The following is a 57,671-nucleotide window of genomic DNA, read 5'->3' as shown; positions in this document are numbered from 1 at the left end:
CATAGCGTTCTGTACCGCACGCTTCATAGCACGACGGAACATAACACGACGTTCCAGCTGTGAAGTGATGCTGTCAGCAACTAATTTTGCGTCCAGTTCAGGTTTACGTACTTCGGCGATATTAATTTGCGCAGGAACGCCAGCGATATCCGCTACGTTTTTGCGCAGTTTTTCAACATCTTCACCTTTTTTACCGATAACGATGCCTGGGCGAGCAGTGTGAATAGTCACACGGATGCTTTTCGCAGGACGTTCGATAACGATACGAGATACAGATGCTTTAGCCAGTTCTTTAGTTAAGTACTGACGTACTTTAAAGTCGCTGTCTAGGTTGTCAGCGAATTCATTGGTACCCGCATACCATGTGGAATTCCAAGGCTTGACAATGCCAAGGCGGATACCATTAGGATGTACTTTTTGACCCATTGCTAGTCTCCAGAGTCTCAGCGATCAGACACAACCACAGTGATGTGGCTGGTGCGCTTCAGAATACGATCTGCACGGCCTTTTGCACGAGGCATAATGCGCTTCATAGAAGGACCTTCGTCAACAAAGATCTTAGCTACTTTCAGATCATCAATGTCAGCGCCATCGTTGTGTTCTGCATTAGCAATAGCAGACTCCAGTACTTTCTTCACTAAACCAGCAGCTTTCTTGTTGGTAAAGGTTAAAATTTCCAGAGCTTGCGACACTTTCTTACCGCGAATCAGGTCAGCTACTAAGCGAACCTTCTGAGCAGAAGAACGAGCGTGGCGATGCATAGCGATAGTTTCCATCTCTTCCTCCTACCTTATTTTTTCTTAGCCTTTTTATCGGCTGCATGACCGCGATAAGTACGGGTCGGCGCGAATTCACCCAGTTTGTGACCAACCATTTCGTCGGAAACGTAAACTGGAACATGCTGACGACCATTATGGACAGCGATGGTCAAACCGATCATGTTAGGAAAGATCGTTGAACGACGGGACCAAGTCTTAACAGGCTTTTTGTCACCGCTTTCCACCGCTTTCTCTACCTTCTTCAGCAAGTGCAGGTCAATGAAAGGACCTTTCTTGAGAGAACGTGGCATGGCTTATCCTCTAATTATTTCTTAGTACGACGATGAACGATGAAATGTTCAGTGCGTTTGTTTTTACGAGTCTTCTTACCTTTGGTTTGAACGCCCCAAGGTGTTACTGGGTGTTTACCAAAGTTACGACCTTCACCACCACCATGTGGGTGATCGACTGGGTTCATCGCAGTACCGCGAACGGTAGGACGAATACCACGCCAGCGACTTGCGCCAGCTTTACCCAGAACGCGTAACATGTGCTCAGAGTTGCCAACTTCACCGATAGTTGCACGGCAATCAGAAGGAACTTTACGCATTTCACCAGAACGCAGACGAATAGTGACATAAGCACCATCACGAGCAACGATCTGAACGTAAGTACCAGCTGAACGAGCTAACTGACCACCTTTACCTGGTTTCATTTCTACGTTATGAACTGTAGAACCAACCGGGATATTACGCATTGGTAAGGTGTTACCCGCTTTGATAGCAGCATCAACGCCAGACTGAACTTTATCACCCGCTTTCAGGCCTTTTGGAGCCAGAATGTAGCGACGTTCACCATCAGCATACAGCACTAAAGCGATGTTAGCTGAACGGTTTGGATCATATTCCAGACGTTCTACTGTCGCAGGGATACCATCTTTGTTGCGTTTAAAGTCAACAATACGGTAAGCCTGTTTGTGACCACCACCGATATGACGGGTAGTGATACGACCATTGTTGTTACGACCACCGGACTTGCTGTTCTTTTCCAGCAATGGCGCATAAGGTTTCCCTTTATGCAGCTCAGGGTTTACCACTTTAACTACGTGGCGACGGCCCGGAGACGTAGGTTTACATTTAACAATTGCCATTGTTCTTTACTCCTCCGACTTACTCAGCGCCGCCGACGAAGTCCAGATTCTGGCCTTCCTTCAGGGTGACGTAAGCTTTTTTCCAGTCGCTACGACGACCAATACGCTGACCGTGACGTTTCACTTTGCCTTTCATCAGCAGAGTGTTAACACTTTCAACTTCGACTTCAAACAGTTTTTGTACAGCTGCTTTAATCTCTGCTTTGGTCGCGTCTTTAGCAACTTTGAGAACGATGGTGTTTGATTTTTCCATCGCGATAGAAGCTTTTTCAGATACATGCGGCGCGCGCAGTACTTTCAGCAGACGTTCTTCACGGATCATGCCAGCATCTCCTCAACTTGCTTCACAGCGTCAGCAGTCATGACGACTTTGTCGAAGGCGATTAAGCTAACAGGGTCGATTGTTGCTGCATCACGTACGTCAACTTTATATAAGTTGCGTGCTGCTAAATACAGATTCTCATCTACATCAGCAGTGATGATCAGAACATCTTCCAGAGCCATATCTTTCAGTTTCTGTGCTAAAAGCTTAGTTTTAGGAGCTTCAACAGAGAACTTCTCTACGACGATCAGACGATCTTGACGTACCAGTTCAGACAGAATGCTCTTCAGAGCACCACGGTACATCTTTTTGTTTACTTTTTGACTGTGGTCCTGTGGTTTAGCTGCGAAGCTAACACCACCAGAGCGCCAAATTGGGCTCTTGATTGAACCTGAACGTGCACGACCTGTACCTTTCTGTCTCCAAGGCTTTTTGCCTGAACCAGAAACTTCAGCACGGGTTTTCTGAGCACGAGTACCTTGACGAGCACCAGCAGCGTATGCAACGACTACTTGATGCACAAGCGCTTCGTTAAAGTCACGCCCGAAGGTAGTTTCGGAAACAGTCAGCGCGCCTTGCGCGTCTTTCATTACCAATTCCATTCCTATCTCCTCGACGTTACGCCTTGACAGCTGGTTTAACGATCAGGTCACTGCCAGTTGCACCTGGAACAGCACCTTTGACCAGCAGCAGGTTGCGCTCAGCGTCAACACGTACTACTTCCAGGCTCTGAACGGTAACTTGTTCGTTACCCAGTTGACCTGCCATTTTCTTGCCTTTGAACACCTTACCCGGAGTCTGGTTCTGACCGATAGAACCCGGAACACGGTGAGACAAGGAGTTACCGTGGGTAGCATCTTGAGTACGGAAGTTCCAGCGCTTTACAGTACCAGCAAAACCTTTACCTTTAGATGTTCCAGTAACGTCGACTTTTTTAACGTCAGCGAAAATTTCTACGCTAATGCTTTGACCTACAGTGTATTCTTCGCCTTCATTCAGACGGAATTCACGTAGTAAGCGGCCAGCTTCAACACCAGCTTTAGCAAAATGACCTGCTTCAGGCTTCAGTACACGGTTAGCTTTTTTGCTACCAGTAGTCACCTGAACGGCACGATAACCGTCTTTCTCAAGATCTCTGATCTGAGTAACACGGTTGTTTTCAATTTCGATAACGGTTACAGGGATTGAAACGCCATCTTCAGTGAAGATACGAGTCATTCCTACTTTCTTACCGACTAAACCAATCATTGTTTCAACCTCTCAATCGCTTGATGACCTGATTAACCTAGGCTGATCTGCACGTCTACGCCGGCAGCCAGATCCAGACGCATCAGAGCATCAACGGTTTTCTCGGTTGGCTCAACGATGTCAACCAGACGTTTGTGAGTGCGAATTTCATACTGATCACGCGCATCTTTATTAACGTGCGGAGAAATCAACACTGTGAAACGCTCTTTGCGAGTCGGCAGTGGGATTGGACCACGAACTTGCGCACCAGTGCGCTTAGCAGTCTCTACGATTTCCGCAGTTGATTGATCAATCAGACGATGATCAAAAGCTTTCAGGCGGATACGGATTCTTTGGTTCTGCATGAGACCAGAGCTCCAACTATTTTTTATAAACGTAAATGATCACTACTCGTACCCATTTCGATTGATGAGAGAGTGTAATCGTTCTGCATATAACTCCCCAATTGGGAGTATTATATTAATGCAATATAAAATCTGCATTAGCTGATTAATCAGCCCCACTAAATCAGTGAGCCTGCGCATTATACTTGCCTGAGTGATGAAATCAAGCCAAGAATAAAAAATCAGCGATAAAAATTCGTTTTACCTTTTTAAAATAAAAAAAGCAAAGGCAACCTTCATTACCTTTGCTTCAAAAAGCATTCAATAATTTATAGAAGAAAGTAAATCATTCTTTTATTGTGAGTGAGTTACTCTTCGATAATTTGGGCTTGTAAATAATTTTGAAGCCCCAAGCGTTCGATAAGTTCGAGCTGGGTTTCAAGCCAATCAATATGCCCTTCTTCATCAGTTAAGATTTCTAGCATAAGATCACGACTGACATAGTCATGAATAGAATCTGCGTAAGCAATTGCTTCACGTAAATCTTTGGCACCACCTAATTCTAATTCAAGATCAGAACGTAGCATTTCCTCAACATCTTCACCGATATTCAGTTTGCCTAAGTCTTGTAAATTTGGAATTCCTTCAAGAAACAAAATACGCTCAATATATTTATCTGCGTGTTTCATTTCGTCTATGGATTCATGATATTCCATTTCATTGAGGCGAGTAAGTCCCCAGTTTTTGAACATTCGGGCATGCAGGAAATACTGATTAATTGCAACTAGCTCTCCACCTAATAACTTATTAAGGTGGGCTATCATTTTTTTATCACCTTTCATTTTTATGCTCCTTTGCTTCCAGTCTTTTCAGTGTAGACCTTTTATACAAAGAGGAGAGAAAGGAAATTTAAAATTTGTTATGCAACTTCAGAAATTTGAGGGTAAAGAGCAGACTGTTCATTTTCGATCAGTTGACGAGCTTGGCGTACACATTTACCACAGCAGCTACCAACAGGCAGGATCTGACGTAATTCATTAATAGTGTGGATTTGATGTTTATGGACAGTAGAGATAATTTTTTTATCACTCACACCATGGCAAAGACAGACATACATAATAACAACCTCATTAACGACTCACGCAGTGAATAGTAAATGATAATTATTATGATTTCAATTTCTATTTATTTGGCTTAAGTGTATTTACTTGGTTTATATAAACCTAAAGCGATATAGCAACAGAACGTGAATTGTTTGACTTAATTTAAATTCACTAAATAACAGATACAAAAAAGGGCATCTAATGATGCCCTCTTCATGCATAAATCTATCAGGTATTAACCTAATACTTTAGCAACAACGCCCGCACCTACTGTACGGCCACCTTCACGGATAGCGAAACGTAAACCGTCGTCCATCGCGATTGGGTGAATCAGTTCAACGATCATGTTGATGTTGTCACCTGGCATTACCATTTCTACGCCTTCTGGTAATTCGATAGTACCAGTTACGTCAGTTGTACGGAAGTAGAACTGTGGACGGTAGCCTTTGAAGAATGGAGTGTGACGACCACCTTCATCTTTGCTCAGAATATAAACTTCTGATTCGAATTTAGTGTGTGGCTTGATTGAACCTGGTTTAGCCAGAACTTGTCCACGTTCGATTTCTTCACGTTTAGTACCACGCAGAAGAACACCAACGTTCTCACCTGCACGACCTTCGTCAAGTAATTTACGGAACATTTCAACGCCAGTACAAGTTGTTTTAGTTGTTGGTTTGATACCAACGATTTCAACTTCTTCACCAACTTTGATAACACCACGCTCAACACGACCTGTTACTACTGTACCACGGCCTGAGATTGAGAATACGTCTTCGATTGGTAACAGGAATGGTTTGTCAATTGCACGCTCTGGTTCTGGGATGTATGAATCCAGTGCTTCTGCTAATTCAACAATTTTCGCTTCCCACTCAGCTTCGCCTTCCAGTGCTTTCAGCGCTGAACCACGGATTACTGGAGTGTCGTCACCTGGGAAATCGTACTGAGACAGAAGTTCACGAACTTCCATTTCTACTAATTCCAGTAACTCTTCATCATCTACCATGTCACATTTGTTCAGGAATACGATGATGTAAGGAACACCAACCTGACGACCTAACAGGATGTGCTCACGAGTTTGTGGCATTGGGCCATCAGTCGCAGCAACAACCAGGATAGCTCCGTCCATTTGCGCAGCACCTGTGATCATGTTTTTAACATAGTCGGCGTGACCTGGGCAGTCTACGTGTGCGTAGTGACGGCTTGGAGTGTCATATTCTACGTGTGAAGTAGAGATGGTGATACCACGAGCTTTTTCTTCTGGTGCGTTATCGATTTGATCGAATGCACGAGCAGAACCACCGTAAGTTTTAGCTAAAACTGTAGTGATTGCAGCAGTCAGAGTTGTTTTACCGTGGTCAACGTGGCCGATAGTACCAACGTTAACGTGCGGTTTTGAACGTTCAAATTTTTCTTTAGACATTTAAATTGTCCCTCTAAGACACGGAATCGGTGGTTACACCACATCAACCAAGCAGTAAGTAAATTAGCGATTTGCTAGTGCTTGTTAAGATTTTAATCAGGGAGGCAAGAACATGAAGGAGTGGTGCTGATAGGCAGATTCGAACTGCCGACCTCACCCTTACCAAGGGTGCGCTCTACCAACTGAGCTATATCAGCACATCTGGAGCGGGCAGCGGGAATCGAACCCGCATCATCAGCTTGGAAGGCTGAGGTAATAGCCATTATACGATGCCCGCAGAACTCGGCTACCTGACTTAAAATCAGCTTTGTATTCTACTTAAGTGTTTACTATTTGAAAACACTTAAGTTAGGAATTAATGGTGGTGGGAGAAGGATTCGAACCTTCGAAGTCTGTGACGGCAGATTTACAGTCTGCTCCCTTTGGCCGCTTGGGTATCCCACCAAACCTAATTTTTAATGGTGCCGGCACCAAGAGTCGAACTCGGGACCTACTGATTACAAGTCAGTTGCTCTACCAACTGAGCTATGCCGGCTAAGTGGTGCGCATTCTAGGAGGACTTTCATCATGATGCAACAAAAAAATTGCGATATTTGTTCTTTTGCTTAGATTTTGTTCATTTTTGATTGAATTGTTGATTTTTTAGGAAAAAAACGACCAAAATGCCAACAAAAATTCATGATAGATTAGCAAGCTAATTTATCGATCCAGTCCCCAAATTATTAATCATCAATAAATTTTTAGAAAAAAGATTGATTGCACCCTTATTAGTCTACGCTAAAAAATTATTTTCATGACTATTTTTTATACTTTTTTTACAGATTTATTCAGTTCGTGTCAAAAAAAGTAGAAAAAATTTAAAAAATATCTACGCCTAAGAGTCATCACTCGTTATGATGCTGTTTATTTTTTATCGGATACGGGTGTTTTAAACAGCCTGTCCAACCTGCGAATATTAGGCAGATGTTGGCTTATGAATAACAAAGAACGCTTTATAACCCCTTATTTAGAATTTGACAGAAAGCACTGGGCAACGTTAAGAGATTCCGTTCCTTTAACGTTAACCGAAAAAGAGATTGCTGATTTAAAAGGGATTAACGAAGAAATTTCTATTGATGATGTAATTGAGATTTATCTTCCTCTTTCAAGATTGCTCAATTTTTACATAAGTTCTAACTTACGTCGTCAAGCCGTCTTAGAGCAGTTTCTTGGAACAAGAAGCGCCAAAATCCCCTACATTATTGGTATAGCGGGTAGCGTTGCTGTTGGCAAAAGTACCACAGCTCGTTTGCTACAAGCACTTTTAACCCGTTGGCCAGAACATCGTAAAGTTGATTTAATTACTACTGACGGCTTTCTTTTACCTAATGCAGAGTTAAAGAAACGCGGAATAATGAAAAAAAAAGGATTTCCTGAATCCTATGATATGCATAACCTTGTCTCCTTCGTTTCTGATATAAAATCAGGCAAGAAACAAGTAACAGCCCCTGTCTATTCTCATTTAGTGTATGACATCATTCCAGATAAAAAACAGGTTATTGAACAACCTGATATTTTGATCCTTGAAGGATTGAATGTATTACAGAGCAATCAAGATTATCCTCATGACCCACATAATGTTTTCGTATCAGATTATGTAGATTTCTCCATTTATGTTGATGCTGAAGAAGAATTACTAAAACACTGGTATATCAGTCGCTTTTTAAAATTTAGAGAAGGTGCGTTTACTGATCCTGAATCGTATTTTAATAATTACTCTAAATTAAGCAGAGAAGAGTCTATTGAAATAGCGTCTTCAATTTGGCAAGAAATTAATGGTTTGAATTTGAAACAAAACATTCTGCCTACGAAAGAAAGAGCGAGTCTTATTCTAACCAAAGGCCAAAATCATACGATCACTAATGTTAGATTACGTAAATAAACCTAAACAATTATCAGTGTTTTATCTACGTATTATTATGCTTTAGTTATTAAAAAATAGTATTGATAAATAAAAAGCTTTCCAGTTTAGGAAAGCTTTTTTAGTTTTAGATGTTCGATGCAATTTAAGGTATTACGACGCACTTCTCAGTGAAATCTCACCACCTATATAAGGTATGATTTTCCCATCTTGTTCTAAAAGTAGAGCACCTTGATCATTGATACCTTTGGCTATACCAAAGATCTCTTTTTCACCAATAATAAGCTTCACTCGGCGATCCATAAAATTATCTAAACGTTTCCAACGCTCGATAAACACAGATAACCCTTGTTTTTCAAATTGAACAAATGCATCTCTTAATGCATTTGTAATTTCACAAGCAAGTTCATTTCTGTCAATTTTAATACCAACTTGCTCTAAATTAATCCATTGTTGGTTAATGGCTTCATTTTGATTTTTACTCATCGCGATATTGATACCAATACCTGTGACAATATGAGCAACATCACCTGTTTTTCCTGTTAGCTCAACAAGAATGCCTGAAAGCTTTTTATCATTTAAATAGAGATCGTTAGGCCATTTAACTTTAACGCCATCTGCGCCAAGTTTTTGTAATACTTCAGCCATAATAACACCGACAACTAAACTCAATCCTATTGCAGCAGCAGGTCCTTGATCGAGTTTCCAATACATACTCAAGTATAAATTTCGACCAAAAGGCGAGATCCATTGACGCCCTCTTCTACCTCGTCCAGCAGACTGATATTCCGCAATACAGACATCACCCGATTTTAATTCGCTAATACGTTGGATTAAGTATTGGTTTGTAGAATCTATAACAGGAATAACGCTTGCAGGTTCACCTTTGATGTTCTTGTTTACACTATCCACATTTAACAAATTCATAGGGGCATCTAGTTGATAGCCTTTTCCTGCGACAGTTTGAACATCAATACCCCAACTGCGTAATGTCTGAATATGTTTATTAATGCCTGCGCGTGTCATTCCTAAGCTTTCGCCTAGTTGCTCCCCTGAATGGATATTTCCGTCAGCAAGGAGCTCAATTAATAATAAAGGAGTAGGTGTTTCTTTCATGAAATAGCATCCACTGCATTGATTTCGCCATGTTGACCAATAAAGCGAACTTCTGGCTCTAATTGTACGCCGAAGCGCTCGAAGACTTTTTGGCGTATATATGCCGCTAAATTAACAATGTCTTTGCCTGTAGCTAAACCGTCTTTGTTGATGAGAACAAGTGCTTGTTTCATATGAACAGCCGCACCACCAATCTGATGGCCTTTAAGGCCACATTGATCAATTAGCCAACCCGCAGCAAGTTTTACACCATCTTGTTGAACATATTGAGGACAGAAGGGATATTCTGCTTTTAAATGTTGTGCAATACGAATATCAACAATTGGATTCTTGAAAAAGCTGCCTGCATTACCTGTAAGGGTAGGATCGGGTAGTTTACTCGTTCTCATAGAGCACACAGATCCAAACACATCTTTTGGCGTTACCGTTTCTAATGATAATTTTGATAGATCACCATAGGTAAGGATAGGCTCCCATTTTTTACTAAGCTGTAAGCCAACAGCAATAATCGCAAAGCCTTGCTGGTAATGATGTTTAAAAATACTATCACGATAACCAAATTGGCACGCTTCATTTGTCAATCGACTAACATGCCCAGTACTTAATTCAATAATATCCACATAAGCACAAACATCTTTTAATTCTTTGCCATAAGCGCCGATATTTTGTATTGGTGCTGAGCCCACATTACCTGGGATCAGCGCTAAATTTTCCAGTCCATAGATATTCTTTTCTAACAGGTATTCAATAAGTGCATGCCAGTTTTCGCCTGCACCAACATAAACAGACCAATATTGTTCATCCTCAGTAATTTCAATACCAGCAATACAGTTGCGAATAACAATACCATTAAAATCTTCTGTAAATAATACGTTGCTACCGCCACCTAAAATAAGAGTTGGTAATTTCTGCTCATGGGCATTTTGCCAATATGTACAAAGCTCATCTTTATTATTTGCAGTTTTTATTTGGTGAGCTTTTGCTCTCAAACCAAATGTATTAAATGCTTGCAATGAAACCGATTCTTTCATGAAAGTCTACCTCATTTAGCTGATGACTTAGTTTAACAGCCAAGCATCGTCGAGGATAGCAAAGTGATAGGTGATTAGTTTGGAGATATTACATCTGCATTTCAGATGTCTTAGAATGCAAAAAAGCCAACCCATTGGGTTGGCTTTCTCGTCTTATTTAATGCTTGGCAGTTCCCTACTCTCACATGGGGAGACCCCACACTACCATCGGCGCTACAACGTTTCACTTCTGAGTTCGGCATGGGATCAGGTGGGACCGTTGCGCTATGGCCGCCAAGCAAATTCTGTATTTATAACCGTCTGTTTATGCAGTTATAATAATTTTTTATGGTGCTGATACCCAGATTCGAACTGGGGACCTCACCCTTACCAAGGGTGTGCTCTACCAACTGAGCCATATCAGCACTAGTGGCTTATTGTCACCGGCTGACACAGCCTAAATTTGATGCCTGGCAGTTCCCTACTCTCACATGGGGAGACCCCACACTACCATCGGCGCTACAACGTTTCACTTCTGAGTTCGGCATGGATTCAGGTGGGTCCGCTGCGCTATGGCCGCCAAGCAAATTCGGTATCATTACCCGTTACTGTTGTTTCTTTCTCAGTAACCAGCAATATTCAATCTTAAACAAGCTTACTTCATCGATGTTCGTCTCTCAGACAAAACACCTTCGGTGTTGTCAGGTTAAGCCTCACGGTTCATTAGTACTGGTTAGCTCAACGTATCGCTACGCTTACACACCCAGCCTATCAACGTCTTAGTCTTAAACGTTCCTTTAGGTCACTCTAGGTGACAGGGAAGACTCATCTCGAGGCAAGTTTCCCGCTTAGATGCTTTCAGCGGTTATCTCTTCCGCACTTAGCTACCGGGCAATGCCATTGGCATGACAACCCGAACACCAGTGGTGCGTTCACTCCGGTCCTCTCGTACTAGGAGCAACCCCTCTCAATCTTCCAACGCCCACGGCAGATAGGGACCGAACTGTCTCACGACGTTCTAAACCCAGCTCGCGTACCACTTTAAATGGCGAACAGCCATACCCTTGGGACCTACTTCAGCCCCAGGATGTGATGAGCCGACATCGAGGTGCCAAACACCGCCGTCGATATGAACTCTTGGGCGGTATCAGCCTGTTATCCCCGGAGTACCTTTTATCCGTTGAGCGATGGCCCTTCCATTCAGAACCACCGGATCACTAAGACCTACTTTCGTACCTGCTCGAGCCGTCACTCTCACAGTCAAGCTGGCTTATGCCTTTGCACTAACCGCATGATGTCCGACCATGCTTAGCCAACCTTCGTGCTCCTCCGTTACTCTTTAGGAGGAGACCGCCCCAGTCAAACTACCCACCAGACACGGTCCCCGACCCAGATTATGGGCCTAGGTTAGAACATCAAACGTTAAAGGGTGGTATTTCAAGGTTGACTCCATGCAGACTGGCGTCCACACTTCTAAGTCTCCCACCTATCCTACACATCAAGGCTCAATGTTCAGTGTCAAGCTATAGTAAAGGTTCACGGGGTCTTTCCGTCTTGCCGCGGGTACACTGCATCTTCACAGCGAGTTCAATTTCACTGAGTCTCGGGTGGAGACAGCCTGGCCATCATTACGCCATTCGTGCAGGTCGGAACTTACCCGACAAGGAATTTCGCTACCTTAGGACCGTTATAGTTACGGCCGCCGTTTACTGGGGCTTCGATCAAGAGCTTCTCCCTAAGGATAACCCCATCAATTAACCTTCCAGCACCGGGCAGGCGTCACACCGTATACGTCCACTTTCGTGTTTGCACAGTGCTGTGTTTTTAATAAACAGTTGCAGCCAGCTGGTATCTTCGACTGGCTTCGGCTCCGTCCGCAAGGGACTTCACTTACCGCCAGCGTGCCTTCTCCCGAAGTTACGGCACCATTTTGCCTAGTTCCTTCACCCGAGTTCTCTCAAGCGCCTGAGTATTCTCTACCTGACCACCTGTGTCGGTTTGGGGTACGATTGTTGGTAACCTGAAGCTTAGAGGCTTTTCCTGGAAGCAGGGCATCAATTGCTTCACCACCTTAGTGGCTCGTCATCACACCTCAGCATTAAGTGACCGGATTTGCCTAATCACTCTGCCTACATGCTTGAACCGGGACGACCGTCGCCCGGACAACCTAGCCTTCTCCGTTCCCCCATCGCAGTTACCACCAGTACGGGAATATTAACCCGTTTCCCATCGACTACGCTTTTCAGCCTCGCCTTAGGGGTCGACTCACCCTGCCCCGATTAACGTTGGACAGGAACCCTTGGTCTTCCGGCGTGCGGGTTTTTCACCCGCATTATCGTTACTTATGTCAGCATTCGCACTTCTGATACCTCCAGCATACCTCACAGTACACCTTCGCAGGCTTACAGAACGCTCCCCTACCCAACAACACATAGTGTCGCTGCCGCAGCTTCGGTGCATGGTTTAGCCCCGTTACATCTTCCGCGCGGGCCGACTCGACCAGTGAGCTATTACGCTTTCTTTAAATGATGGCTGCTTCTAAGCCAACATCCTGGCTGTCTGAGCCTTCCCACTTCGTTTCCCACTTAACCATGACTTTGGGACCTTAGCTGGCGGTCTGGGTTGTTTCCCTCTTCACGACGGACGTTAGCACCCGCCGTGTGTCTCCCGTGATAACATTCTTCGGTATTCGCAGTTTGCATCGAGTTGGTAAGTCGGGATGACCCCCTAGTCGAAACAGTGCTCTACCCCCGAAGATGAGTTCACGAGGCGCTACCTAAATAGCTTTCGGGGAGAACCAGCTATCTCCCGGTTTGATTGGCCTTTCACCCCCATCCACAAGTCATCCGCTAATTTTTCAACATTAGTCGGTTCGGTCCTCCAGTTAGTGTTACCCAACCTTCAACCTGCCCATGGATAGATCACCGGGTTTCGGGTCTATACCCTGCAACTCATTCGCCCAGTTAAGACTCGGTTTCCCTACGGCTCCCCTATTCGGTTAACCTTGCTACAGAATATAAGTCGCTGACCCATTATACAAAAGGTACGCAGTCACCTCACGAAGAGGCTCCTACTGCTTGTACGTACACGGTTTCAGGTTCTTTTTCACTCCCCTCGCCGGGGTTCTTTTCGCCTTTCCCTCACGGTACTGGTTCACTATCGGTCAATCAGGAGTATTTAGCCTTGGAGGATGGTCCCCCCATATTCAGACAGGATAACACGTGTCCCGCCCTACTCGTCGAGTTCACAATAACAGCATCTTCAGATACGGGGCTATCACCCTTTACTGCCGGACTTTCCAGACCGTTCTCCTGATGCTGCTATTGATTAAGACTCTGGGCTGTTCCCCGTTCGCTCGCCGCTACTAGGGGAATCTCGGTTGATTTCTTTTCCTCGGGGTACTGAGATGTTTCAGTTCTCCCGGTTCGCTTCATTAACCTATGTATTCAGTTAATGATAATATCCATTGGATATTGGGTTTCCCCATTCGGAAATCGTCGGGTATAACGGTTCATATCACCTTACCGACGCTTATCGCAGATTAGCACGTCCTTCATCGCCTCTGATTGCCTAGGCATCCACCGTGTACGCTTATTCGCTTAACCTCACAACCCGAAGGTGTTTCTCTCGAAGACGACTTTAAAGGTCATGGCTACACAAGCATCAATTCGTTGTTGGGCAGTGCTCGTAATGCTCACATACTTATGTATGCTGCGCTTACTGCGCGCTGTCCGCCTAGAATTGCTGTTGCTCGCTCATGACACTCGCCTTGGAGTATCACACATTCAAGGTCTGAGATTTTGAGAGACTCATCAATATACCTCGGTGATATATTGATTTGTTTTCAATTTTTCAGCTTGTTCCAGATTGTTAAAGAGCATAATAGGTAAAATAACTCATGCGAATTATCTTAACTATTCTCTGATTCTCATCAGACTATAGTGTGGTACGCCTTTCACTCATACCGCGCAATTGGCGTCCCCTAGGGGATTCGAACCCCTGTTACCGCCGTGAAAGGGCGGTGTCCTAGGCCTCTAGACGAAGGGGACTTCAGTCAGCTTCGCAGACGCGCTTTTGCTCGTTCTTCATCAGACAATCTGTGTGAGCACTGCACATAACACGTATCTCTTAGGTAAGGAGGTGATCCAACCGCAGGTTCCCCTACGGTTACCTTGTTACGACTTCACCCCAGTCATGAATCACAAAGTGGTAAGCGCCCTCCCGAAGGTTAAGCTACCTACTTCTTTTGCAACCCACTCCCATGGTGTGACGGGCGGTGTGTACAAGGCCCGGGAACGTATTCACCGTAGCATTCTGATCTACGATTACTAGCGATTCCGACTTCATGGAGTCGAGTTGCAGACTCCAATCCGGACTACGACAGACTTTATGAGTTCCGCTTGCTCTCGCGAGGTCGCTTCTCTTTGTATCTGCCATTGTAGCACGTGTGTAGCCCTACTCGTAAGGGCCATGATGACTTGACGTCATCCCCACCTTCCTCCGGTTTATCACCGGCAGTCTCCTTTGAGTTCCCGCCATCACGCGCTGGCAACAAAGGATAAGGGTTGCGCTCGTTGCGGGACTTAACCCAACATTTCACAACACGAGCTGACGACAGCCATGCAGCACCTGTCTCAGCGTTCCCGAAGGCACTCCTCTATCTCTAAAGGATTCGCTGGATGTCAAGAGTAGGTAAGGTTCTTCGCGTTGCATCGAATTAAACCACATGCTCCACCGCTTGTGCGGGCCCCCGTCAATTCATTTGAGTTTTAACCTTGCGGCCGTACTCCCCAGGCGGTCGATTTAACGCGTTAGCTCCAGAAGCCACGGTTCAAGACCACAACCTCTAAATCGACATCGTTTACAGCGTGGACTACCAGGGTATCTAATCCTGTTTGCTCCCCACGCTTTCGCACCTGAGCGTCAGTCTTTGTCCAGGGGGCCGCCTTCGCCACCGGTATTCCTCCACATCTCTACGCATTTCACCGCTACACGTGGAATTCTACCCCCCTCTACAAGACTCTAGCCAACCAGTTTCAGATGCAATTCCCAAGTTAAGCTCGGGGCTTTCACATCTGACTTAATTGACCGCCTGCGTGCGCTTTACGCCCAGTAATTCCGATTAACGCTTGCACCCTCCGTATTACCGCGGCTGCTGGCACGGAGTTAGCCGGTGCTTCTTCTGCGGGTAACGTCAATTGATAAAGGTATTAACTTTATCACCTTCCTCCCCGCTGAAAGTACTTTACAACCCTAAGGCCTTCTTCATACACGCGGCATGGCTGCATCAGGCTTGCGCCCATTGTGCAATATTCCCCACTGCTGCCTCCCGTAGGAGTCTGGGCCGTGTCTCAGTCCCAGTGTGGCTGATCATCCTCTCAGACCAGCTAGAGATCGTCGCCTAGGTGAGCCATTACCTCACCTACTAGCTAATCCCATATGGGTTCATCCGATAGCGCAAGGTCCGAAGAGCCCCTGCTTTGGTCCGTAGACGTCATGCGGTATTAGCTACCGTTTCCAGTAGTTATCCCCCTCTATCGGGCAGATCCCCATACATTACTCACCCGTCCGCCGCTCGTCAGCAAGAAAGCAAGCTTTCTCCTGTTACCGCTCGACTTGCATGTGTTAGGCCTGCCGCCAGCGTTCAATCTGAGCCATGATCAAACTCTTCAATTAAAAGTGTTTGATGCTCAAAGAAATCGAAAACTTAGCTATTCATAAATGAATTTACTTTTGTTGTTCACTCTTCAAGACTTGATACATCTAATATTTTAGAAGATATCGTCTCTGCGAGTGCCCACACAGATTGTCTGATAATTTGTTAAAGAGCAGTGCAACATTCGCTGCCGCTTCCGGTCTTCTGCGTTGTTGCGAGGAGGTGCATTCTACATCTTCCTCATTCAGTGTCAAGCGTTTATTTTCAAGGCTTTTCACTTTTTTCTTCGTTCTCTCGGCTAACTCACTTAGCGTGGTTTGCCGTGACAACGAGGGCGCATTATAGGGAGTTTTGTGAAGCTGGCAACACTTTTTTTGAGTTTTTTTACTGACCGTTGAATTTTCAATCAAATTGCACTTAAAGCGCCAGTTTTCTGAGCGATTCAAAGCCAAAACCCGCTAAAACAGGTTTTAATAATTCGCTATTCTCATCTTCTTTTAAGCAATAAGCGAAGTTAATTTCATTTGAGCCCTTTATTTTCGCTTGATTTACGACCAACCACGCAGTTCTTCGTGCAATTGCAGCGCCAGAATCGATAATTCGGGTACCATCAGGTAAAACAGAAAGAAGTTCATCAGCTAATAAAGGGAAATGAGTACAACCTAATACCACAGTATCCGGTGGCTCTTTCATTTTTAGCCAAGGTGTAAGGATTTTACGTAGCTCGTCTAAAGAAACGGCTTCACCATGAAGTTTTCTCTCAGCCAATTCCACCAGCTCAGCCGAACCTAAAGAGTGAACTTTGCAATCAGTCGCAAAGCGTTCAATAAGTTCATGGGTATAAGGACGTTTAACTGTTGCTCTTGTTGCTAATAATCCAACCACGCCATTACATGTTAATTTAGCTGCCGGTTTAATAGCAGGTACAACGCCCACAATAGGAATATCAGTAAACTTGGCACGTAAAGCAGGGAGGCTCACTGTGCTTGCTGTATTACAAGCAATAACAATGGTCGCGAGATCATGTTTTTCAGCAACCGCGCTAACTATTCGAACAACACGGTCAATAATGAAGTCTTGTGATTTCTCACCATAAGGGAAAGCTTCATTATCGAAAACATAGATATAGTGAGCATCCGGTAATTTTTCACGGATCTCACGATAAACAGATAAACCGCCAACCCCTGAATCAAAAACCAATACAGTAGGGTTAGCGGTAAGTTGTGCATCAGAAGTTGTAGCTTCCTGTGAGGAAGTATTCACGTCCTGGCGTGCGATAGCCATAAGCTGTCTCATAATCTTTATCAAACAGGTTGGCTATTCTACCACGAATTGAGAGATGTGATGTAATAGGATATGAAGCAGTTAAATCCCAAATACTCACACCACACCTAAAGAAACATTCTCATAAGTCCCATAATCTTTATCTGTCCGTTGACCGATATATTGGTAAGTCACCCCCATATCGAGTTTCTCGACTTGCCAATCAAGCTGATATTTCAGTTGTTGACGAGCGCGACGATCAAGACGTTGATGCGTTTCTTTATTTCTTGCATCTATATATTGAAGATTAAAGGTGTGATGAAAAATCCACGTATCCATTTCACCCGTAAATTCCACACCTTTAATTAAGGCCTTACCAACATTGTAGTTACGGTATGGATAACTCGATTCGCCTTGGATCAAAGAATTTACATCATTACGATACGCAGTTAATCGCCACGCTAAAGGCCCCGTTAATCCTTCAAAACCCCCTTCCCACTGTTTACTCTTTTCAGGTTGTAAGTCTGGATTACTTCCCCACTCACTATAAAGTTGCATCAGTGTCGGTGCTTTAAATGCCGTACCATAACCACCAATCACACGATAACCCTCAACAAATTCCCAACCTAGGTTAGTTTGCCAAGTCGTATGCCAGCCATATTCAGAGTGTTTGTCCGAGCGTACTGATGCTTCAGCAATAATATCGCCTAACTTTTGCTGTCCAGTTAGGTACAAACCTGTATTGTCGAAGTGTTCTTTATTAGGAAATCCACTAGAACCAGCTTTAATAGATTGACGTTGCCAATCGACACCACCACCGATACTGCCATTCCCTAATAAAAGGTGATTTCCCCACTGCACATTATATTGTTCAGAGTTAGTAAAACGGCTTCCTTTACCATAGCGACCATAACGAGGATCATAGTCATAATCTTTGGTGTAGTTATAGCTGGTATTTAAAGAAGAAGAGTAGTTATCACGATTAAATTTCACACCACCATCATAAGTACGACTAAATAATGCTCTTGTATCCGTTAACATATCGTTATAACTGTCATAATAAGCATCATAAGCCGTGCGATTATCAAAACCATAAGCGCGTGCATATAAAGAAACATCATCGTTAATATCGTGATTAACCCCTAGCCATAATGACTTGTTCATAAAACCATCACGATCAGGTTGTGGATGTCCACCAGTATTTCCATTCGCTTCGACATCATAACCTTTGGTATAGAGATAACTGCCAGCAGCCGTTAATGTGGTTTTATCACCGACTTTTTGTTTTATCGAGCCATCATATTCTTGATAACCATGAGAACCCATTGTGGCATTAAGTGTTCCTCCTTCCGTTTTTCTTTCTGTGAGGATATTAATCACGCCACCAATCGCATCAGAACCATAAACAGAAGAACGAGGCCCTCTTATATATTCAATACGTTGAACAAGAGAAAGAGGAATTTGGCTGATATCAGAACTACCAGACACATTCGCCTGATTTAAACGCACACCATCCACTAAAATAAGAACATGACGAGATTCAGCTCCACGTACATAAATAGAGCTCATCTGCCCTATTCCGCCGTTTTGCCCCACATCAATCCCAGGCATTCTGCGTAATACATCAATAACACTATTACTCTGCCAACGTTCGATTTGTTCACGTTCAACAACTGTTATCGGCGCTAAAATAGAAGAGTTAGGCTCTTGAAAGCGGTTTGCTGTCACGCTTAACGTATCACTGTTATTTGCAAACGCACCAAAACTGCCCGCCATAACACTCAAAGCCACACTGGAAATGAAAAAAACTTTTTTATTATTCATGAAAATCTGCATCCAACAGAATAAGTAGCAGGATGCCGCCAAAATTAAATAAAACGCGTATTTAATTTAAGATGCGACAGGTCTTCGGCAGGTCTTCGGACTTTAGGTTAAAGAAACAAATTTATGTCTTTAAGATAATGACTTCCCACTGCACTTATATAAGTGCTTTGCAGTGTCTTTTATTATCCTTGATCCTATTACCGCTGCGCGTCAGTTCTGGCTTTGCACCAGATTCCCTTTTAACTCCTATTAGGAGACCGAATAACTATGCTACGATTTCAAATCCACTGAGTCCAGAAATTGAACATGAAGAATACTGGACATCTTCATGAGGATCTCTACAATTTCGCTCGCTTAACTTTATTACTGCCAAAAAAAGGCGAGATACCATGCAGAATTCATTACCAACGCAAACATATCAGTCTCAACTGAATGAAAAAACACAACGTCTACAAACAATGATGGCTCCTTTTAATGCGCCTGAAGCAGAGGTTTTTTCATCACCAGAACAGCATTATCGTATGCGTGCGGAATTCCGTATCTGGCATGAAGAAGATTCTCTCTATCATATTATGTTTGACCAAGAGACTAAGCAGCGTATTCGTGTTGACCAATTTCCAGTTGCCAGCCAGCTTATTAATAAAATGATGGTTGCCTTGTTGGCAGAAATAAAAGATAAACCAACACTCAGAAAGAAACTGTTTCAGATTGATTATCTTTCTACGTTGAGTAATAAAATTATTGTTTCCCTGCTTTATCACAAAAAAATTGATGAAACTTGGCAGCAAGAAGCAATAGCATTACGCCAATCATTAATTGCTCAAGGCTTTGATGTTCAATTAATTGGTCGAGCTTATAAAACAAAAATTATGCTCGATAATGATTTTATTGATGAAGTGTTACCAGTGGCAGGTAAAGAGATGATTTATCGCCAAGTTGAAAATAGCTTCACGCAACCTAATGCACAGGTCAATATTAAGATGTTGGAATGGGCATTAAAAGCAACAGAAAATGCAAAAGGCGATCTGCTTGAACTGTATTGTGGCAACGGTAACTTTTCATTAGCGCTTGCGCGTAATTTTGAGCGAGTACTGGCAACAGAAATTGCAAAACCGTCTGTTCATGCAGCCCAATACAATATTGCAATGAATCACATTGATAATGTGAAAATTATTCGCATGTCCGCAGAAGATTTTACGCAAGCAATGAATGGTGTAAGAGAATTTAAACGCTTAGAAGGGATTAATTTAAAAGATTACCAATGTGAAACCATTTTTGTTGACCCTCCTCGCAGTGGTTTAGATGAGAAAACTGTAGAATTGGTTAAAACTTACCCTAGCATTTTATACATTTCTTGTAATCCAGAAACACTGTGCGAAAATCTAGAAACTCTAATTAAAACACATAAAATCATTAAGTTAGCATTATTTGATCAATTCCCCTACACCCACCATATGGAATGTGGCGTATTATTAGAAAAAAGATAACAACTTATTTCTCACGTTAGAATAGAAAATCTTTCAATAACGCCAATAAAAACAAAAACACCAGCAAGATAACTTGCTGGTGTCAAAATTTCGCTGTGTTTACAACAAAGAGAGGTGTACAGGCTAGTACTGTTCTGCTCGTGATGCTTTTTCAGCTTCTTCTGCCTGTATACGTAAGCGTTGACGCTGTTTGAATTGACGATAAATCCACAATGCAACGATAACGATACAAACTGAAGAGAAGAAATTTGAACCCCATTCAGGGTTAACGGTTCTGGTGTAAGCGTTATAACCGAATAAACCTAATAAAAAGAATGAAAAAATCAGCTTAGGCATACCATCGGTCATGGGTTGATTTAAGTAGCGCTGATATAAACAGTAAACTGCCAAAATTAAACTAACGAGTGGGAAAACTGACCACGTCTCAATAAACGGGTTAAAAAGGCTTGAATAAGTACCATGTAAAGCGACACCAATGACTGTGGCAAGTAATAGCGTGCTTTTTTCACAGCGATTTTGTTCCATCATTTGTCTCCTTTCTGATGCGTTTTTTTCTTTATCTCTGGGTTATCTTGTAGAGGTATTTGCGTTTCTTGCTCACGTCGATACCAATAATAGGCACCTTTAGCAATCATTCGCAGTTGTATAACTAATCTTTCTTCTAATTGTTGACGCTTTTCAATATCGATATCCAGTGCTTCTGCGCCTGCACTAAATACAATAGTGACCATTGCTTCAGATTGCATTTCTGTAAAATAACGTGGCATATGGCTTTCTTGCTCAAGATAGTCTGCCAGTTCTGCAATAAAATGTTGGATCTCTCGTGCGACAGCCGCACGAAACTCAGCTGAAGTCCCAGAACGTTCACGAAGTAATAATCGAAACGCATTAGGATTATTACCAATGAATTCCATAAAAGTTGCTACTGATGTTCTAATAACACTGCCACCTTTCGCAATGCGTTGACGTGCTTGGCGCATTAATTGACGTAACATCAATCCACTTTCATCAACCATGGTTAGCCCAAGTTCATCCACATCTTTAAAATGACGATAAAATGAGGTGGGTGCAATACCAGCTTCTCTAGCCACTTCTCGTAAACTTAGACTTGTAAAGCTACGCTCGGCACTGAGTTGGCTAAAAGCAGCTTCAATTAAAGAGCGACGGGTTTTTTCTTTTTGTTTAGCTCTGATGCCAATATTATTACTCACAGAAATCCTGATAATCCTAATTTGGTTTATACCCAATATATCAAACTTTGTTAAAAAAGCAGTGTGTACAATCATCTCTCAAGACACATTCTCATAAAAACTCAACAAAGTGTGACTAATGCCCTTAATGTCAGTTGGGCTATTATTCATTCTAATGTTAATATAGCGTTGTCGGTTTGTATAAAACAGGTCTTTTCCTATGCAACATTCTCATTTCGATGCTATTGTGATCGGTTCAGGTCCTGGTGGTGAAGGCGCGGCCATGGGGCTTGTTAAACAAGGAAAGCGCGTCGCAGTTATAGAACGTTATAACAAAGTCGGTGGGGGCTGTACTCACTGGGGAACCATTCCTTCAAAAGCCCTACGTCACGCAGTAAGTCGTATCATAGAATTTAATCAAAACCCGCTTTACAGTGACCAATCTCGCCTTATTAACTCCTCTTTCTCTCAAATACTTCGTCAAGCCAGTACCGTAATTAGTCAGCAGACTAAAATGCGTCAAGGCTTTTACGAGCGTAATAATTGTACGATGTATTCGGGTGAAGCTGCATTTATTGACGAGCACAGGATCAGCGTGCGTTATCCTGATGGTACTTGCGATATTCTTTCAGCTGATAGTTTTATTATTGCAACAGGCTCACGTCCTTATTGCCCGCCAGATGTCGATTTCTCTCATTCTCGTATTTATAACAGTGACACTATTCTCGATTTAGAGCATGAGCCTCACCATGTCATTATTTATGGTGCTGGTGTCATTGGTTGTGAATATGCCTCTATTTTCAGAGGATTAAGAGTAAAAGTAGACTTAATTAATACTCGTGATCACCTATTGTCTTTCCTTGATCAAGAGATGTCTGATGCACTTTCTTATCACTTCTGGAATAACGGTATTGTTATTCGTCATAATGAAGAATATGAAAGCATTGAAGGTGTCGATGATGGTGTTATTGTTCATCTAAAATCAGGTAAAAAAGTCAAAGCAGATTGCCTACTTTATGCGAATGGTCGAACAGGAAATACTGACACACTGGGCTTAGAAAACGTGGGTATTAAAACAGATAGTCGTGGACAAGTTTCTGTTAATGCTCATTACCAAACCAGTTGTGAACACATTTATGCGGTCGGTGATGTAATTGGTTATCCAAGTCTAGCTTCTGCCGCCTATGATCAAGGTCGAATTGCGGCTTTGGCAATTACCACTGGAAAATCAGAAACACATTTAATCGAAGATATTCCAACTGGGATCTATACCATTCCTGAAATTAGTTCTGTTGGTAAAACAGAGCAACAACTCACTGCAATGAAAATTCCTTATGAGGTGGGACGTTCTCAATTTAAACATCTGGCAAGAGCACAAATTGCAGGTATGAATGTAGGGAGTTTGAAAATTCTCTTCCACCGTGAAACCAAGCAAATTTTAGGTATTCACTGCTTCGGTGAGCGTGCCGCTGAAATTATTCATATCGGTCAAGCGATTATGGAGCAAAAAGGTGAAGGCAATACTATCGAGTATTTCGTTAATACTACCTTCAACTATCCAACAATGGCAGAAGCCTATCGTGTTGCCGCACTTAATGGTTTAAACCGCTTATTTTAATGCACTCTGTTTTTCTGCATAAAATGCGGTCATATGTTCACGGATTGTCTCTGCTAACTGTTCATAACGATTACGCAAAGGCGATCCGGGACGATAAACTAAAATAATAGAACGTGATGGATTGGGATCAGTACATTCTAGATAACAAACCCCATCACGTTTTTGTTCTTGAGGTACCGATAAATCAGGTAATAAGGTTATTCCACTACCGGCAGCGACCATATTACGCAATGTCTCTAAACTCGTTGCTCTAAAATGAGTATCTTCTTTTGCACCAGCTTGGAAGCAGAACCCTAACGCTTGATCGCGTAAACAGTGCCCATCTTCTAACATCAATAAACGCTGACCCGCTAAGTCGCCCATCGGCACAGATCCACGTTCATTCCATGGGTGCCCTTCATAAATTGCTAACTTCATTGGCTCTTCAAATAGAGGAACTTCAATAAACGGTGCACTCTCTTTTACCATTGCTAAAATAGCACAATCGAGTTTTCCGCTATCTAATTGAGCTAATAAGCTATGAGTTTGTGCTTCATGAAGATACATCTCTAACTTAGGGTAGTTTTTATGTAATTCGGGAATGATATGGGGCAATAAATAAGGACCAACAGTAGGGATCAGCCCAATATGTAAAGGTCCCGCCATACTTTCGCCTTGCAATGAAGCCATTTCTTGTAGCACTTTGACTTCACGTAAAACGGTTTTCGCTTGATCCACCAGCAACAAACCTTGTTGCGTAAACAGAACTTTACGGCTAGTTCTTTCAAGCAACATTACACCGAGTTCATCTTCAAGTTTACGAATTTGACCACTTAATGTTGGCTGACTCACATGGCAAGAATCTGCCGCACGACGAAAATGTTTATGCTCAGCTAGAGCCACCAGATATTCCAAGTCACGGATATTCATTGCAGATCCCACATTTATTGCTGATAGTTAATGTCTATAGATAATATAGTAACTGATAAATTTTTCTATCAGTCGAATGTTATTCTGTCTCTCTTTTTCGATATTTTCTAAATAAACGACTTAAACAAAACGTATTCCTTCATCCTCTAAAGCATTCAAGATGAGTATAGATATTATCGGCAATTTAAAATAAAAGAACAGAGTGAAATCCACCCTGTTCTTTTTGAATAACAGTAAGTTGTCTTAGATAAACGCTTTGCTTATTTATCCATATTTAAGACTTCTTTGGCTTTTACTATCGCATAAGCGACCTGTTTTTGAGAAACGCCTCCTTTTGCAAGACGTTTATCTAAACAAGATTGAAGCGATAAAATATCGTACACATCAATCATAATTTTACTATTAAACATCTGTAATTCAGAAAGAGGGAGTTCTTCAATTGCTTTACCTTGCTCAATGGCGCAAACCACCACTTCACCTACAATATGGTGAGCTTCACGAAATGGCACACCTTTCGCAACAAGATAATCGGCCAATTCAGTGGCATTAGCATAACCTTGCTTCGCGGCTTCTTCACAACGAGGGCGACGGATTTGGATCCCATCAAGAACAAGCGTTGCCATGTGCAAACAATCAGACCATGTATCGATAGCGTCAAACAGCCCTTCTTTATCTTCTTGCATATCTTTATTGTAAGCGAGAGGCAGACCTTTTAAGGTCATCATCATGCCAGTTAATGCACCTTGCACTCGTCCACATTTTCCACGGATAAGCTCAAGTGCATCTGGGTTTTTCTTTTGTGGCATTAATGATGAGCCAGAAGTTACCTTGTCTGATAATTCAATAAAACCCGCTTCACCACTATTAAAGAAAATAAGATCTTCTGCAAAACGCGATAAATGCACCATACCAATGGCCGCAGAAGATAATAGCTCTAAGACATGATCACGATCGGAGACACTGTCTAAACTATTGTTGGTTGCACTCGCAAAACCCAGCCATCCAGCTAATTGTTCACGATCGATATCATAAGCCGTACCTGCCAGCGCGCCACATCCTAATGGGCTGACATCTAAACGCTTCAACGCATCAGCTAAACGGCTTTCATCTCTGGCTAGCATTTCATTGTATGCTAAACACCAATGTGCAAAAGTCACAGGCTGAGCACGCTGTAAATGGGTGTAACCTGGCATCACCGCATTTTGATTTTGTTCTGCGGTGATAACTAAGGCTTTTTGTAGCTCAACAATGGCTTGGCGTAGATGAATAACTTCTTCTTTACACCATAATTTTAAGTCTGTTGCGACCTGATCATTACGGCTACGACCTGTGTGTAATTTTTTACCTAAATCACCCACTTTGGCAATAAGCTTACTTTCAACCCAGCTATGAATATCTTCTGCATCACTCTGCAAAATAGACTGCGGGTTTGCTGTTACTTCTTCTGATAATTCATTTAAAGCTTGCTCAAGTTGAGCTTGTTCATCTTGCGACAATACGCCAACTGTGACTAACGCTTTAGACCAAGCTACTGAGCCAAAGATATCCTGTTGTGCCAGTCGAAAATCAAACCGCAGTGAATCATTGAATTGTTTAAACCGTTGATCAGCTTCCTGACTAAAACGTCCACCCCAGAGTGCCATAATCGCTTCCTGTATTTATTCTGTGTAATAAAAGAGTGAGAGTGATGCCTTATATACTTATATAGATATATAGCATCACTCTATTGTTTAACCTTATTTCTTACTCAATGCACGGATACGTGATGGTAAAGAATATAAACGGATAAACCCTTCAGCATGGCTGTGATCGTAAACTTCATCTTCACCAAAGGTTGCAAACTCTTCAGAATACAGACTGTTATCTGATTTCTTCTGAATAGCATTAACATGACCTTTATACAGCTCTAATACCACTTCACCATTCACATCTTTTGCCAATGACTCTGCCGCCGCTTGCAGTGAAGCGCGAATTGGCGTGAACCAACGACCGTCATAAGCCACATAAGACATCTCTAAGCCTAGCTGTTGACGCCATTTAAAAGCATCTCTATCGAGTACAAGTTGCTCAACACCACGCAGAGCCGCCATCATGATAGTGCCCCCCGGAGTTTCATAGCAGCCACGAGATTTCATTCCCACTAAACGGTTTTCAACAATATCAATACGACCGATACCATGTTTAACGCCTAATGCATTTAAGGTATCTAAACATTCAAAAGGTGATTGTGTTTTACCGTTTACAGCAATGACCTCCCCCGCTTTTACGGTGACAGTAACGAGTTCTGGTGTTTCTGGTGCTTTCTTCGGATCAACCGTCCATGCCCAACAATCTTCGTTTGAGGCATTCCACGGGCTTTCTAATACACCACCTTCTGTTGAGATATGCCATGCGTTTTCGTCACGGCTATAAATTTTCTCAAGCGTTGCTGTGGTTGGGATATTACGAACTTTCAGATAATCCAGTAGCGCTTCACGAGAACGTAAATCCCACTCTCTCCAAGGCGCGACCACTTTAAGTTGTGGAGCAAGTGCCGCATAAGTACTTTCGAAACGAACCTGATCGTTACCTTTACCTGTTGCACCATGAGCAACTGCATCGGCACCGAGTTTTAAGGCTAGTTCAACTTGCGCTTTAGCGATAACAGGACGTGCCATTGAAGTACCTAATAAGTAGCTACCTTCATATAACGCGCCTGTTTTTAATACTGGGTAAACATAGTCTTTGATAAACTCTTCGCGTAAATCGACGATATGACACTCAGAAGCACCTGATGCTAAGGCCTTTTGTTCCACACCCACTAAATCATCACGGCTTTGACCCACATCCGCGACAAAAGCGATAACTTCACAGTTATCATAATGTTCTTTTAGCCAAGGAATGATTGCCGAAGTATCCAATCCGCCAGAGTACGCCAGTACGATTTTTTTTATACCTTTAGTCATAGTGATAACCTTCAATTCCTAATTTGTTTAAATTCTGCCAACTATCAAATAGCGATAAGGTTTCTAGAAAGATTTTTAAGCTAAAATACGGGTTCCGACTGCAACACCATTAAACAGAGCCGTTAGTTTTTCAGCATGGCGCCAACTTGCAATTTCAACTGGTCGTCCTAACGTTTTAGCCGCTTCCAATGCCGCGTTTACTTTCACTATCATGCCGTCAGTGATAATGCCTTGATCGATTAATGTCTGTGCTTTTTCTGCTGACATCTCAGCTATCTTCTGGCCTTTACCATCTAAAATGCCACTGACGTCTGAAAGCAACACTAAATCAGCACCTAACGTTTCAGCGATAGCGGTTGCCGCTTGATCAGCATTCACATTCATCAGTTCACCTTTTTCAGTCATACCGATAGAACTGATAATAGGTAGATAGCTGGCACCCAATAATAAATTGAGTAAATCAGGAGAGCCGGGATTTGCATTTCCTACATGACCTAGCTCTTCATTGATTTGAGTGACTTTAGCTAATTGTCCATCACCCAAAGAAAGCCCCACACCATTAAGCCCAAACTTAGTTGCCCACGATAGCAAGGTTTTATTGGCACTTCCGGCAAGTGCTCCTGTGATGATGTCTATCTGATCAGCCGGTGTGACACGAAGCCCCTGCTTTTTCACCACAGGCAATTGCAATTTACCCATCAATTCATCCACCAAACAGCCACCACCATGTACGATGACTAAGGGGCGAGAATGTGTTGAACGATACTGTTGTAATGCAGTGAAAAACCGCGTTAACGCTTCTTCACTATCAAGGAGCACACCACCCAGTTTGATAATTAATGGTTCCATGAAACTTCCCTACTCATTATTTAAATAAGTGATTCGGTTTCAGCGAAACCAAACCGAATGTTCATACATTGCACCGCTTGTGCAGCAGCCCCTTTCAACAAGTTATCTTCAACACCGACCACAATCAGATGTTCACCTTGTTGAGCAAATCCGATATCACAGAATGCAGTTCCTACAACGGCTTTTAATGCAGGTAACCCTTTTTCATAAACACGCACTAATGGTTTATCTTGATAAGCATCTTCAAAGACTTCTCTTACATCCTCTTGTGTCACACCCACTTTTAACTTACAGGTGATAGTGGCTAAGATCCCTCTGGCAAAATTACCCAGATGAGGTGTAAAAATGACATCAATACCCAGATGTGTTGCAATTTCAGGTTGATGGCGATGCGTAAACACGCCATAAGGTTGCAAGCTCACTTCGCAAAAGCTACTGGTTAAAGAGGCTTTTCTACCAGCACCACTCACACCGCTGGTGGCATTAATCACTGGCCACTGTGCTGTATCTAAAAGTCCCGCTTCCACAAGCGGTTTTAGAGACAACTGAGACACTGTTGGATAACAACCCGGCACTGCAATTAATTGAGCCTGACTAATAATGTCGGCATTCCATTCAGCTAACCCATAAACTGCCTGTGATAACCAATCAGTATTCTTATGCTCGAATCCATAGTATTGTTGATAAAAATGCTTGTTTTGTACTCGATAGGCGCCAGATAAGTCGAACACCACGCAACCTTGCTCTAGAAAAATAGGGGCAATGTCATGGCTGACTTCATGTGCTGTTGCTAAAAAAACGATATCAATATTTTCAACAGCTTTAGCCACATCAACCATCGGCTCTAGTGGGAGATCTACTAAACCACGATATTGTGGATGAAGTTCGGAAAAGCACTTTCCTGCATCTGCGCTTTGAGCTGATACCATCAGTCTGCTCAAATTCACATGAGGATGCTGCTGAAGATAGGCGGCTAATTCAGCGCCAGTGTAACCACTTGCTCCTACAATCAGAGTATTTAACATGTCATTCTTACCTTGTACTATGAACACAAACCGATTAATGTATTTTTATTCAAAAAAAGTGCATGAATATTGATACTATTATGAAGAAAGGCTGTCAACAGTGAATATTAAATTACCTACATTTATTGAGATTTATCGTCAATTAATTGCAACTCCCTCTATCAGTGCAACAGACGCTAAAAACGATCAAAGCAACGAAGCATTGATTAACCTGCTTGCTAATTGGTTGAAAACATTAGGTTTTTCAATTGAAATTCAACCTGTACCCGAAACGCGAGGCAAATTTAACCTTCTCGCAACATTAGGGGCGGGGAAAGGCGGATTATTACTCTGTGGTCATACTGACACTGTGCCGTTTGATGAAGGCCGTTGGACGCAAGATCCTTTTACGCTGACAGAAAAAGAAAATAAGTTATACGGTTTAGGTACAGCGGATATGAAAGGCTTTTTTGCCTTTATTCTTGACGCATTACGTGACGTGGATACTAAAACACTAACGCATCCACTTTATATACTTGCTACCGCTGATGAAGAAACCTCTATGGCAGGGGCGCGTTATTTTGCCGCTAATACAGCAATCCGCCCTGATTTTGCCATTATTGGCGAACCTACATCGTTAAAGCCTATTCGTGCTCATAAAGGGCATTTATCAAATGCAATACGCATTACTGGGCAATCAGGGCATTCTAGTGATCCAGAAAAAGGAGTGAACGCGATAGAACTGATGCATGAGTCTATTACTCACCTTAGTACACTGCGCGATACGTTAAAAACTCGCTATAACAACCCTGCGTTTGTTATCCCTTATCCAACAATGAACTTTGGTTATATTAATGGCGGTGATGCAGCAAATAGAATTTGTGCTTGCTGTGAATTACATATGGATATTCGCCCATTACCGGGATTAACACTGCAAGACTTGGATGATTTACTTCACGAAACATTAGCGCCAGTCAAAGCACGTTGGCCGGGTCGTTTAAGTGTTGAGGCATTACACGATCCTATTCCGGGTTATGAGTGCCCAACCGATCATAAAATGGTTGCCGTGATCGAAAAACTATTGGGTGAGAAAGCGCAAACTGTGAATTACTGTACCGAAGCGCCGTTTATTCAAGATCTCTGCCCTACCTTGGTTTTAGGCCCAGGTTCTATTGAGCAAGCACATCAACCTGATGAATTTATTGATATGGCATTTATTGAGCCGACTCGTGAATTAATGGGGCAATTAATTGAAAACTTCTGTTTAACAGAGAAAGCCCAATAATAATAAAATAACCCTATCGATTTATTTTGATAGGGTTATTTATCTTCAATCTGACTTAATAACTAGCGTAACCAATTAGTCTTGGCAAGTTGAACAATCTCATCTCCTCGACCATTAATAATCGCTTTCATCATATACAGGCTAAACCCTTTTGCTTGTTCAAACTTCACTTCAGGAGGCATTGAAAGCTCTTGTTTGGCAGTTACCACATCCACAATCACAGGGCCATCATGTTCAAAGGCTTCTTTAAGTGCATTATCCAGATCTTCACCTTTTTCTACTCGAATGCCTTTGATACCAGATGCATTAGCAATAGCCGCGAAATCTGGATTATGTAAATCCGTACCATCGGTTAAATAACCACCCGCTTTCATTTCCATCGCGACAAAGCCTAATACACTGTTATTAAAAATAATCACTTTGACGGGTAAATTCATTTGAGCTAATGAGATAAAATCACCCATTAGCATGGTAAATCCACCATCACCACACATTGCCACAACTTGACGCTTTCTATCTAACGCCTGTGCACCAATGGCTTGAGCCATCGCATTTGCCATAGAGCCGTGATTAAACGAGCCCAGTAAACGACGTTTTCCATTCATGCCCACATAACGTGCTGCCCATACTGTTGGTGTCCCTACGTCACAAGTAAAAATAGCATCATCATTTGCCAGTTCACTTAATCGACGAGCCAAATATTGTGGATGAATAAGCTCACGTTCACTCGGTTGTGCAAGTGCATCCAGATCTTCTCGTGCTTTAGCATAATGTTTCAGTGAAGCATCAAGATGAGTGGTATCTGTTTTCTCTTTTAAACGAGGCTGTATCGCATTGAGTGTGGCTTTAATATCGCCAATCATCGCCATATCGACATGGCAATGCGAACCAAGGCTACTTGGATTAATATCAATTTGAATAATATTGGCTTTTGATGGATAAAATGCACGATAAGGGAATTGCGTACCTAATAACACTAACGTATCAGCATTTTCCATCGCATGATAACCCGATGAAAAACCAATTAATCCTGTCATTCCTACACTATAGGGATTTTTCCACTCAATGTACTCTTTCCCTCGCAATGCGTGTACAACAGGGGCTTTTAATGTTTGAGCCAGTTTAATCACTTCGTCGCGAGCCTGAGCACATCCAGCACCGCACATTAAAGTGATATTTTTTGCATTATTTAGCGCATCGGATAATTTTTCGATTTCGAAACGATTTGGCATGATGAGTGGAGATTGCAACGGATACCAGTTTTCATGCGCATCTTCTGGGGCTGGTTTTAGTGCAACATCTCCCGGTAAAACAACAACAGCGACTCCTTTTTTCAAAATAGCGGTTCGCATTGCAATAGCAAGCACTTGAGGGATCTGCTCTGGGTTTGAGACTAATTCACAATAATGGCTACATTCGCGAAAAAGTTCTTGAGGATGTGTTTCTTGAAAGTAATTACTACCAATTTCAGCAGAAGGAATATGCGCAGCAATGGCTAACACTGGAACATGATTACGATGGCAATCAAAAAGCCCATTGATAAGATGTAAATTTCCTGGTCCACAAGAGCCAGCGCAAACCGCTAATTGACCATTAACTGCCGCTTCTGCTCCTGCGGCAAAAGCCGCGACTTCTTCATGACGGGTTCCCATCCACTCAATCGTTCCCATCTTTCGCAAGCTATCACTTAATCCATTGAGAGAATCGCCTGTCACGCCCCAAATACGTTTCACACCTGCATTATGGAGTACTTTAGCAATATAAGTTGCAACTGTTTGCTTACTCATGGTGATGTCTTTCCTCAGTTTTGGGTGAATTACGCCTCTGCGAGCTACACTTATCTCCTTCCCATATTCTGTTTCTCTTCCTCATCAGCTTGCAGAGAAAATTATCTTACTAACTCAAATATAAAGAATAACACCAATCACTATAATGTCACTGTGGGGATAAAATCAGCCCTCAAAAATACAAAAAATAAAATATCACTTCCAAATACATTCATTAAATTTATAATAACCGCATCAAATAAGAATACATCTCATTAATAACGTATTATTCTTTATTAAATTATAGACAATACTTTCTTATAGTATTATTTTAATAATTAAAATAATTTTTAATTATGATTTTTCTCTTCACATTTTTATTAACAATTAAGCTGACTCATTTCAGCCTTACTCACTGTCTTTATTAAAAAATTTAACTTTCTCCTATTTGTTAATAAATTTATCACCATTGTATTATTTCATGCACCATGAAAAAGAGGTATGAAATAAACATGACATTGGTCACGCTACCTTTTGCTTTTTGTCCTCTAGAATAAAGCCTGATTATTTTTCAACGGAGATTAACGGATGGACAAAAGTAGAAGTCCGATAAAGATTTTCTTTATTAGTATTCTTGCAGTCCTTTTCTTAATTTTTATTTCACAATATGTCATTGGTAAAAAAGAAATTAAGATTGGCATTGCGGTAATACCTATTTTACCAATGCTATTTGCTGTAATTATTGGTATGTGTATATCTGCTGGATTTACCCGTAAAAAAATTAAAGTATGGGGTAAATTATTCACAGAAAAAGAAGAAGGCTTCTGCGGTAAAATGGTAGGTTTCAGCCTACTTATTTTAGGTACGCAATATGCGGGAATGATTGTTCCTAATATTAAAATGATTTTAAGTGTCGGTATTCCTTTATTTGTTCAGGAACTCGGTAACTTATTACCAGTATTAATTGCGGTTCCATTAGCCATTAAATTTGGATTTGGTCGTCGTGCAATTGGTGCCTGTTCATCTATTAGCCGTGAACCGTCTATCGCTGTTATCCAAGGTAAATTTGGTACAGGCTCTCAAGAATATATTGGTGTATTAGCCATTTATTTATGTGGTTCTGTTATCGGTACTTTATGGTTTAGCGTATTAGGTAGTATTGCTCCACTAACTGGATTACATCCACTTGCTCTTGCAGCAGGCTCTGGTGTCGGTTCTGGTTCAATGTTAAGTGCTGCATCAGGTGCATTAATTAATGGTCTTGATGAAGCATTAGCACAGCAAGTATTAAGTGTTGCCGCTGCATCTAATTTATTATCTTCCGCATTAGGCGCACTGTCATTAACCTATTTAGGTTTACCTCTTTCAGAAAAAATTTATAAAATTTTCACCAGAGGCAAAACTGCATGAAAAATATAATTATTGATATGAAGTTTGTATTCGTTGCTATTTTACTGGCAATGTTTACTCAAACATTAACATCAGGGATCGCTCTTTATGCAATGTGGGATAGCTTTATTGCTATGTCATTAGTGGTATTTATTTCACTCGTTGCAAAACATTATTTACCTTCATCTTTACCCACATTTGCTTATGCAACAATTATCGGGATACTTATTTGTTTACCCGAAACTCCGGTAAGAGATTTCTTTATTAGTTCTATTGGTAAAGTTTCTTTCTTATCTTGTTGTGTTCCTTTATTAGCATTTGCGGGTTTATCTGTTGGTGGTCAATTAGAAGAACTTAAGAAAATGTCATGGAAAGTTATTCTTATTTTCATGATTGTTTCAACTTGTTGTTTCTTTGGAGCATCAATCGTCGCGCAAATTGGATTTAGTATCCAGGGAGTTATCTAATGAATAATATTTATAATGTCAGTGAAAAACTCTTTCAATTAAATGACTTTAGTAAAAAAACACGACAAGACCTGCACAAAATACCTGAGCTATCAGGTGAAGAATATAAAACATCTAAATACTGTCGTGAATTAATGGAAAGTTTTGGTTATAAAATTAAAACTTTTGATGGATATACTGGTTTCACAGCAGACTTAATTGTTAATTCTGAATTTCCATTAATTGCTATCCGTGCTGATATGGACGGATTAGAAATGCCAGACTTAACCAATAATGAACACAGTTCAGTTCACCAAGGTTGTGCGCATAACTGTGGCCACGATACCCATATGACCATGGCATTAACCAGTGCTAAGTATCTTGCCGAAAATAAAGAAGAGATGACGTCAAATGTCCGCTTTATTTTCCAAATGGCGGAAGAAGATATGCGTGTACCTGGCGCTGAAAAAATGGTGGAAATGGGTTGTATGGAAGGCGTTGATGAAACATACGCACTTCATAATGATGCCGCTATCGAAACAGGTTGTGTTCGCTTTAATGATGGTGTGATGTCGTCTTATGGTTCAGCATGGACATTAGATGTTTATGGTGTTTCTGCACATGGTTCAACACCACACAAAGGGTTAGATGCCATTCGTGAAGCAACGCGCTTAATTGACTATATGGATTATGTTGTTGCGAAAAAGACGGATCCATTTAGCCCTGCGGTATTTGGTTGTGGCATGATCAATGGGGGAACAATCCCTAATGCATTAGCTGATCACGTACAAGCACGCGGTACTATCCGTTCTATGGATGAAAATACCGACCAAATACTGAAAGCCAGCTTCGACGAAATTGTTGCCCGCAGTACGGCTGGTGGATTTAAAACCACATTAAGCTATAGCGGATACCCAGCTGTTGTGAATCATCCAACTGCACATCAGCGTTTATTAGATGCGATGCGTAAATTCTTACCAGAAGAGAATATTGAATCAAACGGTAAGCCAATGACAGGCAGTGAAGACTTTAGCTATATGGTTAACGCCACGAAAGGTAAAGTGGGTGCCATGTTCTTCTTAGGAAGTGGTAACCAAGCGAAAGGGATTAATAATTACCTTCACGCCAATCCTTATTTTGTCGATGATGATTGTTTATTAGTGGGTGCTCAGATTTTTGTGAATATTCTGACTCGCTAATCTTTCTCTTGTTCTGCCTAAGCCCGTTATTGCCCCCGCAAAACGGGCTTTATTATTACTTTTATTCTGTCGCGATATTATTAATATTCACAGAACGCAAATCAGGCAATCCCTGATAGACCTCTTTACTGTGCCATTGTGTTTCCCACTGCTCTGGCATCTGAATAATATTTCTATCAATATGGGGCGCATAGAGAGAAATAAACTCATGCATATAATCTTTCATATGGGTATGTTTACTGACACAAATATGGGTATAACTCGGTTGCACTAAATGATCGATATTAATACATTTTAGTGCGCCACCATCTTCTGTCTCATCATATGAAGCAGCTGCAATAACGCCGATACCTAAATGTCGCTTAACATAGTATTTAATAATCTCTGTATCCGTCGCAGTTAACGCCACATTAGGCTTAAGATTATTTTTATAAAATACCTTGTCTAATTTAGATCCTCTTGTAAAACCAAAAACATAAGTAATCAGTGGATACTCTGCCATCTGCTCGATGGTAACCAGCTCATCGTCTTTCAATAAAGCAAGAGGATGGTCATAAGGGACTAATAAACTACGAGTCCAGCGGTAACAAGGCAGTGTAATTAAATCTTCATAAAGGTGCATAGATTCTGTGGCAATCGCAAAATCCACATCGCCATTTTTAACCATTTCCGCTAATTGAGCCGGTGCGCCTTGATGAAAATGTAGAGAAATATTGGGGTAATAGCGACGAAAGTGATCAATCACATTCGGCAATGAATAACGAATTTGCGTATGCGTTGTCGCAATATGTAAATCGACTTTTTTATTACGATCTTCTTCCGCCACAATGCTTTTGATTCGGTCAACTTGCCCAAGAATATCACAAGCAATTTTATGGACTTCTTTACCCATCGGGCTTAATGCTAATAAGTTATTATTTTTACGTACAAACAGCGATACACTTAATTCATCTTCTAATATCTTTAGTTGCTTGCTGATTGTCGGTTGTGAGGTATAAAGTTTTTCAGCCGCATTAGTAATGTTGAAATTATTTTTCACGACTTCAACAAAGCTTTTCAGTTGATTAATGTTCATAGAGGTACCTGGGTTAATTTGCACAAATGCGCGGTTAATTATTAAATTTATAAGTTGTTATTCTAAATATGGGGAATGACGAGGCTATCTTTAATATCTCTGTCATGATATCCCGTCATACTAACTTGATGTAATCAATAATAAGAATAGCGAGATCTATTCTATTATCCACATTTTCATCTTCACTATTCGAAAGAATAATAAAGTAAAATAAGGCGTTATTATTTTCTATTTACCTTTCGGTATTTGTATTATGCATAATGCTCATATAAATGCGTTAGCCTGTATCAAAAAACACAACAAATTAGATTAACCAATTGTTATTTATGATAAAAATCGATCTTATTTTTTGATTTTTCTTTTCGATATTTTAAGTTTACTTAACGTAAATTTAAAACCTCTCACACTACAAATTTTACACAAAAGCAGAATTACGTTATGATAACGATCACATTTTAATTCTAGAGGCTATGTTTTGTTATATCAAAACGACAAAGAAAACTTCCTAAAATCTTATTTAATCTCATCTATACTTAATAAATATTCTCTTATCTATTAGCTTAATACCACTATTTAGAATAGGTAGAAGTAAGCTGTTTTTTAGTGAATTTTTATTACTTACTCTTCTCGCTATCAAATAGTCACTTCATTTCTTTTAATTAATTGAATAACAAGAAATTACGAATACCTTAATAAAAGGTCACTTAATATGAAAATGAAGAAGAAAAGAAATAAACCATTACGAATCAATGACATAACAATTATTGATGATAGTAAGCTGAAAAAAGCCATTACCGCCGCGGCATTAGGTAATGCCATGGAATGGTTCGACTTCGGTGTCTACGGCTTTCTCGCTTATGTTTTAGGTCAAGTGTTTTTCCCTGGCGCATCTCCAGGTGTGCAGATGATTGCTGCCCTTGCCACATTCTCTGTACCTTTCCTTGTAAGGCCATTAGGTGGCATTGTGTTTGGGATGCTAGGGGATAAATTTGGTCGTCAGAAAGTGTTATCTGTCACCATCATTATTATGGCGCTCAGTACGTTTGCCATTGGTCTGATCCCTGCTTATGAAACTATTGGGATCTGGGCTCCAGTTTTATTATTACTCGCTAAATTAGCACAAGGTTTCTCCATTGGTGGTGAATATTCAGGAGCGGCGATTTTCGTTGCTGAATACTCACCAGACCGTAAACGTGGATTTATGGGAAGCTGGTTAGACTTCGGTTCTATTGCTGGTTTTGTTCTGGGTGCAGGTGTTGTTGTACTTATTTCAACGACCTTGGGTGAAGCAGCATTCCATGAATGGGGATGGCGTATCCCGTTCTTCTTAGCATTACCATTAGGTCTTATTGGCTTATATTTACGTCATGCTTTAGAAGAAACGCCAGCATTCCAACAACATGTTGATGAAATGAACAGCGATGATCGTAAATCTATCGAAAATCCACCTCGTATTTCATTACGCGAAATCGCCTCAAAATATTGGAAAAGTTTGACCGTCTGCGTGGGTTTAGTGATTGCCACTAACGTGACCTACTATATGTTATTAACGTATATGCCGAGTTATTTATCTCATAACTTAAATTATTCGGCAGATCACGGTGTACTGATCATTATCGCGATTATGATAGGGATGTTATTTGTACAGCCTGTGATCGGCTTACTCAGTGATAAAATTGGCCGTAAACCGTTTGTTATCGGTGGTAGTATTGGGTTGTTTATTCTTGCTTACCCTGCGTTTATGATGATTAACAGTGATGAAATCGGTTTAATTTTCTTAGGATTATTAATTCTTGCGGTTCTACTCAACTGTTTTACTGGAGTAATGGCGTCTATTTTACCTGCCATATTCCCAACGCATATTCGTTATAGTGCATTAGCTATTGCATTTAATATTTCTGTATTAGTGGCAGGTGCAACACCAACGGCAGCGGCATGGTTAGTTGAAGCAACTGGTGACTTATATATGCCTGCTTATTATCTGATGATTGTCGCCGTTGTCGGTTTGATCACAGGGATTAAGATGATTGAAACCGCAAATAAACCTTTACGAGGTGCAACACCTGCGGCATCAGATAGATCAGAGGCAAAAGAAATTCTGTCTGAGCATTATGATAATATCGAGCAACGTGTTGAAGATATTGAAGCTGAAATTGAGGCATTACAGAAAAAACGCCAAACGCTTATCGATCAACATCCTAAATTAGATTAAGAGAGGTCACATGCACCCGTCTTCTGTTCATTTGGTCTGGTTTCGTAATGATTTAAGAGTGACGGATAACAAAGCACTCTTTAACGCTTGCCAAGATAAACAAGCACAGGTGCATGCTCTTTTCACCGTAACGCCTGAACAATGGAAAACCCACAATATGGCTTTATCATGTCAGGCGTTCATTCATAATGCTTTGCTGGATCTTTCAATATCACTGGCAAAACTCAATATTCCACTGACAATCGTGATTAGCGATACTTATTCAAATGCAGCCGATAAAGTGGCTGAGTATTGCCAACAGCATCAAGCCACTGCCCTTTTTTTCAATCACCAATATGCCCTTAATGAACAACGTCGTGATGAAAAGGTCACTGAGTTACTGAAGAATAAGACAACCGTTTATGCTTATCATGACAATGTGTTTATTCCACCAGGTAATGTAGTCACCCAACAAGGGGAGATGTATAAAGTTTTTACTCCCTTTAGAAATGCATTCCTTCGGCTCTTTTTTTCACAAAATAACGCTTCGTTACCTATCCCAGAGATCAGGACACATCAAAAAGCGGTATCACCTTTAAAAGCACCACTATTTTCACTTGAAAATACAAGCTTGCCCTCTTTTATCTCTACTGAAGAAGAGGCACTTAAACGCTTAAAGCAATTCTGTTATGAAAGCGTCCCACATTATGCAAAATGGCGAGACATTCCCGCAGTTGATGGTACAAGTCGATTATCCCCCTATCTTTCGATTGGATTACTGTCTATTCGACAATGTTTTAATCGCCTTTATCAAACTGAACCTGATTTCTTAGAAAACAGCACATCAGGTGCATTTGTTTGGTTTAATGAACTTATTTGGCGAGAGTTTTACCAACACTTAATTGTGGCAAATCCAAATTTATGCAAACACACTGCCTTTCAGCTTTGGACAGAGAAAATTAATTGGCGTAACAACCAAGATGAATTTAATGCTTGGACTCAAGGCTCAACGGGTTTCCCTATTATTGATGCTGCGATGCGACAGCTTAACCAAACAGGTTGGATGCATAACCGCTTACGTATGCTCACGGCGAGCTTTCTTATCAAAGACTTGTTAATTGATTGGCGTTGGGGTGAGCGTTATTTTATGTCACAACTGATTGATGGTGATTTCGCATCAAATAATGGGGGTTGGCAGTGGGCTGCATCAACAGGAACTGATGCCGTACCTTATTTTCGAATTTTTAATCCTACCACTCAAGGTCGTAAGTTCGATCCTGATGGTGAATTTATCCGCCATTGGCTTCCTGAACTCGCCAATGTGCCGAATCGCTATATTCATACACCTCATGAGTGGGCAGCAAAAACCAATAATTCTCTCGATTACCCATTACCCATAGTTGATCACGCAAAAGCACGAATAAGAGCTATTGAGTCTTATGAAGAAGCAAAAAAATAAAACCAATATCAGAGATAAGAGATAAAAAACAAAAAACAGCGCTTTTATTAAGCGCTGTTTTTATTGCTAAATACTGATGACGCTAGCCTGTATTACGCATACCCGCAGCAATACCCGCAATAGTAACCATTAGCGCCTGTTCAATACGAGGATCTGACTCGCTATGTGTGCGAGAGCGCTGTAACAACTCAGCCTGAAGTACGTTTAATGGATCGGTATATACATTACGTAGTGCAATAGATTCAGCAACCCATGGCAAATCTGCCATTAAGTGTTCATCTTTTGATATTGCCAAAACACTCTTAATATCATCAGAAAGTTGCTGACGTAATTTAGCTCCTAGTGGCCATAAACGCTCTTCAACTAAACGTTGATCGTAATATTCCGCTAACCATAAATCCGCTTTAGCGTACACCATTTCCAACATCGCAATACGTGTATTAAAGAACGGCCAGTTCTCACACATATCGTCTAATACCGCTTGTTTTCCGCTATCGATTTCATGTTGTAATGCGGCACCAGCACCCAACCAAGCAGGTAACATTAAGCGGTTTTGAGTCCATGCGAAGATCCACGGAATAGCACGCAAGGTTTCAACCCCACCGGTAGGACGACGTTTTGCAGGACGAGAGCCTAATGGTAGTTTACCCAATTCGCCTTCTGGCGTTGCTGCTCTAAAGTAAGGAACAAAGTCTTCTTGCCCTCGCACATAGTCACGATACATGGCACAAGAAACGTCAGACAAAGAATCCATAACCTCAATCCAAGGCGCTTTTGGCTCTGGTGGTGGCAATAAATTGGCTTCTAAGATTGCACCCGCATAGTGAGCAAGACTGCTGATTGTGACTTGTGGTAATCCGAACTTAAAGCGGATCATTTCGCCTTGTTCCGTCACACGCAGCCCCCCTTTTAAACTTCCTGGTGGTTGAGAAAGTAATGCTGCATGTGCTGGCGCACCGCCACGACCAATCGTACCGCCACGTCCATGGAATAGTGTTAATGTTACGCCTGATTTTTCACAGAGTTTGATTAATGCATCTTGAGCACGATATTGCGCCCATGATGCCGCCATCACACCCGCATCTTTTGCTGAGTCTGAATAGCCAATCATCACCATTTGTTTGTCATCAATTAGATCACGATACCAAGGGATATTAAACAAACGGGTCATTACGCTTTCAGCGTTATTTAAGTCTTCAAGCGTTTCAAATAAAGGAGCAACAGGTAAGCGAATATTCGCACCAGCTTCTTTCAGTAATAGTTTTACCGCTAATACATCAGAAGGCACTTTTGCCATTGAAATCACATAAGAGGCAATAGAATCTTTAGGTGATTGTGCAATGACACGACAAGTTTCAAATACTTCTTGAGTCGCTGCACTTGGCTGCCAATTTGTTGGGATCAATGGGCGTTTAGAATTTAATTCTTCAAGTAAGAAAGTTTGTTTTTGCTCTTCAGACCAATTTGCATAATCACCAAGCTCTAAATATTGTGTTAATTCAGAGAGTGCTTCAGTGTGATTGGTGCTTTCTTGGCGAATATCCAGTTTCACCAGTTGTAAGCCAAAACAACGAATACGGCGTAATGTATCTAACAGTTGCCCATTGGCAATAATGCGCATACCACATTGAGTTAATGATTGATAACACGCGTATAACGGCTCCCAAAGTTCTTCATTATCAATCAATAAGCCTTCTGGCGGTAACGACTGCAACCCTTTAATGCGTTGCTCTAGATAATCGCGAGTCACTTGTAAGCGTGTACGCAATTGTTTAGCAATTTCACGATAAGGTTCTGCAACTTCAGCACCACCCGCTAATTCACGCAGTTCAGGTGTACTTTCTGTCATTGAAAGTTCTGAAACAAGGACTTGAATATCATTTAAGAATAAATCAGCGGCTTTCCAACGGCTTAATAGTAAAGCATGGCGTGTGATTTCAGCCGTCACATTTGGGTTACCATCACGATCTCCACCCATCCATGAGGTAAAACGAATAGGAGAAGCTTCTACTGGTAAGTTGTAATCAATGGACTCTCTAAGCTGCTCATTAAATTCACGTAAAAAAGCAGGAACACCTTCCCATAAGCTATTTTCAACAACCGCAAAGCCCCATTTTGCTTCATCAATAGGTGTTGGGCGAATTTTTCTAATTTCGTCAGTATGCCATGATTGAGCCACTAACTGGCGCAGACGGCGCATAATATTAGTACGTTCGTAATCCGCTAAATCATCGTGATCCAGTTGAGATAAACAGGTATTCACCTCAACCAGCTTATGAATAAGTGTGCGACGTGCAATTTCGGTTGGGTGTGCTGTTAATACCAGCTCAATAGAGATTTGCTCTACGGCTTCTTTTAATTGCTCGTCGGTAAAATTCTTATCTTTTAGTCGGGTGATCAGTTTTGCCAATGCCACAGGATTGCTAGCCGCTTCGCCATGAGGCGAAATGCTATGGTATTGTTCTGCCACGTTCGTCAGGTTTAAGAATTGATTAAATGCTCTAGCAACAGGTAATAATTCATCATTAGAGAGATTTTGTAACGTCAACAACAGTTTTTGTCGCTGAACTTCATTACCTGCTCGTGACGATTTAGATAATTTTCGAATAGATTCAACCTTATCTAAAATTTCTTCACCGAGTGCTTCTTTTATCGTATCTCCAAGTAGCTTGCCAAGCATACTGACATTGCTACGCATAGCAGAATATTGTTGATTCATAAGACTCCTGACCTTGTCTTTGTGGCGGTAACAACATGCTTCTTCCTATTAGAAAAGTCATGTCCTCCCAGTTGTGTAATTAACTTTCATTTCTAATGTGACTTTATTTTGATTTTTGTGATAAGCCACACTGCTTTTTTTACTTAGCCTACTATTCATATCAGAAAATAATCGGTTTGGGGGATTTTTCTGAAATTTAATTACGGCTTTAGTGTTATAAGAATGGCTAATATTCATGTTGTTTTGGCTCAATTTTGCCAAAAATAAGGACATATTTTTGTTTCTTATCGACTAAGAAGCGTTTTTTACTAGAAAGGGCAAGATACGTGAGGGTTTATCTGGCAGTAAATTTAGATGATTTTTTTTAATATTGATAATTTGTCTGGTCTATTTTTTGATTTTCAGCTTATTTCACAGGTGGGCTATAACTCATGTCTCTATTTTATTCCTTATTTTTCTTCTCTTTTACATTTTTACTCGATTAAATTTTCCGATTAAAATTTTCATAAGATAAAAACGAATAAAGCGCTGAATATCAGCGCTTTAAATTAAGAATAACGAATTGTTCTTTCAGTAAGTTAAGTTGTCTGTTGTAAATAATGTGGTTAATCGAATTGTACTCTAAATAACGTTCTAACACGTTGTAACCATGCTTCAACTTCCACTTCAACTTCCACTCAAGACGCTTAAATTTCACATCATGAGCTACTGACAAAAGTTCTCTTTAGCTTGATGGTTCACCTCCGTCATTTCATTTCTTAGTGGGACAATCTGTCTTACTACTTTTGACATCAATCGCTCCTTTGTGACTAGAGATAAATTAAGTATAGCCAAAAAAATTAAAAAAATTGGGTGATATGACACAAAAATGACAAAAGGTTATCAGCAGAAAATAACCCGCTGATAACCTTTATAAAAAAGAAATAATTAAATTACAGTAATTGAGAAAGACGGTTTAAATCTGACTGAATTGCGCCTGCGGTCACATCTCTGCCAGCTCCCGGCCCTCTGATCACAAGCGGATTATCACGATACCAACGACTTTCAATCGCAAATAAATTATCCCCTGGTAATAGCGAAGCGAGGGGATGATCTTTTCTCACGGCTTCAACACCGACTTTTGCTTTACCATTAGCATCAAAACGGGCGATATAACGTAATACCATGTCCATTTCATTTGCAGCAGCTAATCGTTGTGCCATTTGTTCATTAATCAGCGCACTGTTATCAAAAAATTCTTCTAGCGAACCAGTTTCAGCTTGCACAGGTACTAAAGATTCAACGCGCACCTGCTCTGGCTCGATGTCATAACCTGCTTCACGAGCAAGAATAACCAGTTTACGCATTACATCTTGCCCTGATAAATCAATTCGTGGATCAGGCTCTGTTAATCCTTGTTGCCAAGCTTGTTCCACCAGCTCACTGAAAGGAACTGTGCCATCAAATTGCAAAAATAACCAAGAAAGTGTGCCAGAGAAAATACCGCTAATGGATAAAATAGTGTCACCACTTTCACGCAGATCACGCACCGTATGATTAATAGGTAAACCCGCACCCACTGTAGCGTTATATAACCAATGGCGACCTGTTTTAGAAAACGCATCTCGTGTGGCACGATAGCGTACACTTGAAGCCGAGCCAGCAATCTTATTTGCACTGATAACATGAAAACCGTAGCTAGCAAAATCTTCATAAGAAGCGGCAAGAGACTCATTGGCAGTAATATCAACCACCACTAAATCATCATAAGGATGTGCTCTCATCCAAAGATAGAGTGACTCTTCCGTATGTTCAGTTGCTTCGTCATCAAAGAACGCCAAAGCGCGACTAGGATTAATCCCTTGGTAGTCCAGCAAACTGCGACGGCTATCGACCACACCCGCAAGGATAAATTCAAAATCACTGCGTGCTGATAAAGGCTCTTGTTCACGAGCAAACAATTCTAACCAACGTGAACCAATATTCCCTTTACCAAACAGCACTAAGCCAATTTGTTTTTCAGCTCTAAATAATGTTTGATGCAAACCTTGCAGCAAGTGCTCAGTATAATTACGTAATACCGCAACTAAACTGATGTTATCTTCCGCATGCCAAATAAATTCAACTGGTTGGTCTTTAAGTTGTTGATAAAAACGATGACAATGCAGAGGATTTTTACAAACACCCGCACCCACTAAAGCCACTAATGAGAAGCCTTCTCGTAAATGTAATTTACCCGGTAAAACTGCATCTTGTAGCACGTCCAATGCACTATTAGCCACTTCACTGGTATAGCAAAGTTGTAAAAGTTGACTGTCTTTATCCACACCAGTAGCTAAAGGACGAATTTGTGCACGCTTAAGTAATTCATCAACCTCTTTCGCCACTTGTTCGAAATTTTGATGTGATGTGAGTTGGAGCTCAATCAAACAAACATCATCATGGCTAGTCACTATTTTAGCACCTGTTCCTGATGCCAACACACGTTCTATACGTGTTGATCCTTGCTCTGGTTGATAGCTACAACGAAGTTGTAAATCAATATTACTGCCTGAAACGGGTTGAAGTGTACGCGTATGTAAAACTGGGGCGGCTAATCGAGCCAATTCACTCGCTTCATCTAAACGCAACAAGGGTAATAAACAAGCATCTTTTACTTTGCGAGGATCTGCACTATAAACACCCGCAACATCACTCCAAATTGTAACTTTACCAACATCGGCTAAAGCCCCCACTTGTGTTGCAGAGTAGTCACTACCGTTACGACCTAATAAGACCGTTTCACCTTGTTGATTGCGACTAATAAAACCAGTTACAACAAAACGGCTTTCAGGATGTTTAGCTAATAGTGATTGTAGTAATGGCCGAGATAACGTTTCGTTGACTTGTGGCTGAGCCGCTCTTTCAGCACACAAGAACTCACGCGCATCTAACCACACACTAGGTAAACCTTGCTCTGTAAGTAAATTCGCCATTAATCTTGCAGACCAAATTTCACCGTGGCCGACAACTTCTGCATAAGTTGCGTCTGTAATAGGTTTATCTAACAAATAACTTAAGCGTTCAAGATCAGCAATAAAGGCTTGAGAAAGTAATTCTGCATTCTCTTTTGAAAGTAACCCTTCAATTAAAGATAACTGGTAACGGCGCAACGTTTGTTGAACTTGATGGGCAGAAATACGATCACTTTGGCTAAGCTTCAGCCAGCTAATCAACTGATTCGTCGTAGAGCCCGCCGCAGAAACCACCATTAGGTCATTAGGTTGGCTATAGTTCGTCATGATATTCACGACACGTTGATAACATTTTATGTCCGCAAGACTGCTACCACCGAATTTATGTAACTGACGGCAAATCGGCTCCGCCTGTTGTTTAATCGCCACTACGCTCATGATCCATGGTTACCTTTTAGTTGCTGCATCAAACGCACTTTGCAAATCATTGATTAAATCCTGGCTATCTTCAATACCCACCGAGATACGAAGTAATGAGGGGCTGATCCCTGCTGTTTTTTTCGCTTCTTCTGACATACCTGCATGTGTCATGGTGGCAGGGTGACAAATTAAGGTTTCTACCCCACCTAAAGATTCTGCCAGTGTAAAGAGTGTTAATTGAGATAAAAAGAGTTTAATCACATCCAATCCCCCTTTTAACTCAAAACTTAACATTGCACCGAAACCTTGTTGCTGTTTTTTTGCTATTTGATGACCAACATGATTTTCCAGTGCGGGGTAATACATTTTTTCGACTAATGGCAGTGCTTGTAAAAACGCCACTAATGCCTGTGCATTTTCTTGCTGAAGTCGAATTCGAGGTACTAATGTTCTTATGCCTCGTAATAATAAATAGCTATCAAATGCGCCAGATGTGACACCAATATTATTCGCCCACCAGCTTAGCTCCTCAAGCTGTTTCTGACACTGACAGATAACAACACCAGCGACAATATCTGAGTGTCCATTAAGATATTTTGTGCATGAGTGCACAACAATATCAGCGCCTAATGCTAACGGCTTTTGCAAGACAGGACTCATAAAGGTGTTATCAGCAACCACTAAAGCACCTTGTTGATGAGCAAGTTCACTGATTTTTTGAATATCCGTTATTCTTAAAAGAGGATTACTTGGTGTTTCGATAAAAACAATTTTAGGCTGATGCGCTAAAGCCTGCTTAAGTGCAATATCATCATTTTGATCAACGAAAATCACACGGTAAGCACCACGCTCTTGTTGGCTGTTAAAAAGGCGATAGCTTCCTCCATAACAATCATGAGGCGCAACAATCACATCGCCAGGTTTTAGAAAAACCGTACAAATTAAATGAATAGCTGACATTCCACTGCTAGTGACAACTGCCCCCACTCCACCTTCTAGCTCGGCTAATGCCTTTTGCACCATATCGCGTGTTGGATTACCTCGACGAGAATAATCATGAGCACGAGGCTGATTAAATTCTAAAAAATTATAGGTACTAGAAAGATAGATAGGCGGTACGACACAACCAAATTGAGTGTCTTCATTTAGCCCATTATGGATAGCAATTGTTGCTGTTTTCTTCATCATACAGGCACCTTGTCACAGCGATAAGTGGAAACGTCGAATGACAGCATATCTAATTAGACACCAAGACGTCAATACATCTAGCCATCTAAACTACTTTACGGATAGATTAAGTAATGGAATAATACACAGATTAAGAATATCGCCAGTGACTGTTACTTTTTCTCTCACCTTCAGCCAGAAGAGTCGGTGGTTTTAGAAAAGTCATGATAAACTGGTATTGCCCATCAGAATGTGGGTTAACCCTATTCTGACTTCAACTAAATGATATTAATTAAGGTAATCCATGGCTGAATGGAACGGTGAATATATCAGCCCTTACGCTGAGCATGGCAAAAAGAGTGAGCAAGTTAAAAAAATTACAGTTTCAATTCCATTGAAAGTGCTAAAAATTTTGACCGATGAACGCACTCGCCGTCAGGTTAATAACCTAAAACATGCAACCAATAGTGAATTATTGTGTGAAGCATTTTTGCACGCATTTACCGGACAGCCTCTCCCAAATGATGAAGACTTACGTAAAGAACGTAACGATGAAATCCCTGAAGAGGCAAAAGAAATAATGCGCCAGCGCGGGGTTGATCCCGATACTTGGGAGTATTAATCAGCGTCAGGTATTGACTTATTGCTTGATTAACACGAACAAAAAAGCCCAAAGCAAAAACTTTGGGCTTTTTTTCAATTCCGAACTGTCTGCAAGATGTCAGACTAGGCTGACATCTTGTGACAACAAATATCTTATTTGCTGCCTGGAATTTTGAAGCGTTTGTTGAACAGATCAACACGACCACCAGTTGCAACATCACGTTGTTTACCAGTATAGAATGGGTGGCATTTGTCACAAACGTCCAGATTCAGGTTATGACCTGCAGTGGAGTTGATTTTCATAACGTTACCGCAAGAACAAGATGCAGTAATTTCTTCATATTTAGGATGGATATCTTTTTGCATGGAAAACCTCTACTAAGGCCGTGTCGCCATTCAGCCCACAGCCGAACACCACACGTCGTGTTGATTGAAATTAAGTGTTTGGTAATTTATCTACCAAAGGGGGCGGATCATACAGAATATCCGCTAAACGCGCAATGAAATCTGCACACTTTTTGTGATATTCTTAGCGTCATCTTTTCGCTAAAACTCTCGGAAACCCTGATATGACCATAGTTCAGGTAATTTTACCTGTACCACTATTCTCCTCTTTTGATTATCTGTTACCAGAAGGGATTGATGCGCCTGTTATCGGCAGTCGGGTGATCGTGCCTTTTGGTAATAAACGCCGCTCTCTTGGTATTGTCAAAGGACTCAGTACACACAGTGAGTTTCCTATCGAAAAGCTAAAGCCAATTGATGAGATCCTTGATAGCGAAACACTCTTTCCGGGTGTTTTGTGGGATATGTTAAATTGGGCATCGGCTTATTATCACTATCCTTTAGGGGAAGTGCTATTTCATGCTATGCCGATTTTATTACGACAAGGAAAACCCGCAGAATTCACACCATTATGGCAATGGTATGCTACTGAAGAGGGAATTAATCTCGATCTCAATAGTTTAAAAGGTGCGAAAAAACAGCAACAAGCATTAGCTGCCCTTCGCCGTACACCTTTATATCGCCATCAACTTGATGAATTTGAAATCACAACTGCAACACTTAATAACTTAAAAAAGAAAGAGTTTGCAGATCTTCGCCCTATCCAACCGGCTCCTATACACTGGCACAATGATCTTGCGGTTCAAGGCGAGCGTTTTAAGTTAAACACAGAACAAGCTATTGCAGTAGGTGCAATCACCGCGCAGGCTGACCAGTTCTCACCTTGGTTATTATTGGGTATTACAGGTTCAGGAAAAACGGAAGTCTATTTAAGTGTATTAGAAAAAATTCTCGCGCAAGGTAAACAAGCACTGGTACTGGTGCCTGAAATTGGTTTAACACCCCAAACAATCCGCCGTTTTAAAGCACGCTTTAATGCCCCTGTCGATGTGCTTCATTCAGGATTAAATGATACTGAACGCTTAGCCGTTTGGTTACGAGCAAAACGAGGTGATAACGCCATTATTATTGGCACACGATCAGCACTTCTAACCCCTTTTCAGCATCTTGGCATTATTATTATCGATGAAGAGCATGATGGCTCTTATAAACAACAAGATGGTTGGCGTTACCATGCTCGTGATCTCGCCGTTTTCCGAGCAAAGCAAGAAAATATTCCTATCGTGATGGGAACCGCAACCCCATCAATTGAAACTAGTTTTAATGTTGAGCAAAAGAAATATCAACAACTCACACTGACTCAACGTGCAGGCAATGCAAAACCCGCAACAGAGCATTTAATTGATTTAAAAGGGCAACCGCTGACAACAGGGTTGTCTCCAATTCTGATTAAAGCAATAAAAGAGCACCTTAATGCGGGTAACCAAGTAATGCTCTTTTTAAATCGCCGAGGATTTTCACCCGCACTGTTATGTCATGAATGTGGTTGGATAGCAGAATGCCCTCGCTGTGATCACTATTATACGATCCACCAAAAACATGGCATGTTACGTTGCCATCAATGTGATAGCCAGCGACGAATTCCAGCACAATGCCCACAATGTGGTTCAACTAATTTAATCCCCGTAGGATTAGGAACCGAACAACTTGAGCAAGGGATTGGTGAATTATTTCCTGATACACCAGTGACGCGAATTGATAAAGATACAACAAGTCGCAAAGGTGCTTTAGAGCAACAACTGGAAGATATTTATCAGGGTGGCCCACGTATTCTTATTGGTACACAGATGTTAGCCAAAGGGCATCACTTTCCTGATGTCACCTTAGTGGCTTTACTTGATGTGGATGGCGCTCTGTTCTCCAGTGATTTTCGTGCAGCCGAACGCTTTGCTCAGCTTTATATACAAGTATCAGGTCGTGCGGGTCGTGCAGGTAAACAAGGCGCGGTATATTTACAAACTCACCAGCCTGATCACCCTCTGTTGCTGACACTATTAGAAAAAGGTTATGACGCTTTCACTAAAGAAGCTTTGCAGGAGCGACAAGCGACTTTTTTACCGCCTTATTCTAGCCATATTATGATCCGCTCTGAAGATCACAATAATCAGCGTGCACCTCAGTTCTTACGACAGCTCAAACAGTTTTTTGAACAACACCCAATGCGAGACGCGAATTTATGGGTAATGGGACCCGTTCCAGCAATTCAAGCTAAACGAGGTGGAAATTATCGTTGGCAATTATTGCTCCAGCATCCTTCACGGGGTTATTTACAAAAATTGATGTCTGTCACTTATCCTCAGATTGTCGCCTTACCTGAGAGTAAAAAAGTAAAATGGAATATTGATGTTGACCCAACAGACTGTTAAGGATCTTTCCTGCTCAAATGGGGGATATTTTAGTCAGACTTATGCTGCGGATACTATTTCGCTTGAATACTTGTTACAGCCCGAGATTATTTATCAATTTTGCGAACTATCTCATAAAAACGATTGATATCACACTTTTTATGCAAACTAGGTAACAGTATCTATTTAAAAAGTGGGTAGAATAACAATTTAGAATATTTCTTGAATTAAAAACCGTCGATAAAATCCTTTTTTGAGTATTGGCGGTTTTTTTGCAACAAAAAAGCAATCGTTTAACTAAACCATCCAGAAGGGAGGTATGGGGTTTGCAACAGAATAATAAAGATAATACGCAAGCAACAATGAAAGATGTTGCCCTTGCAGCCGGCGTGTCCACAGCAACTGTGTCACGTACTTTAATGAATCCGGAAAAAGTATCCTCACAAACCCGTCAGAAAGTTGAACAGGCTGTTCTTGATGTGGGCTATTACCCACATAACCTGTCAAAAAACCTTAAGCGTAACGAGTCAAAAACGATCCTTGTGATCGTACCTAACATCAGCGATCCATTTTTTACTGATGTTGTGTGTGGCATCGAAGAAACCGCTGCTCAACATGGTTATCTCGTGTTAATTGGTGATTGTAAACATCAGCAAAAACATGAAAATGCCTTTATTAATCTCATTATCACCAAACAAATTGACGGTATGTTACTTCTTGGCTCACACATTCCTTTTGATGTTTCCAAAGAAGAACAGAAAAATTTACCGCCGATGATCATGGCAAATGAGTTTGCGCCTGAACTTGAATTACCTACCGTGCATATTGATAATCTCACGGCATCTTTTAGAGCAACACACTATTTACAGCAAATGGGTCATAAGCGTATTGCATGTATTACAGGCCCAGAAGATATGCCTTTATGTCGTTATCGCTTGCAAGGCTATATTCAAGCCATGCGTAGAACAGGCGTACCTTTGCGTGAAGATTATATTATCCGTGGTGATTTTACCCATGAAAGCGGTGCAGAAAGTCTGAAAAAGCTGATTTCTTTACCAGAGCCACCAACAGCCGTGTTCTGTCATAGTGATATTATGGCAATTGGCGTTATGTGGCAGGCGAAAAAATTAGGATTAGAGCTCCCTAAAGATCTCTCTGTGATTGGTTTTGATAATCTTGATATCACACGTTATAGCGAACCAGCCCTAACAACAATGGAGCAACCTCGTTATCAAATTGGTCGTGAATCTATGTTGTTATTACTCGACCAACTACAAGGTAGACCTGTTGCACCTGGTTCTCGCTTATTAGATTGTGAGCTAATTATAAGAGACAGTGTCTGTCGGCTTAAAAGCTAGGCAAAACACACTATGTTAAGTAACATATCGTTTGTGATACCTATTCCTTTAATTATCAGCGAATCGAACTGTGGCACAACGAGACTATGTGGGACGAGGGCAGACATCTGCTCGTCGTAAAAAGACAACGAAAAGTAAAAGCAAAAAGGCTGCTAAAGGGCTGCCTTTAACGACGCTTATTGCGGCAATCGCTATTGTGGCGCTGTTTATCGGCGGCCTCTATTTTATTACACATGATAAAAAAGAAGCCGTAGAAACAACGCCAACCATCACTGGGCAACATCCAGCGAATAGCCTACCGCCAAAACCGCAAGAGCGTTGGCAATATATTAAAGAATTGGAAAATCGTCAGGTAGGTACGCCTTTACAGCCTGAATATCCTTCATCGGGTAGCCAGATTAATCCGAAAGCAACACTTTCGCCTGAGCAGTTACGTTTTTTACAACAAATTGAAGCGGATAAGCGTCAACCTGCTGTTCAACTGCCAGAAGTGCCTTACAATGGTGAAGTACCGCGCTCACAAGTGGTTGTAACACCACCTGCAACAACAACACCTTCTGTTGCACAACAGCCTGTACAAACTCAACCACCGCAAGTACCTGTACCTGCAATTGTTACACCGCCTAAACCCGCTGTTACTGAAGCAAACTTTTTAGTGCAATGCGGCTCATTTAAAAATACCGAACAAGCTGAATCAGTGAGAGCAACTCTGGCTTTTTCTGGTGTTGAAAGCCGAGTAACGAAAGGAAATGATGGTTGGATCCGCGTCTTATCAGGTCCTTACAGTAAAGAACAAGCCAACTCTGTGAGCAGACAAGCAGCTGGAGCTGGCGTATCAGGTTGTATTCTTCGCTCTTCTGGGGGTTGAAAAATAAATTTTCTCCCCCACCTATAATTCTAATTCACACAACGGGCAGTGCTTTATCTTAAATAAAGACACTTCCCGTCTCATTTTTATTGATTAAACCAGGGGCTGACTCATGACTACAATCGTAAGTGTTCGCCGTAAGGGCCAAGTTGTAATCGGTGGTGATGGACAGGCGACGATGGGTAATACCGTCATGAAAGGCAATGTTCGCAAAGTACGCCGTCTTTATAACGACAAAGTCATTGCGGGATTTGCTGGCGGCACTGCTGATGCTTTTACTCTTTTTGAACTGTTTGAGCGCAAATTAGAACTTCACCAAGGGCATTTAACTAAAGCTGCGGTAGAACTTGCTAAAGATTGGCGCACAGACAGAATGCTACGCAAATTAGAAGCGTTGCTTGCTGTTGCAGATGAAAATACATCTCTTATCATCACAGGTAATGGTGATGTGGTTCAACCAGAAAACGATTTAATTGCTATCGGTTCCGGTGGCCCTTATGCACAAGCAGCGGCTAGAGCTATGCTAGAAAATACTGAACTTTCTGCACGAGAAATTGCTGAAAAAGCACTTAGCATCGCTGGAGATATCTGTATTTACACTAACCATAATGTCAACTTTGAAGAACTCTCTTCAAAAGAGTAAGGATTAGAGAGCATGTCTGAAATGACTCCTCGCGAAATTGCCAGTGAACTTGATAGATTTATTATTGGTCAAGATAAAGCGAAACGTGCTGTGGCGATTGCCCTACGTAACCGCTGGCGTCGTATGCAGCTTGATGAAGCGCTACGCCATGAAGTCACACCTAAAAATATTCTGATGATTGGACCTACCGGTGTAGGTAAAACTGAAATTGCACGCCGTTTAGCAAAATTGGCAAATGCACCTTTCATCAAAGTCGAAGCAACTAAATTCACCGAAGTGGGTTATGTGGGTAAAGAAGTCGATTCTATTATCCGTGACTTAACCGACTCTGCGGTAAAAATGGTACGTAGCCAAGCAATTGAAAAAAATCGCTTCCGCGCTGAGGAAATGGCTGAAGAACGTATCCTTGATGTACTTATTCCACCAGCAAAAAATAACTGGGGCGTAACAGAACAAGCATCAGAACCTTCAGCTGCACGTCAATCTTTCCGTAAAAAATTACGTGAAGGTCAATTAGACGATAAAGAGATTGAAATTGAGTTATCTGCAACACCAATGGGTGTTGAAATTATGGCTCCTCCAGGAATGGAAGAGATGACGAACCAATTACAATCTATGTTCCAAAATTTGGCAGGGCAAAAGCAAAAAGCGCGCAAGATGAAAATCAAAGATGCGTTTAAGCTTATTGTTGAAGAAGAAGCTGCTAAATTAGTTAACCCTGAAGAGCTTAAACAACAAGCTATTGATGCGGTAGAACAACACGGTATCGTCTTTATTGATGAAGTAGATAAAATCTGTAAACGTGGTGGACAAAGTTCTGGCCCTGACGTTTCTCGTGAAGGTGTACAGCGTGACCTCTTACCACTGGTTGAAGGTTGTACAGTTTCAACAAAACACGGTATGGTAAAAACAGACCATATTCTGTTTATTGCATCAGGCGCTTTCCAAGTTTCAAGTCCTTCTGATTTAATTCCTGAATTACAAGGACGTCTGCCAATTCGCGTTGAACTTCAAGCGCTGACAGCAGAAGATTTTGAGCGTATTCTAACTGAACCTAATGCATCGTTAACAAAACAGTATGAGGCATTAATGGCAACCGAAGGTGTGTCTATTAGCTTCACCGAAGACGGTATTCGCAAAATTGCTGAATCAGCATGGCGCGTAAACGAAACCACTGAAAATATCGGTGCTCGTCGTTTGCATACTGTTTTAGAGCGTTTGATGGAAGAAATTTCCTACGATGCAAGTGAACGTCAAGGTCAATCAGTATTGATTGATGCAGAATATGTGAAACAGCATCTGGATGAGCTTGTCGCAGATGAAGATCTGAGTCGATTTATTTTATAATCAACTTGTGCGATCCTTATCAGCAATATTTACGTGGGAGGCTTGCCTCCCATTCTTATTTTTATAATAACAACGAACATGAGTATCGAATTTCAGCATGAGCTCTCTAAATTCCACTAGCCGGACCCAAGCCTGGCTTGAAAGTTTACGACCCAAAACTCTACCTTTAGGGTTAATTGCCATTGTGACTGGTTCCGCATTAGCGTATTGGATGGGTCATTTTGAGCTACCTATTGCACTGCTTGCTATATTGACAGCAGGAACGTTACAGATCTTATCAAACCTTGCCAATGACTATGGTGATGCCGTAAAAGGAACAGATACTGAAGAGCGTTTAGGGCCACTTCGTGGAATGCAAAAAGGCATAATAACAGCGGCTCAAATGAAAAAAGCGCTGATCCTAAATGTTATTATTTCCTGTATCTGCGGTATTGCACTGATTATTGTCGCCTGTAAAAAGCCAGAAGACGCTATTGGCTTCTTAGTGATGGGTTTACTCGCTATTGTTGCTGCGATTACTTATACCGTGGGTAAGCGCCCTTATGGTTATATGGGGCTGGGTGATATCTCTGTTTTAATTTTCTTTGGCTGGTTAAGTGTCATCGGAACTTATTACTTACAATCCAACACTTTTGATATTGTTACCCTACTTCCTGCCACAGCCTGTGGTTTACTTTCTGTCGCTGTTCTAAACATTAATAATATGCGCGATTTAGAAAGTGATATTCAGGCAGGTAAACATACATTAGCTGTTCGCTTAGGTCCTGCTGGCTCACGAACTTACCATACGTGTGTTATTTTTCTCTCTATTGCCTGCTTAATTATCTTCACTCTACTTTATATGCATCGCTGGACCGCGTGGTTATTTTTACTCGCCACCCCTATGCTTTTACTGCATATCAAACGTGTGAATGCCGATCATTCAGGTGAGGCGATGCGTCCACTACTCGAACATATGGTAAAAGCAGCACTGTTAACTAACGTTCTTTTCTCTTTAGGTTTAGTTTTAGAATAATTTCACTCGATTGTTGATTTGACTCACTGAATTTTCAGTGAGTCTTTTGCCAACCGCCCCTGTTAAGGGATATACTGGACTTTCCTGTGGCAACCTGACGTAATCTCCTATGAAATATGATACTTCTGAACTCTGTGATATCTATCAAGAAGATATCAATGTCGTAGAACCGCTTTTCTCAAACTTTGGTGGTCAAAGTGCCTTTAACGGGCAAATCATCACCGTTAAATGTTTTGAAGATAATGGCCTGCTTTATGACTTACTCGAAGAAAATGGCAAGGGTCGTATTCTTTTGGTCGATGGCGGTGGCTCTGTACGTAAAGCCTTAGTTGATGCTGAACTAGCGCGACTTGCTGTTTCTAATGAATGGGAAGGTATTGTCGTTTACGGCGCCGTACGTCAAGTTGATGCATTATCAGAGCTTGATTTAGGTATTCAAGCAATGGCTGCTATTCCTGCGGGTTGCCAAAGTGAAGGCATTGGTGAAAGTGATATCCGTGTTAACTTCGGTGGTGTTACTTTCTTCTCTGGCGATTATCTTTATGCTGATAACACAGGGATCATTTTATCTGAAGAGCCATTAGGCTTAGATGAAGATTTGATTGAAGAGTAATTGTTACTTTTACCTGCGTTCTTACGATTTCAATACTCAAAAGCCACCTAACGGTGGCTTTTGTTTTTTTAGACTTTAAGCAAATAAAGACAATTATTGCACATCTTCCATTTTGCCTAACAGCGCGCGTAAACGCTCCTGCCAAGTTGATTGCTCTTGTTTCAGTTCTTCATTTTCACGAACAAGGGCTTCGCGTGATCCTGCTGCTTCTTGAACTTCTTGGCTTAGCGCGTTATTTTTTTCTTTTAACTCTTCGATTTCCATCTGTAATAACGTGATGGTATCAATGGCTTGTTGTACTTTTGATTCTAACTTCTCGAAAACTTCAAATGACATACTGTAATCCCCCATATAATCGATACTTCCGATTGTAAGTAGCCTATCAACAACTGTCTAGCATCTTCCGAGGAATTACATTCTTTTTTCAATTTATCAAAAATACTGGTCAGATCACATTACAAATGTCGAACAAGTCACTAATTAAGAGCGTTTTCACTCATTTTCTTGATGAGACACACAAATTTCAATTTCGCTTATTCTCGTTTACGCTCATTAACGATAAATTCACAGTTATCTTTTCAATTCGAAAAGAATACTAACAATAAATAACCCTCTTTCAGGATAGAATATATGAGCCAGACGAAAACCTCTCTTATGGGTCAATGCATTTCTGAATTTATCGGAACTGCGTTGCTAGTCTTCTTTGGTCTTGGTTGTGTTGCTGCGGTACGTATTGCAGGCGCAGAGCTAGGACTATGGGAGATAAGTATTATCTGGGGGCTGGGTGTTGCCTTAGCCGTTTATCTTACCGCAGGCACCTCTGGTGCTCACCTGAACCCTGCTGTTACCGTTGCATTTTGGCTATTTGCTTGCTTTGAGCGCAGAAAAGTCGTTCCTTATATTATTGCACAAATGTTAGGTGGCTTCTTTGCCGCGGCTATTGTGTACTTTATGTACTACAGTGTTTTCCTCGACTACGAACAAGTTAATGGCATTGTCAGAGGCTCACAAGAAAGTCTCTTCACTGCTGGTGTATTTTCAACTTATCCTGCAGCTCAAATTTCCGTTGTACATGCCTTTTTTGTTGAAGTTATCATTGCCGTTATATTAGTTGGCTTAATTTTAGCCTTAACTGATGATGGCAACGGTGTACCTAAAGGCCCATTAGCACCTTTATTAATTGGTATCTTAATTGCCGTAATCGGTGGTGCATTTGGCCCATTAACTGGATTCGCCTTAAACCCAGCTCGTGACTTTGGTCCAAAACTGGTTGCGTACTTTGCTGGCTGGGGTGATATTGCGCTGACTGGTGGACGTGATATCCCTTATT

General features: G+C 41.4%; 46 protein-coding genes, 6 tRNA genes, 4 rRNA genes, 1 pseudogene and 1 riboswitch (2 of these 58 cut by a window edge). Of the genes and pseudogenes, 18 read left to right on the top strand and 39 right to left on the bottom strand.

Features of this window, described 5'->3' with window-relative positions; genetic code table 11:
* The 15 genes from rpsC to ACWPWK_RS10725 all read right to left on the bottom strand — a co-directional run.
* Positions 1-426, bottom strand: partial view of a 30S ribosomal protein S3 gene (gene rpsC, locus ACWPWK_RS10795; RefSeq protein ID WP_023583467.1) — the 5' portion only. The gene continues 276 nt to the left of window position 1, outside the view; the window shows 426 of its 702 coding nt (coding positions 1-426); the start codon lies at positions 424-426; its stop codon lies beyond the left edge, outside the window.
* A gap of 17 nt (positions 427-443) precedes the next feature.
* Complete coding sequence (gene rplV / locus ACWPWK_RS10790) at positions 444-776, bottom strand: 50S ribosomal protein L22 (RefSeq protein ID WP_006535498.1); 333 nt, start codon at positions 774-776, stop codon at positions 444-446.
* A 14-nt stretch (positions 777-790) separates the two neighbouring features.
* Positions 791-1,069 carry a 30S ribosomal protein S19 gene (rpsS, locus tag ACWPWK_RS10785; RefSeq protein WP_004246960.1) on the bottom strand — a complete coding sequence of 93 codons (279 nt, stop codon included), beginning with the start codon at positions 1,067-1,069 and terminating at the stop codon, positions 791-793.
* 14 nt (positions 1,070-1,083) lie between these two features.
* Positions 1,084-1,908 carry a 50S ribosomal protein L2 gene (rplB, locus tag ACWPWK_RS10780; protein ID WP_006535497.1) on the bottom strand — a complete coding sequence of 275 codons (825 nt, stop codon included), beginning with the start codon at positions 1,906-1,908 and terminating at the stop codon, positions 1,084-1,086.
* A 19-nt stretch (positions 1,909-1,927) separates the two neighbouring features.
* Positions 1,928-2,230 (bottom strand): 50S ribosomal protein L23, encoded by a 303-nt coding sequence (rplW, locus tag ACWPWK_RS10775; RefSeq protein WP_004246962.1) that lies wholly within the window; start codon positions 2,228-2,230, stop codon positions 1,928-1,930.
* Positions 2,227-2,832, bottom strand: a complete 606-nt coding sequence (gene rplD, locus ACWPWK_RS10770; protein WP_023583466.1) for a 50S ribosomal protein L4 — start codon at positions 2,830-2,832, stop codon at positions 2,227-2,229. The genes rplW and rplD overlap by 4 nt, the downstream gene beginning before the upstream one ends.
* Positions 2,833-2,848: 16 nt before the next feature.
* Positions 2,849-3,478: a 50S ribosomal protein L3 gene (gene rplC, locus ACWPWK_RS10765; RefSeq protein ID WP_109374369.1), complete on the bottom strand. Its 630-nt coding sequence runs from the start codon at positions 3,476-3,478 to the stop codon at positions 2,849-2,851.
* 32 nt (positions 3,479-3,510) lie between these two features.
* Positions 3,511-3,822, bottom strand: coding sequence for a 30S ribosomal protein S10 (gene rpsJ / locus ACWPWK_RS10760; protein ID WP_001181005.1), 312 nt, complete (start codon positions 3,820-3,822; stop codon positions 3,511-3,513).
* 347 nt (positions 3,823-4,169) lie between these two features.
* Complete coding sequence (bfr, locus tag ACWPWK_RS10755) at positions 4,170-4,643, bottom strand: bacterioferritin (protein ID WP_109374370.1); 474 nt, start codon at positions 4,641-4,643, stop codon at positions 4,170-4,172.
* A 77-nt stretch (positions 4,644-4,720) separates the two neighbouring features.
* Positions 4,721-4,918 carry a bacterioferritin-associated ferredoxin gene (gene bfd / locus ACWPWK_RS10750; RefSeq protein ID WP_109374371.1) on the bottom strand — a complete coding sequence of 66 codons (198 nt, stop codon included), beginning with the start codon at positions 4,916-4,918 and terminating at the stop codon, positions 4,721-4,723.
* 221 nt (positions 4,919-5,139) lie between these two features.
* Complete coding sequence (gene tuf / locus ACWPWK_RS10745; protein WP_160229880.1) at positions 5,140-6,324, bottom strand: elongation factor Tu; 1,185 nt, start codon at positions 6,322-6,324, stop codon at positions 5,140-5,142.
* 121 nt (positions 6,325-6,445) lie between these two features.
* Positions 6,446-6,521: transfer RNA gene (locus ACWPWK_RS10740), tRNA-Thr, on the bottom strand.
* 5 nt (positions 6,522-6,526) lie between these two features.
* Positions 6,527-6,601, bottom strand: a tRNA-Gly gene (locus ACWPWK_RS10735).
* An 82-nt stretch (positions 6,602-6,683) separates the two neighbouring features.
* Positions 6,684-6,768 (bottom strand) — tRNA-Tyr (locus tag ACWPWK_RS10730).
* A gap of 15 nt (positions 6,769-6,783) precedes the next feature.
* A tRNA-Thr gene (locus tag ACWPWK_RS10725) sits at positions 6,784-6,859 on the bottom strand.
* Between the two features lie 438 nt (positions 6,860-7,297).
* Here ACWPWK_RS10725 and coaA point away from each other — a divergent pair.
* A complete protein-coding gene (gene coaA / locus ACWPWK_RS10720) occupies positions 7,298-8,245 on the top strand; it encodes a type I pantothenate kinase (protein WP_109374406.1) in 948 nt (315 codons plus the stop codon).
* Positions 8,246-8,377: 132 nt separating this feature from the next.
* Here coaA and birA read toward each other — a convergent pair whose 3' ends face one another.
* The 10 genes and pseudogenes from birA to btuB form a co-directional block, all read right to left on the bottom strand.
* The gene (birA, locus tag ACWPWK_RS10715) at positions 8,378-9,340 is read right to left on the bottom strand and encodes a bifunctional biotin--[acetyl-CoA-carboxylase] ligase/biotin operon repressor BirA (protein WP_109374405.1); all 963 of its coding nucleotides are present in this window, start codon (positions 9,338-9,340) and stop codon (positions 8,378-8,380) included.
* Entirely contained in the window at positions 9,337-10,371 is a 1,035-nt protein-coding gene (murB, locus tag ACWPWK_RS10710) for a UDP-N-acetylmuramate dehydrogenase (protein WP_109374404.1), read from the bottom strand. Before murB ends, birA begins: the two co-directional genes overlap by 4 nt.
* A gap of 162 nt (positions 10,372-10,533) precedes the next feature.
* Positions 10,534-10,649: ribosomal RNA gene (gene rrf, locus ACWPWK_RS10705) — 5S ribosomal RNA — on the bottom strand.
* Between the two features lie 50 nt (positions 10,650-10,699).
* Positions 10,700-10,775, bottom strand: a tRNA-Thr gene (locus tag ACWPWK_RS10700).
* A gap of 43 nt (positions 10,776-10,818) precedes the next feature.
* Positions 10,819-10,934 (bottom strand): 5S ribosomal RNA (rrf, locus tag ACWPWK_RS10695).
* 118 nt (positions 10,935-11,052) lie between these two features.
* Positions 11,053-13,955, bottom strand: a 23S ribosomal RNA gene (locus tag ACWPWK_RS10690).
* A gap of 368 nt (positions 13,956-14,323) precedes the next feature.
* Positions 14,324-14,399 (bottom strand) — tRNA-Glu (locus ACWPWK_RS10685).
* Positions 14,400-14,483: 84 nt separating this feature from the next.
* Positions 14,484-16,026: ribosomal RNA gene (locus tag ACWPWK_RS10680) — 16S ribosomal RNA — on the bottom strand.
* Together the 16S, 23S and 5S rRNA genes with 2 tRNA genes alongside form the textbook arrangement of a ribosomal RNA operon.
* A 397-nt stretch (positions 16,027-16,423) precedes the next feature.
* A complete protein-coding gene (gene murI / locus ACWPWK_RS10675) occupies positions 16,424-17,290 on the bottom strand; it encodes a glutamate racemase (protein ID WP_109373439.1) in 867 nt (288 codons plus the stop codon).
* Positions 17,235-19,093 (bottom strand): annotated as a pseudogene (gene btuB / locus ACWPWK_RS10670) (TonB-dependent vitamin B12 receptor BtuB). Before btuB ends, murI begins: the two are co-directional and overlap by 56 nt.
* Positions 19,094-19,162: 69 nt before the next feature.
* Positions 19,163-19,370: riboswitch (cobalamin riboswitch) on the bottom strand.
* A gap of 112 nt (positions 19,371-19,482) precedes the next feature.
* Here btuB and trmA point away from each other — a divergent pair.
* The gene (trmA, locus tag ACWPWK_RS10665; protein WP_109373437.1) at positions 19,483-20,580 is read left to right on the top strand and encodes a tRNA (uridine(54)-C5)-methyltransferase TrmA; all 1,098 of its coding nucleotides are present in this window, start codon (positions 19,483-19,485) and stop codon (positions 20,578-20,580) included.
* A gap of 123 nt (positions 20,581-20,703) precedes the next feature.
* Here the strand turns inward: trmA and ACWPWK_RS10660 are convergent, their stop codons facing one another.
* Both ACWPWK_RS10660 and fabR read right to left on the bottom strand, forming a co-directional pair.
* Positions 20,704-21,105, bottom strand: a complete 402-nt coding sequence (locus ACWPWK_RS10660) for a YijD family membrane protein (protein WP_109373436.1) — start codon at positions 21,103-21,105, stop codon at positions 20,704-20,706.
* Positions 21,105-21,791 carry an HTH-type transcriptional repressor FabR gene (gene fabR, locus ACWPWK_RS10655; protein ID WP_069366914.1) on the bottom strand — a complete coding sequence of 229 codons (687 nt, stop codon included), beginning with the start codon at positions 21,789-21,791 and terminating at the stop codon, positions 21,105-21,107. The genes ACWPWK_RS10660 and fabR overlap by 1 nt, the downstream gene beginning before the upstream one ends.
* 199 nt (positions 21,792-21,990) lie before the next feature.
* Here fabR and sthA point away from each other — a divergent pair, with 199 nt between their 5' ends.
* Positions 21,991-23,388 carry a Si-specific NAD(P)(+) transhydrogenase gene (gene sthA, locus ACWPWK_RS10650; protein ID WP_109373435.1) on the top strand — a complete coding sequence of 466 codons (1,398 nt, stop codon included), beginning with the start codon at positions 21,991-21,993 and terminating at the stop codon, positions 23,386-23,388.
* Here the strand turns inward: sthA and oxyR are convergent.
* The 5 genes from oxyR to argC form a co-directional block, all read right to left on the bottom strand.
* Positions 23,380-24,297, bottom strand: a complete 918-nt coding sequence (oxyR, locus tag ACWPWK_RS10645; protein ID WP_109373434.1) for a DNA-binding transcriptional regulator OxyR — start codon at positions 24,295-24,297, stop codon at positions 23,380-23,382. The genes sthA and oxyR overlap by 9 nt on opposite strands.
* Before the next feature lie 260 nt (positions 24,298-24,557).
* The gene (gene argH / locus ACWPWK_RS10640; protein WP_109373433.1) at positions 24,558-25,940 is read right to left on the bottom strand and encodes an argininosuccinate lyase; all 1,383 of its coding nucleotides are present in this window, start codon (positions 25,938-25,940) and stop codon (positions 24,558-24,560) included.
* A gap of 93 nt (positions 25,941-26,033) precedes the next feature.
* A complete protein-coding gene (locus ACWPWK_RS10635) occupies positions 26,034-27,242 on the bottom strand; it encodes an argininosuccinate synthase (RefSeq protein ID WP_109373432.1) in 1,209 nt (402 codons plus the stop codon).
* A 75-nt stretch (positions 27,243-27,317) separates the two neighbouring features.
* Positions 27,318-28,091, bottom strand: a complete 774-nt coding sequence (argB, locus tag ACWPWK_RS10630; RefSeq protein WP_109373431.1) for an acetylglutamate kinase — start codon at positions 28,089-28,091, stop codon at positions 27,318-27,320.
* Between the two features lie 20 nt (positions 28,092-28,111).
* On the bottom strand, positions 28,112-29,116 hold the full coding sequence (gene argC / locus ACWPWK_RS10625; RefSeq protein WP_109373430.1) for an N-acetyl-gamma-glutamyl-phosphate reductase: 1,005 nt from the start codon (positions 29,114-29,116) through the stop codon (positions 28,112-28,114).
* Positions 29,117-29,216: 100 nt separating this feature from the next.
* On the opposite strand from argC, the gene argE reads away from it, so the two are divergent.
* The gene (argE, locus tag ACWPWK_RS10620; protein WP_109373429.1) at positions 29,217-30,380 is read left to right on the top strand and encodes an acetylornithine deacetylase; all 1,164 of its coding nucleotides are present in this window, start codon (positions 29,217-29,219) and stop codon (positions 30,378-30,380) included.
* A gap of 62 nt (positions 30,381-30,442) precedes the next feature.
* On the opposite strand, the gene poxB is transcribed toward argE, so the two are convergent.
* On the bottom strand, positions 30,443-32,167 hold the full coding sequence (gene poxB / locus ACWPWK_RS10615) for a ubiquinone-dependent pyruvate dehydrogenase (RefSeq protein ID WP_109373428.1): 1,725 nt from the start codon (positions 32,165-32,167) through the stop codon (positions 30,443-30,445).
* 567 nt (positions 32,168-32,734) lie between these two features.
* On the opposite strand from poxB, the gene ACWPWK_RS10610 reads away from it, so the two are divergent.
* From ACWPWK_RS10610 to ACWPWK_RS10600, 3 genes are read left to right on the top strand one after another with little or no spacing between them, the layout of a single operon-like run.
* On the top strand, positions 32,735-33,556 hold the full coding sequence (locus tag ACWPWK_RS10610; RefSeq protein ID WP_109373427.1) for a DUF3100 domain-containing protein: 822 nt from the start codon (positions 32,735-32,737) through the stop codon (positions 33,554-33,556).
* Positions 33,553-34,002 carry a hypothetical protein gene (locus ACWPWK_RS10605; RefSeq protein ID WP_109373426.1) on the top strand — a complete coding sequence of 150 codons (450 nt, stop codon included), beginning with the start codon at positions 33,553-33,555 and terminating at the stop codon, positions 34,000-34,002. The genes ACWPWK_RS10610 and ACWPWK_RS10605 overlap by 4 nt, the downstream gene beginning before the upstream one ends.
* Entirely contained in the window at positions 34,002-35,180 is a 1,179-nt protein-coding gene (locus tag ACWPWK_RS10600; RefSeq protein WP_109373425.1) for a M20 metallopeptidase family protein, read from the top strand. The genes ACWPWK_RS10605 and ACWPWK_RS10600 overlap by 1 nt, the downstream gene beginning before the upstream one ends.
* A gap of 61 nt (positions 35,181-35,241) precedes the next feature.
* On the opposite strand, the gene ACWPWK_RS10595 is transcribed toward ACWPWK_RS10600, so the two are convergent.
* Positions 35,242-36,255 carry a LysR substrate-binding domain-containing protein gene (locus ACWPWK_RS10595; RefSeq protein ID WP_109373424.1) on the bottom strand — a complete coding sequence of 338 codons (1,014 nt, stop codon included), beginning with the start codon at positions 36,253-36,255 and terminating at the stop codon, positions 35,242-35,244.
* A 709-nt stretch (positions 36,256-36,964) separates the two neighbouring features.
* Here ACWPWK_RS10595 and proP point away from each other — a divergent pair.
* Both proP and phrB read left to right on the top strand, forming a co-directional pair.
* On the top strand, positions 36,965-38,467 hold the full coding sequence (gene proP, locus ACWPWK_RS10590; protein ID WP_109373423.1) for a glycine betaine/L-proline transporter ProP: 1,503 nt from the start codon (positions 36,965-36,967) through the stop codon (positions 38,465-38,467).
* Between the two features lie 10 nt (positions 38,468-38,477).
* Positions 38,478-39,905: a deoxyribodipyrimidine photo-lyase gene (gene phrB, locus ACWPWK_RS10585; protein WP_109373422.1), complete on the top strand. Its 1,428-nt coding sequence runs from the start codon at positions 38,478-38,480 to the stop codon at positions 39,903-39,905.
* A gap of 82 nt (positions 39,906-39,987) precedes the next feature.
* On the opposite strand, the gene ppc is transcribed toward phrB, so the two are convergent.
* The 3 genes from ppc to metB form a co-directional block, all read right to left on the bottom strand.
* Positions 39,988-42,624 (bottom strand): phosphoenolpyruvate carboxylase, encoded by a 2,637-nt coding sequence (gene ppc / locus ACWPWK_RS10580; protein ID WP_109373421.1) that lies wholly within the window; start codon positions 42,622-42,624, stop codon positions 39,988-39,990.
* A gap of 932 nt (positions 42,625-43,556) precedes the next feature.
* Entirely contained in the window at positions 43,557-45,995 is a 2,439-nt protein-coding gene (locus ACWPWK_RS10575; RefSeq protein WP_109373419.1) for a bifunctional aspartate kinase/homoserine dehydrogenase II, read from the bottom strand.
* A gap of 9 nt (positions 45,996-46,004) precedes the next feature.
* Positions 46,005-47,165: a cystathionine gamma-synthase gene (metB, locus tag ACWPWK_RS10570; RefSeq protein WP_109373418.1), complete on the bottom strand. Its 1,161-nt coding sequence runs from the start codon at positions 47,163-47,165 to the stop codon at positions 46,005-46,007.
* Between the two features lie 283 nt (positions 47,166-47,448).
* Between metB and metJ the strand changes: the two genes are divergently transcribed.
* Positions 47,449-47,766, top strand: coding sequence for a met regulon transcriptional regulator MetJ (metJ, locus tag ACWPWK_RS10565; protein ID WP_006534139.1), 318 nt, complete (start codon positions 47,449-47,451; stop codon positions 47,764-47,766).
* 134 nt (positions 47,767-47,900) lie between these two features.
* Here the strand turns inward: metJ and rpmE are convergent, their stop codons facing one another.
* Positions 47,901-48,113: a 50S ribosomal protein L31 gene (gene rpmE, locus ACWPWK_RS10560; RefSeq protein WP_006534140.1), complete on the bottom strand. Its 213-nt coding sequence runs from the start codon at positions 48,111-48,113 to the stop codon at positions 47,901-47,903.
* 203 nt (positions 48,114-48,316) lie between these two features.
* Here rpmE and priA point away from each other — a divergent pair, with 203 nt between their 5' ends.
* The 7 genes from priA to rraA all read left to right on the top strand — a co-directional run bounded on the left by priA (position 48,317) and on the right by rraA (position 56,341).
* Positions 48,317-50,518, top strand: coding sequence for a primosomal protein N' (gene priA, locus ACWPWK_RS10555; protein WP_109373417.1), 2,202 nt, complete (start codon positions 48,317-48,319; stop codon positions 50,516-50,518).
* Between the two features lie 305 nt (positions 50,519-50,823).
* Complete coding sequence (gene cytR, locus ACWPWK_RS10550; RefSeq protein WP_072064648.1) at positions 50,824-51,855, top strand: DNA-binding transcriptional regulator CytR; 1,032 nt, start codon at positions 50,824-50,826, stop codon at positions 51,853-51,855.
* 70 nt (positions 51,856-51,925) lie between these two features.
* A complete protein-coding gene (gene ftsN / locus ACWPWK_RS10545; protein ID WP_109373416.1) occupies positions 51,926-52,723 on the top strand; it encodes a cell division protein FtsN in 798 nt (265 codons plus the stop codon).
* A 112-nt stretch (positions 52,724-52,835) separates the two neighbouring features.
* The gene (gene hslV / locus ACWPWK_RS10540; protein ID WP_006534149.1) at positions 52,836-53,366 is read left to right on the top strand and encodes an ATP-dependent protease subunit HslV; all 531 of its coding nucleotides are present in this window, start codon (positions 52,836-52,838) and stop codon (positions 53,364-53,366) included.
* Between the two features lie 12 nt (positions 53,367-53,378).
* Positions 53,379-54,713 carry an HslU--HslV peptidase ATPase subunit gene (gene hslU / locus ACWPWK_RS10535; protein ID WP_099073971.1) on the top strand — a complete coding sequence of 445 codons (1,335 nt, stop codon included), beginning with the start codon at positions 53,379-53,381 and terminating at the stop codon, positions 54,711-54,713.
* Positions 54,714-54,810: 97 nt separating this feature from the next.
* The gene (locus ACWPWK_RS10530) at positions 54,811-55,728 is read left to right on the top strand and encodes a 1,4-dihydroxy-2-naphthoate polyprenyltransferase (RefSeq protein WP_109373415.1); all 918 of its coding nucleotides are present in this window, start codon (positions 54,811-54,813) and stop codon (positions 55,726-55,728) included.
* A 109-nt stretch (positions 55,729-55,837) separates the two neighbouring features.
* A complete protein-coding gene (gene rraA / locus ACWPWK_RS10525; RefSeq protein WP_100157725.1) occupies positions 55,838-56,341 on the top strand; it encodes a ribonuclease E activity regulator RraA in 504 nt (167 codons plus the stop codon).
* 93 nt (positions 56,342-56,434) lie between these two features.
* Here rraA and zapB read toward each other — a convergent pair whose 3' ends face one another.
* A complete protein-coding gene (gene zapB, locus ACWPWK_RS10520) occupies positions 56,435-56,677 on the bottom strand; it encodes a septal ring assembly protein ZapB (protein WP_109373414.1) in 243 nt (80 codons plus the stop codon).
* Between the two features lie 294 nt (positions 56,678-56,971).
* Between zapB and ACWPWK_RS10515 the strand changes: the two genes are divergently transcribed.
* On the top strand, positions 56,972-57,671 hold the 5' portion of the coding sequence (locus ACWPWK_RS10515) for an MIP/aquaporin family protein (RefSeq protein ID WP_109373413.1). It continues 116 nt past the right edge of the window; only the first 700 of its 816 coding nucleotides appear in the window; its start codon is at positions 56,972-56,974; its stop codon lies beyond the right edge, outside the window.

Source organism: Proteus sp. Marseille-Q3619 (assembly GCF_965283115.1).
Note: the sequence above shows the minus strand (reverse complement) of the source record. Positions and strands in the feature narration are given on the sequence as shown.

Bases quoted from the DNA above. Each gene is read 5' to 3' on its own strand.
- argB (WP_109373431.1), bottom strand. From the start codon at position 28,091: ATGGAACCATTAATTATCAAACTGGGTGGTGTGCTCCTTGATAGTGAA.
- rpsJ (WP_001181005.1), bottom strand. From the start codon at position 3,822: ATGCAGAACCAAAGAATCCGTATCCGCCTGAAAGCTTTTGATCATCGT.
- zapB (WP_109373414.1), bottom strand. From the start codon at position 56,677: ATGTCATTTGAAGTTTTCGAGAAGTTAGAATCAAAAGTACAACAAGCC.
- ACWPWK_RS10530 (WP_109373415.1), top strand. From the start codon at position 54,811: ATGAGCTCTCTAAATTCCACTAGCCGGACCCAAGCCTGGCTTGAAAGT.
- ACWPWK_RS10635 (WP_109373432.1), bottom strand. From the start codon at position 27,242: ATGACTAAAGGTATAAAAAAAATCGTACTGGCGTACTCTGGCGGATTG.
- ppc (WP_109373421.1), bottom strand. From the start codon at position 42,624: ATGAATCAACAATATTCTGCTATGCGTAGCAATGTCAGTATGCTTGGC.
- argH (WP_109373433.1), bottom strand. From the start codon at position 25,940: ATGGCACTCTGGGGTGGACGTTTTAGTCAGGAAGCTGATCAACGGTTT.
- metJ (WP_006534139.1), top strand. From the start codon at position 47,449: ATGGCTGAATGGAACGGTGAATATATCAGCCCTTACGCTGAGCATGGC.
- tuf (WP_160229880.1), bottom strand. From the start codon at position 6,324: ATGTCTAAAGAAAAATTTGAACGTTCAAAACCGCACGTTAACGTTGGT.
- rplV (WP_006535498.1), bottom strand. From the start codon at position 776: ATGGAAACTATCGCTATGCATCGCCACGCTCGTTCTTCTGCTCAGAAG.
- ACWPWK_RS10575 (WP_109373419.1), bottom strand. From the start codon at position 45,995: ATGAGCGTAGTGGCGATTAAACAACAGGCGGAGCCGATTTGCCGTCAG.
- bfd (WP_109374371.1), bottom strand. From the start codon at position 4,918: ATGTATGTCTGTCTTTGCCATGGTGTGAGTGATAAAAAAATTATCTCT.
- ACWPWK_RS10600 (WP_109373425.1), top strand. From the start codon at position 34,002: ATGAATAATATTTATAATGTCAGTGAAAAACTCTTTCAATTAAATGAC.
- trmA (WP_109373437.1), top strand. From the start codon at position 19,483: ATGCAGAATTCATTACCAACGCAAACATATCAGTCTCAACTGAATGAA.
- proP (WP_109373423.1), top strand. From the start codon at position 36,965: ATGAAAATGAAGAAGAAAAGAAATAAACCATTACGAATCAATGACATA.
- argC (WP_109373430.1), bottom strand. From the start codon at position 29,116: ATGTTAAATACTCTGATTGTAGGAGCAAGTGGTTACACTGGCGCTGAA.
- phrB (WP_109373422.1), top strand. From the start codon at position 38,478: ATGCACCCGTCTTCTGTTCATTTGGTCTGGTTTCGTAATGATTTAAGA.
- sthA (WP_109373435.1), top strand. From the start codon at position 21,991: ATGCAACATTCTCATTTCGATGCTATTGTGATCGGTTCAGGTCCTGGT.
- hslU (WP_099073971.1), top strand. From the start codon at position 53,379: ATGTCTGAAATGACTCCTCGCGAAATTGCCAGTGAACTTGATAGATTT.
- birA (WP_109374405.1), bottom strand. From the start codon at position 9,340: ATGAAAGAAACACCTACTCCTTTATTATTAATTGAGCTCCTTGCTGAC.
- coaA (WP_109374406.1), top strand. From the start codon at position 7,298: ATGAATAACAAAGAACGCTTTATAACCCCTTATTTAGAATTTGACAGA.
- poxB (WP_109373428.1), bottom strand. From the start codon at position 32,167: ATGAGTAAGCAAACAGTTGCAACTTATATTGCTAAAGTACTCCATAAT.
- rpsS (WP_004246960.1), bottom strand. From the start codon at position 1,069: ATGCCACGTTCTCTCAAGAAAGGTCCTTTCATTGACCTGCACTTGCTG.
- bfr (WP_109374370.1), bottom strand. From the start codon at position 4,643: ATGAAAGGTGATAAAAAAATGATAGCCCACCTTAATAAGTTATTAGGT.
- rplB (WP_006535497.1), bottom strand. From the start codon at position 1,908: ATGGCAATTGTTAAATGTAAACCTACGTCTCCGGGCCGTCGCCACGTA.
- oxyR (WP_109373434.1), bottom strand. From the start codon at position 24,297: ATGAATATCCGTGACTTGGAATATCTGGTGGCTCTAGCTGAGCATAAA.
- murI (WP_109373439.1), bottom strand. From the start codon at position 17,290: ATGGCTATCGCACGCCAGGACGTGAATACTTCCTCACAGGAAGCTACA.
- ACWPWK_RS10610 (WP_109373427.1), top strand. From the start codon at position 32,735: ATGGACAAAAGTAGAAGTCCGATAAAGATTTTCTTTATTAGTATTCTT.
- priA (WP_109373417.1), top strand. From the start codon at position 48,317: ATGACCATAGTTCAGGTAATTTTACCTGTACCACTATTCTCCTCTTTT.
- ACWPWK_RS10605 (WP_109373426.1), top strand. From the start codon at position 33,553: ATGAAAAATATAATTATTGATATGAAGTTTGTATTCGTTGCTATTTTA.
- murB (WP_109374404.1), bottom strand. From the start codon at position 10,371: ATGAAAGAATCGGTTTCATTGCAAGCATTTAATACATTTGGTTTGAGA.
- metB (WP_109373418.1), bottom strand. From the start codon at position 47,165: ATGATGAAGAAAACAGCAACAATTGCTATCCATAATGGGCTAAATGAA.
- rplW (WP_004246962.1), bottom strand. From the start codon at position 2,230: ATGATCCGTGAAGAACGTCTGCTGAAAGTACTGCGCGCGCCGCATGTA.
- ACWPWK_RS10660 (WP_109373436.1), bottom strand. From the start codon at position 21,105: ATGGAACAAAATCGCTGTGAAAAAAGCACGCTATTACTTGCCACAGTC.
- rplC (WP_109374369.1), bottom strand. From the start codon at position 3,478: ATGATTGGTTTAGTCGGTAAGAAAGTAGGAATGACTCGTATCTTCACT.
- hslV (WP_006534149.1), top strand. From the start codon at position 52,836: ATGACTACAATCGTAAGTGTTCGCCGTAAGGGCCAAGTTGTAATCGGT.
- rplD (WP_023583466.1), bottom strand. From the start codon at position 2,832: ATGGAATTGGTAATGAAAGACGCGCAAGGCGCGCTGACTGTTTCCGAA.
- rraA (WP_100157725.1), top strand. From the start codon at position 55,838: ATGAAATATGATACTTCTGAACTCTGTGATATCTATCAAGAAGATATC.
- ACWPWK_RS10595 (WP_109373424.1), bottom strand. From the start codon at position 36,255: ATGAACATTAATCAACTGAAAAGCTTTGTTGAAGTCGTGAAAAATAAT.
- rpmE (WP_006534140.1), bottom strand. From the start codon at position 48,113: ATGCAAAAAGATATCCATCCTAAATATGAAGAAATTACTGCATCTTGT.